At 59.8% G+C, this 57,164-nt stretch carries 53 protein-coding genes and 1 pseudogene (1 of these 54 running past the window's edge); 20 read left to right on the top strand and 34 right to left on the bottom strand.

What is annotated here, in order from left to right; genetic code table 11:
• Positions 1-1,535, top strand: the 3' portion of a protein-coding gene (locus WA225_RS24230) for a beta (1-6) glucans synthase (protein WP_422609949.1). 61 nt of this gene lie to the left of the window's left edge; only the last 1,535 of its 1,596 coding nucleotides appear in the window; its start codon lies off the left edge, out of view; its stop codon occupies positions 1,533-1,535.
• Positions 1,536-1,656: 121 nt separating this feature from the next.
• Here WA225_RS24230 and WA225_RS24225 read toward each other — a convergent pair whose 3' ends face one another.
• Positions 1,657-2,025: a hypothetical protein gene (locus WA225_RS24225; RefSeq protein WP_422609948.1), complete on the bottom strand. Its 369-nt coding sequence runs from the start codon at positions 2,023-2,025 to the stop codon at positions 1,657-1,659.
• A gap of 224 nt (positions 2,026-2,249) precedes the next feature.
• Here WA225_RS24225 and WA225_RS24220 point away from each other — a divergent pair, with 224 nt between their 5' ends.
• Together WA225_RS24220 and WA225_RS24215 are read left to right on the top strand one after the other, a co-directional pair.
• Entirely contained in the window at positions 2,250-3,548 is a 1,299-nt protein-coding gene (locus WA225_RS24220; protein WP_422609947.1) for a serine/threonine protein kinase, read from the top strand.
• Positions 3,541-4,329 carry an MlaA family lipoprotein gene (locus tag WA225_RS24215; RefSeq protein WP_034151542.1) on the top strand — a complete coding sequence of 263 codons (789 nt, stop codon included), beginning with the start codon at positions 3,541-3,543 and terminating at the stop codon, positions 4,327-4,329. Before WA225_RS24220 ends, WA225_RS24215 begins: the two co-directional genes overlap by 8 nt.
• Positions 4,330-4,457: 128 nt before the next feature.
• Here the strand turns inward: WA225_RS24215 and WA225_RS24210 are convergent, their stop codons facing one another.
• Positions 4,458-5,372: a DUF808 domain-containing protein gene (locus WA225_RS24210; protein ID WP_422609946.1), complete on the bottom strand. Its 915-nt coding sequence runs from the start codon at positions 5,370-5,372 to the stop codon at positions 4,458-4,460.
• A 135-nt stretch (positions 5,373-5,507) separates the two neighbouring features.
• Between WA225_RS24210 and WA225_RS24205 the strand changes: the two genes are divergently transcribed.
• Positions 5,508-6,113, top strand: coding sequence for a TetR/AcrR family transcriptional regulator (locus WA225_RS24205; protein ID WP_007919931.1), 606 nt, complete (start codon positions 5,508-5,510; stop codon positions 6,111-6,113).
• Positions 6,114-6,225: 112 nt separating this feature from the next.
• On the opposite strand, the gene WA225_RS24200 is transcribed toward WA225_RS24205, so the two are convergent.
• Positions 6,226-6,684, bottom strand: coding sequence for an REP-associated tyrosine transposase (locus WA225_RS24200; protein ID WP_422609945.1), 459 nt, complete (start codon positions 6,682-6,684; stop codon positions 6,226-6,228).
• Positions 6,685-6,894: 210 nt separating this feature from the next.
• Positions 6,895-7,335: a GlcG/HbpS family heme-binding protein gene (locus tag WA225_RS24195; protein WP_038363926.1), complete on the bottom strand. Its 441-nt coding sequence runs from the start codon at positions 7,333-7,335 to the stop codon at positions 6,895-6,897.
• A 281-nt stretch (positions 7,336-7,616) separates the two neighbouring features.
• On the opposite strand from WA225_RS24195, the gene gcl reads away from it, so the two are divergent.
• The 9 genes from gcl (at position 7,617) to WA225_RS24150 (ending at position 18,219) form a co-directional block, all read left to right on the top strand.
• Positions 7,617-9,392: a glyoxylate carboligase gene (gcl, locus tag WA225_RS24190; RefSeq protein ID WP_007919935.1), complete on the top strand. Its 1,776-nt coding sequence runs from the start codon at positions 7,617-7,619 to the stop codon at positions 9,390-9,392.
• A 138-nt stretch (positions 9,393-9,530) separates the two neighbouring features.
• Positions 9,531-10,313 (top strand): hydroxypyruvate isomerase, encoded by a 783-nt coding sequence (hyi, locus tag WA225_RS24185; RefSeq protein WP_077571696.1) that lies wholly within the window; start codon positions 9,531-9,533, stop codon positions 10,311-10,313.
• A 168-nt stretch (positions 10,314-10,481) separates the two neighbouring features.
• Positions 10,482-11,375 (top strand): 2-hydroxy-3-oxopropionate reductase, encoded by an 894-nt coding sequence (locus WA225_RS24180; RefSeq protein WP_007919937.1) that lies wholly within the window; start codon positions 10,482-10,484, stop codon positions 11,373-11,375.
• A gap of 160 nt (positions 11,376-11,535) precedes the next feature.
• A complete protein-coding gene (locus WA225_RS24175; RefSeq protein WP_422609944.1) occupies positions 11,536-12,810 on the top strand; it encodes a glycerate kinase type-2 family protein in 1,275 nt (424 codons plus the stop codon).
• Positions 12,807-14,222, top strand: a complete 1,416-nt coding sequence (pyk, locus tag WA225_RS24170) for a pyruvate kinase (RefSeq protein WP_116032412.1) — start codon at positions 12,807-12,809, stop codon at positions 14,220-14,222. The genes WA225_RS24175 and pyk overlap by 4 nt, the downstream gene beginning before the upstream one ends.
• A 136-nt stretch (positions 14,223-14,358) precedes the next feature.
• Positions 14,359-15,273, top strand: coding sequence for an urea transporter (locus WA225_RS24165; protein WP_422609943.1), 915 nt, complete (start codon positions 14,359-14,361; stop codon positions 15,271-15,273).
• A gap of 21 nt (positions 15,274-15,294) precedes the next feature.
• The gene (locus WA225_RS24160; RefSeq protein WP_016987501.1) at positions 15,295-16,119 is read left to right on the top strand and encodes an ion transporter; all 825 of its coding nucleotides are present in this window, start codon (positions 15,295-15,297) and stop codon (positions 16,117-16,119) included.
• Positions 16,120-16,223: 104 nt separating this feature from the next.
• Positions 16,224-17,222 carry a sulfate ABC transporter substrate-binding protein gene (locus tag WA225_RS24155; RefSeq protein ID WP_034151535.1) on the top strand — a complete coding sequence of 333 codons (999 nt, stop codon included), beginning with the start codon at positions 16,224-16,226 and terminating at the stop codon, positions 17,220-17,222.
• 337 nt (positions 17,223-17,559) lie between these two features.
• The gene (locus WA225_RS24150) at positions 17,560-18,219 is read left to right on the top strand and encodes a hypothetical protein (protein WP_422609942.1); all 660 of its coding nucleotides are present in this window, start codon (positions 17,560-17,562) and stop codon (positions 18,217-18,219) included.
• A gap of 340 nt (positions 18,220-18,559) precedes the next feature.
• Here the strand turns inward: WA225_RS24150 and qatD are convergent, their stop codons facing one another.
• The 5 genes from qatD to WA225_RS24125 form a co-directional block, all read right to left on the bottom strand.
• The gene (qatD, locus tag WA225_RS24145; protein WP_422609941.1) at positions 18,560-19,300 is read right to left on the bottom strand and encodes a Qat anti-phage system TatD family nuclease QatD; all 741 of its coding nucleotides are present in this window, start codon (positions 19,298-19,300) and stop codon (positions 18,560-18,562) included.
• On the bottom strand, positions 19,300-20,565 hold the full coding sequence (gene qatC, locus WA225_RS24140) for a Qat anti-phage system QueC-like protein QatC (RefSeq protein ID WP_422609940.1): 1,266 nt from the start codon (positions 20,563-20,565) through the stop codon (positions 19,300-19,302). The genes qatD and qatC overlap by 1 nt, the downstream gene beginning before the upstream one ends.
• On the bottom strand, positions 20,562-21,416 hold the full coding sequence (locus WA225_RS24135; RefSeq protein ID WP_422609939.1) for a hypothetical protein: 855 nt from the start codon (positions 21,414-21,416) through the stop codon (positions 20,562-20,564). Before WA225_RS24135 ends, qatC begins: the two co-directional genes overlap by 4 nt.
• Entirely contained in the window at positions 21,416-23,350 is a 1,935-nt protein-coding gene (locus WA225_RS24130) for a KAP family P-loop NTPase fold protein (protein WP_422609938.1), read from the bottom strand. The genes WA225_RS24135 and WA225_RS24130 overlap by 1 nt, the downstream gene beginning before the upstream one ends.
• A gap of 846 nt (positions 23,351-24,196) precedes the next feature.
• Positions 24,197-24,808: a hypothetical protein gene (locus WA225_RS24125; RefSeq protein WP_422609937.1), complete on the bottom strand. Its 612-nt coding sequence runs from the start codon at positions 24,806-24,808 to the stop codon at positions 24,197-24,199.
• Positions 24,809-25,051: 243 nt separating this feature from the next.
• Between WA225_RS24125 and WA225_RS24120 the strand changes: the two genes are divergently transcribed.
• Positions 25,052-26,239, top strand: coding sequence for an MFS transporter (locus WA225_RS24120; protein WP_422609936.1), 1,188 nt, complete (start codon positions 25,052-25,054; stop codon positions 26,237-26,239).
• A 52-nt stretch (positions 26,240-26,291) separates the two neighbouring features.
• Here the strand turns inward: WA225_RS24120 and WA225_RS24115 are convergent.
• Positions 26,292-26,591 (bottom strand): annotated as a pseudogene (locus tag WA225_RS24115) (type II toxin-antitoxin system HicB family antitoxin); the annotation flags it as partial.
• A 274-nt stretch (positions 26,592-26,865) separates the two neighbouring features.
• Between WA225_RS24115 and WA225_RS24110 the strand changes: the two are divergent.
• From WA225_RS24110 to WA225_RS24100, 3 genes are all read left to right on the top strand, one after another.
• Complete coding sequence (locus WA225_RS24110; RefSeq protein WP_422609935.1) at positions 26,866-27,522, top strand: peroxiredoxin-like family protein; 657 nt, start codon at positions 26,866-26,868, stop codon at positions 27,520-27,522.
• A gap of 25 nt (positions 27,523-27,547) precedes the next feature.
• Positions 27,548-28,267, top strand: coding sequence for an SDR family oxidoreductase (locus WA225_RS24105; protein ID WP_422609934.1), 720 nt, complete (start codon positions 27,548-27,550; stop codon positions 28,265-28,267).
• Positions 28,268-28,337: 70 nt separating this feature from the next.
• The gene (locus WA225_RS24100; RefSeq protein ID WP_422609933.1) at positions 28,338-29,216 is read left to right on the top strand and encodes a LysR family transcriptional regulator; all 879 of its coding nucleotides are present in this window, start codon (positions 28,338-28,340) and stop codon (positions 29,214-29,216) included.
• Between the two features lie 66 nt (positions 29,217-29,282).
• On the opposite strand, the gene WA225_RS24095 is transcribed toward WA225_RS24100, so the two are convergent.
• The 10 genes from WA225_RS24095 to ccmA all read right to left on the bottom strand — a co-directional run bounded on the left by WA225_RS24095 (position 29,283) and on the right by ccmA (position 36,663).
• The gene (locus WA225_RS24095) at positions 29,283-29,687 is read right to left on the bottom strand and encodes a hypothetical protein (RefSeq protein ID WP_422609932.1); all 405 of its coding nucleotides are present in this window, start codon (positions 29,685-29,687) and stop codon (positions 29,283-29,285) included.
• Between the two features lie 25 nt (positions 29,688-29,712).
• Entirely contained in the window at positions 29,713-30,915 is a 1,203-nt protein-coding gene (ccmI, locus tag WA225_RS24090; protein WP_422609931.1) for a c-type cytochrome biogenesis protein CcmI, read from the bottom strand.
• Complete coding sequence (locus WA225_RS24085) at positions 30,912-31,382, bottom strand: cytochrome c-type biogenesis protein (protein ID WP_422609930.1); 471 nt, start codon at positions 31,380-31,382, stop codon at positions 30,912-30,914. The genes ccmI and WA225_RS24085 overlap by 4 nt, the downstream gene beginning before the upstream one ends.
• Positions 31,379-31,915, bottom strand: coding sequence for a DsbE family thiol:disulfide interchange protein (locus WA225_RS24080; RefSeq protein ID WP_422609929.1), 537 nt, complete (start codon positions 31,913-31,915; stop codon positions 31,379-31,381). The genes WA225_RS24085 and WA225_RS24080 overlap by 4 nt, the downstream gene beginning before the upstream one ends.
• On the bottom strand, positions 31,912-33,900 hold the full coding sequence (locus WA225_RS24075; protein WP_422609928.1) for a heme lyase CcmF/NrfE family subunit: 1,989 nt from the start codon (positions 33,898-33,900) through the stop codon (positions 31,912-31,914). The genes WA225_RS24080 and WA225_RS24075 overlap by 4 nt, the downstream gene beginning before the upstream one ends.
• A 3-nt stretch (positions 33,901-33,903) precedes the next feature.
• Positions 33,904-34,359, bottom strand: coding sequence for a cytochrome c maturation protein CcmE (gene ccmE, locus WA225_RS24070; RefSeq protein WP_034151526.1), 456 nt, complete (start codon positions 34,357-34,359; stop codon positions 33,904-33,906).
• Positions 34,356-34,532 (bottom strand): heme exporter protein CcmD, encoded by a 177-nt coding sequence (gene ccmD / locus WA225_RS24065; protein WP_064117388.1) that lies wholly within the window; start codon positions 34,530-34,532, stop codon positions 34,356-34,358. Before ccmD ends, ccmE begins: the two co-directional genes overlap by 4 nt.
• Complete coding sequence (locus WA225_RS24060; RefSeq protein ID WP_016987487.1) at positions 34,529-35,284, bottom strand: heme ABC transporter permease; 756 nt, start codon at positions 35,282-35,284, stop codon at positions 34,529-34,531. The genes ccmD and WA225_RS24060 overlap by 4 nt, the downstream gene beginning before the upstream one ends.
• 78 nt (positions 35,285-35,362) lie before the next feature.
• Positions 35,363-36,031 carry a heme exporter protein CcmB gene (gene ccmB, locus WA225_RS24055; RefSeq protein ID WP_034151525.1) on the bottom strand — a complete coding sequence of 223 codons (669 nt, stop codon included), beginning with the start codon at positions 36,029-36,031 and terminating at the stop codon, positions 35,363-35,365.
• Positions 36,028-36,663 carry a cytochrome c biogenesis heme-transporting ATPase CcmA gene (ccmA, locus tag WA225_RS24050; RefSeq protein ID WP_422609927.1) on the bottom strand — a complete coding sequence of 212 codons (636 nt, stop codon included), beginning with the start codon at positions 36,661-36,663 and terminating at the stop codon, positions 36,028-36,030. Before ccmA ends, ccmB begins: the two co-directional genes overlap by 4 nt.
• Positions 36,664-36,860: 197 nt before the next feature.
• On the opposite strand from ccmA, the gene WA225_RS24045 reads away from it, so the two are divergent.
• On the top strand, positions 36,861-38,435 hold the full coding sequence (locus WA225_RS24045) for a flagellar hook-length control protein FliK (RefSeq protein WP_422609926.1): 1,575 nt from the start codon (positions 36,861-36,863) through the stop codon (positions 38,433-38,435).
• Positions 38,432-38,761 (top strand): EscU/YscU/HrcU family type III secretion system export apparatus switch protein, encoded by a 330-nt coding sequence (locus WA225_RS24040; RefSeq protein WP_422609925.1) that lies wholly within the window; start codon positions 38,432-38,434, stop codon positions 38,759-38,761. Before WA225_RS24045 ends, WA225_RS24040 begins: the two co-directional genes overlap by 4 nt.
• Positions 38,762-38,884: 123 nt before the next feature.
• On the opposite strand, the gene WA225_RS24035 is transcribed toward WA225_RS24040, so the two are convergent.
• The 14 genes from WA225_RS24035 to flhA all read right to left on the bottom strand — a co-directional run bounded on the left by WA225_RS24035 (position 38,885) and on the right by flhA (position 53,327).
• A complete protein-coding gene (locus WA225_RS24035) occupies positions 38,885-39,277 on the bottom strand; it encodes a DUF2802 domain-containing protein (protein ID WP_422609924.1) in 393 nt (130 codons plus the stop codon).
• A complete protein-coding gene (locus WA225_RS24030) occupies positions 39,278-39,763 on the bottom strand; it encodes a chemotaxis protein CheW (RefSeq protein ID WP_007919980.1) in 486 nt (161 codons plus the stop codon). It lies immediately after the preceding gene.
• 90 nt (positions 39,764-39,853) lie between these two features.
• Complete coding sequence (locus tag WA225_RS24025; RefSeq protein ID WP_422609923.1) at positions 39,854-40,819, bottom strand: CheW domain-containing protein; 966 nt, start codon at positions 40,817-40,819, stop codon at positions 39,854-39,856.
• 2 nt (positions 40,820-40,821) lie between these two features.
• Positions 40,822-41,610 carry a ParA family protein gene (locus WA225_RS24020; RefSeq protein ID WP_422609922.1) on the bottom strand — a complete coding sequence of 263 codons (789 nt, stop codon included), beginning with the start codon at positions 41,608-41,610 and terminating at the stop codon, positions 40,822-40,824.
• 43 nt (positions 41,611-41,653) lie between these two features.
• Positions 41,654-42,544, bottom strand: coding sequence for a flagellar motor protein MotD (motD, locus tag WA225_RS24015; RefSeq protein WP_008077690.1), 891 nt, complete (start codon positions 42,542-42,544; stop codon positions 41,654-41,656).
• Positions 42,545-42,556: 12 nt separating this feature from the next.
• Positions 42,557-43,297, bottom strand: coding sequence for a flagellar motor protein (locus WA225_RS24010; protein WP_016987476.1), 741 nt, complete (start codon positions 43,295-43,297; stop codon positions 42,557-42,559).
• Positions 43,297-44,445, bottom strand: coding sequence for a protein-glutamate methylesterase/protein-glutamine glutaminase (locus WA225_RS24005; protein ID WP_150752210.1), 1,149 nt, complete (start codon positions 44,443-44,445; stop codon positions 43,297-43,299). The genes WA225_RS24010 and WA225_RS24005 overlap by 1 nt, the downstream gene beginning before the upstream one ends.
• Before the next feature lie 49 nt (positions 44,446-44,494).
• Positions 44,495-46,762, bottom strand: coding sequence for a chemotaxis protein CheA (locus WA225_RS24000; RefSeq protein ID WP_422609921.1), 2,268 nt, complete (start codon positions 46,760-46,762; stop codon positions 44,495-44,497).
• Positions 46,763-46,816: 54 nt separating this feature from the next.
• Positions 46,817-47,605 (bottom strand): protein phosphatase CheZ, encoded by a 789-nt coding sequence (locus tag WA225_RS23995; protein ID WP_422609920.1) that lies wholly within the window; start codon positions 47,603-47,605, stop codon positions 46,817-46,819.
• Positions 47,606-47,623: 18 nt separating this feature from the next.
• Positions 47,624-47,995 (bottom strand): chemotaxis response regulator CheY, encoded by a 372-nt coding sequence (locus WA225_RS23990; protein ID WP_161986607.1) that lies wholly within the window; start codon positions 47,993-47,995, stop codon positions 47,624-47,626.
• Between the two features lie 166 nt (positions 47,996-48,161).
• Positions 48,162-48,902 (bottom strand): RNA polymerase sigma factor FliA, encoded by a 741-nt coding sequence (gene fliA / locus WA225_RS23985; protein WP_007920004.1) that lies wholly within the window; start codon positions 48,900-48,902, stop codon positions 48,162-48,164.
• A complete protein-coding gene (gene fleN / locus WA225_RS23980) occupies positions 48,899-49,729 on the bottom strand; it encodes a flagellar synthesis regulator FleN (RefSeq protein ID WP_003222917.1) in 831 nt (276 codons plus the stop codon). Before fleN ends, fliA begins: the two co-directional genes overlap by 4 nt.
• Before the next feature lie 116 nt (positions 49,730-49,845).
• On the bottom strand, positions 49,846-51,186 hold the full coding sequence (gene flhF, locus WA225_RS23975; RefSeq protein ID WP_008077677.1) for a flagellar biosynthesis protein FlhF: 1,341 nt from the start codon (positions 51,184-51,186) through the stop codon (positions 49,846-49,848).
• Between the two features lie 11 nt (positions 51,187-51,197).
• The gene (gene flhA, locus WA225_RS23970; RefSeq protein WP_422609919.1) at positions 51,198-53,327 is read right to left on the bottom strand and encodes a flagellar biosynthesis protein FlhA; all 2,130 of its coding nucleotides are present in this window, start codon (positions 53,325-53,327) and stop codon (positions 51,198-51,200) included.
• 345 nt (positions 53,328-53,672) lie between these two features.
• On the opposite strand from flhA, the gene WA225_RS23965 reads away from it, so the two are divergent.
• On the top strand, positions 53,673-56,930 hold the full coding sequence (locus tag WA225_RS23965; RefSeq protein WP_422609918.1) for a carbohydrate binding domain-containing protein: 3,258 nt from the start codon (positions 53,673-53,675) through the stop codon (positions 56,928-56,930).
• Positions 56,931-57,164: the final 234 nt, after the last annotated feature.

Raw genomic sequence — 57,164 nt, 5'->3', positions numbered from 1 at the left:
TCCCCGTTCTGCCTTACTTGTTCGCCTGCCTGCTTGGGCTGTTTGCACTCGGCGGCTTCTGGTATGGCCTCGGCCAACCGGTGATCCTGCCGGACGCCGCGACACCGACGCATAAATTGCAATGCGCCTCCTACACCCCGTTCGATAAAGACCAGTCGCCATTCGACGTGCCGTTCAAACTGCGCCCGGAGCGTATGGACGCCGACCTCGCGTTGCTGGCGACACGCTTTGAATGCATTCGCACCTATTCAATGACAGGCCTGGAAGCACTGCCTGATCTGGCGCGCAAACACGGCTTGAAATTGATGATCGGCGCATGGGTCAACAGCAACCCGGTGGACACCGAGAAAGAAGTCGACCTGCTGATCAAATCGGCCAATGCCAACCCGGATGTGGTCAGTGCAGTGATCGTCGGCAACGAAGCGCTGCTGCGCAAGGAAGTCACCGGCGCGCAACTGGCCCGATTGATCAACAAGGTCAAAAGTCAGGTCAAGCAACCGGTGACGTACGCCGATGTCTGGGAGTTCTGGCTCAAGCATCCTGAAGTCGCGCCAGCCGTGGACTTCCTGACCATTCACCTGCTGCCGTACTGGGAAGACGATCCATCGAACATCGACGTTGCCCTGCAGCACGTGGCGGATGTGCGTCAGGTGTTCGGCAATAAATTCGCGCCCAAAGACGTGATGATCGGCGAAACCGGCTGGCCGAGCGAAGGCCGCCAGCGTGAGACCGCCCTGCCGAGCCGGGTCAATGAAGCCAAGTTCATTCGTGGTTTTGTCGCGATGGCCGAAAAGGAAGGCTGGCATTACAACCTGATCGAAGCGTTTGACCAGCCGTGGAAGCGCGGCAGCGAAGGCGCGGTTGGCGGCTACTGGGGGTTGTTTGACGCCGATCGCCAGGACAAGGGCGTGCTAGCCGGGCCGGTGACCAACGTGCCGTTCTGGAAAGAGTGGCTGGCGGTCGGTGGTTTGATTTTTCTTGGCACGCTGCTGCTCGGCGGTCGTGTTCGCACTACGCGCTCGGCATTGGTATTGCCGCTGCTGGGCGCCCTCGCCGCCTGCTCGATCGGCGCTTGGGGTGATCTGGCGCGGGTGACCACGCGGTTTGCCAGCGAATGGTTGTGGGTCGGCTTGCTGACGGCGCTGAATCTGTTGGTGTTGGCGCACGCTGCATTGACGTTGAGCTCGCGTACCGGCTGGCGTGAACGGGCGTTCAATGTGCTTGAGCGTCGCGCGGGCTGGCTGGTCGCGGCGGCAGGTTTTGCCGCTGCGGTGATGATGCTGGAAATGGTCTTCGATCCGCGTTATCGCAGCTTTGCGAGCATGGCGTTCGTGCTGCCGGCGCTGGTTTATCTGTGCCGGCCGGTCAACGTGCCACGTCGCGAAATTGCGTTGCTGACGTTTATTGTCGGTGCGGGGATTGCGCCGCAGTTGTATCAGGAAGGTTTGCAGAATCAGCAGGCGTGGGGCTGGGCGTTGGTGAGTGTGTTGATGGTGGCTGCTTTGTGGCGCTGCCTGCGCGTTCGCAAGGCCTGATCTTTAGCGCCTTCCAAGCCCTCATCGCTGGCAAGCCAGCTCCCACAGGATATTGGTTGAACACAACATGTGTGTACGACCCAAAAACTGTGGGAGCTGGCTTGCCAGCGAAGACTGACTGTCAGGCGCTGCGGGACTCGCGGACCAGACGCAACCCGGCAATCACCAGCGCAAACACCGCCAACGTGGTGTTGTACAACGCCAGTGCCGGCACGCCGAACACCAGCGCCAGCACCGCCAGCCACCACCCTGCTCGCCCGGGCACGACAAAACCGATCAGCGCCGCACCGAGCGCCGCCCAGCCCATTACCTTGAAGTGAATCATCAAGCCAAGATTGGAACGCAGCTGACATTCCCAGCGGCTGGCTTCATCCACGCAGATGCCGACCCACTTGCCGTCCTCCATAAAGCCATAACGCGCGCCATAGCTGGCGGCCAGCCACAACGGCAACAGAACGAGCAGCAGAATCACGGGCAAGCGGCGGGACATGAAACACTCCAGACTAGAGAAATCGGCGGCCAGCTTAATCTGCCGCCAGCGGTGTGCAAGCGCTAACAACTGTTAACTGTTCATTGAGGCGGTGCAAAGTGTATCGTCCAGCTACTATTACTCCGAATTCTGCCAGTTTGGTGCCGCAGCATGGCACTTTGGCGCAAACCCGGTGGTCATAGCCTGCGAACTTCATTCGGCACCTTCCTCTAAGGGATCTAGTCATGCTCCGTTCCTTGCGCTTCGCCGCGCTGTTCAGCGGCCTTATTCTGAGTGCGTCCGCACTGGCGGTCGATATCGACGCCGCCAGTTATGGCTACCCCCTGACCAACCCGTTCGAGGCGACCATCGCCACGACTCCGCCGGACCTGCGCCCGGAATTGCCGCTGGACGACGACATCAATCAGACGGACCGCAGCCTGACGTTGCGCCCGGAGCGGGCGTTTATCCTGCCGGACAATTTCTGGGCAGTGAAAAAACTCACCTACCGAATCGCCACGCAGGACAAGCCGGCGCCGCTGATTTTCCTGATCGCCGGCACTGGCGCGCGCTATGACAGCACGCTCAACGAATACCTGAAAAAGCTCTACTACAAGGCCGGCTACCACGTCGTGCAATTGTCGTCGCCAACCAGCTTCGACTTCATCAGCGCCGCCTCCCGCTTCGCCACCCCGGGCGTAACCAAGGAAGACGCCGAAGACATGTACCGGGTGATGCAGGCCGTGCGCGCGCAGAACCCGAAAGTACCGGTTACCGAGTATTACCTGACCGGCTACAGCCTCGGCGCCCTCGATGCGGCATTCGTGGCGCATCTGGACGAGACCCGTCGCAGCTTCAACTTCAAGAAAGTCCTGCTGCTCAATCCGCCGGTCAACCTCTACACCTCGATCACCAACCTCGACAAATTGGTGCAAACAGAGGTTAAAGGCATCAATAACAGCACCACGTTCTATGAACTGGTACTGAGCAAATTGACCCGCTACTTCCAGCAAAAAGGCTACATCGACCTCAACGATGCGTTGCTCTACGACTTCCAGCAGTCCAAGCAGCACCTGACCAACGAACAGATGGCGATGCTGATCGGCACCTCGTTCCGCTTCTCGGCGGCCGACATTGCCTTCACCTCCGATCTGATCAACCGTCGCGGCCTGATCACCCCGCCAAAATTCCCGATCACCGAAGGCACCAGCCTCACGCCGTTCCTCAAGCGTGCACTGCAGTGCGACTTCGATTGCTACCTGACCGATCAGGTGATCCCGATGTGGCGCGCGCGCACCGACGGCGGCAGCCTGCTGCAACTGATCGATCAGGTCAGCCTGTATGCGCTCAAGGATTACCTGCACGACAGCCCGAAAATCGCTGTCATGCACAACGCCGACGACGTCATCCTCGGCCCGGGCGACCTCGGGTTCCTGCGCAAGACTTTCGGTGATCGTCTGACCGTTTATCCACTGGGCGGCCATTGCGGCAACCTTAACTACCGCGTCAACAGCGACGCCATGCTGGAGTTCTTCCGTGGCTAAATATCTCCTGCTGATGGCAGCGCTCCTCTGCGCAGGCGTGGCCCAGGCCGACAACAGTAAAGCCAATGCGCCGGTGGTCGTCGACAGCGACGGCTTCAAGGAGCCGCTGTCCAAACTCAAATTCAACCCGGGGCTGGATCAGCGTGAATTCGAGCGTTCGACCCTCAACGCGCTGAACGTCTACGACCCGCTGGAATCGTGGAACCGTCGGGTTTATCACTTCAACTATCGCTTCGACCAATGGGTGTTCCTGCCGGTGGTCGATGGCTACCGTTACATCACGCCGAGCTTCGTGCGTACCGGCGTGAGTAACTTCTTCAATAACCTCGGTGACGTGCCGAACCTGGTCAACAGCCTGTTGCAGTTCAAAGGCCAGCGCTCCATGGAAACCACCGCGCGTCTGCTGCTCAACACCACCATCGGCATCGCCGGACTGTGGGACCCGGCCACCGCCATGGGCCTGCCGCGTCAGAGCGAAGACTTCGGTCAGACCCTGGGCTTCTACGGTGTACCGGGCGGCGCCTACTTCGTGCTGCCGATCCTCGGCCCGTCGAACATCCGCGATACCGCTGGCCTCGCTGTGGACTACACCGCCGAATCGGCGATCAACTTCCTCAACGTCTCGGAAGTCAGCTCCAACCACCCGGAAATCTGGGCCCTGCGCGCGGTCGACAAGCGCTACCAGACCAGCTTCCGTTATGGCCAGATGAATTCGCCATTCGAGTACGAGAAAGTGCGTTACGTCTACACCGAAGCGCGCAAGTTGCAGATCGCCGAGTAAAAACGGTTGCCACAAAACACTGTGGGAGCGAGCTTGCTCGCGAAGGCGGTAGTCCAGTCAATACTTAAGTCGACTGATACTCCGCGTTCGCGAGCAAGCTCGCTCCCACATTTGTTTTGTGTCGCTGGTTAGCCCTTCACGGCTTTCCAGATTTTGCTGACAACGGCAACCACCGCCAACACCACCGCGCCAGCAATGATCCCCGCTACACCATTGAGCAACATCGGCACCGCAAACCCGACACTCCCCGCCGCCGCACCAACACCTTCAATCCAGTGATGCAGCACCGGCACGCCATGGGTGAGGATGCCGCCGCCGACCAGGAACATCGCCGCCGTACCGACCACCGACAAGGTTTTCATCATGTACGGTGCGGCGCTGAGAATGGCGCTGCCGATTTTTTTCGCGAACTGCCCAGGCTTCTGGGTCAGCCACAAACCGAGGTCGTCGAGTTTGACGATGCCCGCCACCAGACCGTAAACACCGACCGTCATGACGATGGCGATGCCCGACATCACGATCACTTGCTGAGTCAGCGAAGCGTCCGCCACGGTGCCGAGCGTAATCGCGATGATTTCAGCCGACAGAATGAAGTCCGTGCGGATCGCGCCTTTGATCTTGTCCTTCTCGTAAGCCACCAGATCAGTCGCTGGATCAGCCACGGCTTCTGTCAGTTGCGCATGCCCGGCTTCATCTTCAGCTTCGCTGTGCAGAAACTTGTGCGCGAGCTTCTCGAACCCTTCGAAGCACAGATACGCGCCACCGACCATCAACAACGGCGTTACCAACCACGGTACAAACGCACTGATCGCCAGCGCCGACGGCACGAGGATCAGTTTATTGACGAACGAGCCCTTGGCCACGGCCCATACCACCGGGATTTCCCGCTCGGCACGCACCCCGGAGACCTGCTGGGCATTGAGCGCCAGATCATCACCGAGCACGCCGGCGGTCTTCTTGGCGGCCATTTTGCTCATCAACGCCACGTCGTCCAGCACGGTGGCAATATCGTCGACCAGCACCAGCAAACTGCTTCCTGCCATGAATCCTGTTTCCTTTTATGTATGAATGTTGCGAAGCATAACGCGACCACACACCACACGGGGCATTCTTGAGCGCTGCGCGAGGCCGGTGCTACCATGCGCAACCGCCAGAACAGGCAAGGAACCACCGGGTTTATGAGCACAATCCGCGAGCGCAACAAAGAACTGATCCTGCGTGCCGCCAGTGAGGAGTTTGCCGACAAGGGCTTCGCTGCGACCAAAACCAGCGACATCGCCGCCAAGGCGGGATTGCCCAAGCCCAACGTCTACTACTACTTCAAGTCCAAGGAAAACCTCTACCGCGAGGTATTGGAAAGCATCATCGTGCCGATCTTGCAGGCCTCCACCCCGTTCAATCCGGACGGCGTACCGAGCGAAGTGCTGAGCGGCTACATCCGCTCGAAGATTCGCATCTCCCGCGACCTGCCCTTCGCCTCGAAAGTATTCGCCAGCGAAATCATGCACGGCGCCCCGCACCTGAGCGCCGACCTGGTCGAGCAGCTCAACGGCCAGGCCAAGCACAACATCGACTGCATCCAGAGCTGGATCGACCGCGGGCAAATCGCCCCGATCGACCCTAATCACCTGATGTTCAGCATCTGGGCCGCGACCCAGACCTACGCCGACTTCGACTGGCAGATTTCTGCAGTCACGGGCAAGGACAAGCTGGACGAGGCAGATTATGAAGCGGCGGCGCAGACGATTATCCGGTTGGTGCTGAAGGGGTGTGAGCCGGACTGATAGGCCGCGGTGCCTGCTTCGCGAGCAAGCTCGCTCCCACACGGATTTGTGAACGGCACATATCCAATGTGGGAGCGAGCTTGCTCGCGAATGGAGCGACTCGGTTAGCCTGTCAGACCCAAATCGCATCCCACAACGGATAATCGCCAAACTTCTGCACTAAGCCTGCTCGCAATGGGTTTGCGACGACATATCGCGCTATTTTCACCAGATCCTCTTCCCGCCGCAGTGCCCGGTCGTAAAACCCCTGCTGCCACAAACTGCCTTTTCTATCCGCAGCCATATTCACAGCCCGCGCGCTCAAGGATTTTGTCCGTTGCATCAGGTCACTCAAGGAGCCTCGCTTCAAATCGATCAACCAATGAAAGTGGTCAGGCATAACCACCCACGCCAACGAGTCGGCAAAGCCCTGTTCTTGAGCGCTTCGAAATTGCTCAACGACCAACCTGCCCAACGCAAAATCGTGGAAAACAGGTTCGCGATATAGGGTATTGGCAGTCAGCAGATAAATTCGGTTGGGCTCGTCGTAACGACCAAAGCGCAAGCGATGTGAAGCGGACAGTTTCGGCATTCCTTTGCCCCTTTCAAGAGATGACCTGAAAGGTTAGATGTGCACACGGGGAGGAAGCGTCAAGACTGTTAGCCAGATGTGTCCGTTGAATCGCCTTCGCGAGCAAGCTCGCTCCCACAGGGGATTAGAGGCGTTCACACTTTATGTGTCAGAACGCAAACCTGTGGGAGCGAGCTTGCTCGCGAAGACTTCAGTTCAGGCGCTAAAAAATCAAGCAGCCACCCCCGCATCCGCCCGCAACTCCAGCGCCTCCACCGCTTTAATCGCCACTTGCTCATCAATATCCGACAGATCGCCGCTGATCCCGATCGCTCCGAGCACGTTCCCCGCCTGATCCCGAATCAACACACCGCCCGGTGCCGGCACGACGCTGCCCTGGCCCATGCTGTTGAGTGCGGCAATAAAGGCCGGGCGTTGTTGTGCGTCGAGTGCCAGCAGGCGTGAGCCTTTGCCCAGCGCGATGGCGCCCCAGGCTTTGCCGATGGCGATGTTCGGGCGCAGCAGGCTGGCGCCGTCTTCGCGTTGCAGGGTGATCAGGTGGCCGCCGGTATCGAGTACCGCGATGGTCAGCGGCGCGGCGTTGATGCCGCGCCCTGCATTGATGGCTTCGTTGACCAGGTTGACTGCGACTTTCAAGGTTAAAGCGCTCATGGTGCCGTCCTCATTTTGTTATAGGGAAAGTCGTGGGCCTGCGGATTTGTGCTGCGCGCTTGCGTCGCAGGCCGATGCAACAAATAGAACACAATGAATTATTTTTTTGTATACAATAATTCTCGAAAAGCGCCACATGCGACGAAAAGCCACACTCATAAAGGCTTCCGACGAATGAAACAGGCGCTTGAGAAAATGGATTGACCTGCGCCGTCCGCCGTGAATACACTCTGCGCAAAGCCACTTGTATACAATTACAAAACGTAAAGAGGCACAAAACCATGAGCAAAATGAGAGCAATCGAAGCCGCCGTTCTGGTGATGCGCCGTGAAGGGGTTGATACCGCTTTTGGCATCCCGGGCGCTGCCATCAACCCGCTGTACTCCGCCTTGCAGAAAGTCGGTGGCATCGATCACGTCCTTGCTCGCCACGTTGAAGGCGCCTCGCACATGGCCGAGGGCTACACCCGCACCAAGGCCGGCAACATCGGCGTGTGCATCGGTACTTCCGGCCCTGCCGGTACCGACATGGTCACCGGGCTCTACAGCGCCTCGGCCGACTCGATTCCAATCCTCTGCATTACCGGCCAGGCACCCCGCGCCCGTATGCACAAGGAAGACTTCCAGGCTGTCGACATCACCAGCATCGTCAAGCCAGTCACCAAGTGGGCGACCACTGTTCTGGAACCGGGCCAAGTGCCTTACGCGTTCCAGAAAGCGTTCTTTGAAATGCGCTCCGGCCGCCCAGGCCCGGTGCTGATCGACCTGCCGTTCGACGTGCAGATGGCCGAGATCGAATTCGACATCGACGCTTACCAGCCGCTGCCATTGGCCAAGCCGACCGCTACCCGCGTTCAGGTCGAAAAGGCTCTGGCGCTGCTTGATCAGGCTGAACGTCCACTGCTGGTGGCCGGCGGCGGCATCATCAACGCCGACGCCAGCGATCTGCTGGTTGAATTCGCTGAACTGACCGGCATCCCGGTCATCCCGACCCTGATGGGCTGGGGCACCATTCCGGACGATCACCCGTTGATGGTCGGCATGGTTGGTCTGCAGACTTCGCACCGTTACGGCAACGCGACGATGCTGAAATCCGACGTGGTGTTGGGCATCGGTAACCGCTGGGCCAACCGTCACACCGGTTCGGTTGACGTTTACACCGAAGGCCGCAAGTTCATCCACGTCGACATCGAGGGCACGCAGATCGGTCGTGTGTTCACGCCGGATCTGGGCATCGTTTCCGACGCTGCTGCAGCACTGACTGTATTCATCGAAGTCGCTCGTGAATGGCAAGCCGCCGGCAAGCTGAAAAACCGCAGTGCCTGGCTGCAAGACTGCCAGCAGCGCAAAGCCAGCCTGCATCGCAAGACTCACTTCGACAACGTGCCGGTAAAACCACAGCGCGTTTACGAAGAAATGAACCAGGTGTTCGGCAAGGACACCTGCTACGTCAGCACCATTGGTCTGTCGCAGATTGCCGGCGCGCAGTTCCTGCACGTCTACAAGCCGCGTCACTGGATCAACTGTGGCCAGGCCGGCCCGTTGGGCTGGACCATTCCGGCAGCGCTGGGCGTGGTGAAGGCCGATCCGAGCCGTAAAGTCGTGGCCCTGTCGGGGGACTATGACTTCCAGTTCATGATCGAAGAACTGGCGGTCGGCGCTCAGTTCAAACTGCCGTACATCCACGTCGTGGTGAACAACTCGTACCTGGGTCTGATCCGTCAGGCCCAGCGCGGGTTCGAAATGGACTACTGCGTGCAGCTGTCCTTCGATAACCTCAACGCGCCGGAACTCAACGGTTACGGTGTTGACCACGTCGCAGTGGCTGAAGGCCTCGGCTGTAAGGCGCTGCGTGTATTCGAACCATCGGAAATCGCCCCTGCCCTGCGCAAGGCCGAACAGATGATCGAAGAGTTCAAGGTGCCGGTGATCGTCGAGATCATTCTGGAGCGTGTGACCAACATCTCCATGGGTACCGAGATCAACGCCGTCAACGAATTCGAAGACCTGGCGCTGGTCGGCAACGATGCGCCAACGGCGATTTCGCTGCTTGATTAACTGCTGACCGCTGATCGTTCCCACGCTCTGCGTGGGAACGCAGCCCGGGACGCTCTGCGTCCCAAAGCGGACGCAGAGCGTCCATTGAGGCATTCCCATGCAGAGCGTGGGAACGAGAATCTAGAACGGGAGACCACCATGCCGCGTTTCGCAGCCAACCTGTCCATGCTGTTCACCGAACAGGATTTCCTTGCCCGTTTCGACGCCGCCGCCAAGGCTGGTTTCAGCGGTGTCGAGTACCTGTTCCCGTACGACTTCAGCTCTGCCGAAATCAAGGCCAAGCTCGACGCCAACGGTCTGACCCAAGTGCTGTTCAACCTGCCGGCCGGTGACTGGGCCAAAGGCGAGCGCGGTATCGCGTGTCTGCCGGATCGGGTCGAAGAATTCCGCGCCGGTGTCGATCTGGCCATCGCTTATGCGCAAGTGCTGGGCAACACCCAGATCAACTGCCTGGCCGGTATTCGTCCGCAAGGCGTTGACGATGCCACGGTGGAAAAGACCTTCGTCGCCAACCTGAAATACGCCGCCGACAAGCTGCAGGCAGCGGGCATCAAACTGGTGATGGAAGCGATCAACACCCGCGACATCCCGGGCTTCTACTTGAACAACACGGCGCAAGCCCTGTCGATTCGCGAGCAGGTCGGCAGCGCCAACCTGTTCCTGCAATACGACATCTATCACATGCAAATCATGGAAGGCGATCTGGCCCGCACCCTGCAATCGCACCTGGGCGAGATCAACCATGTGCAGCTCGCGGACAACCCGGGACGCAACGAACCAGGCACCGGTGAAATCAACTATCGCTTCCTGTTCGAACACCTCGATCGCATCGGTTATCAGGGTTGGGTTGGCTGTGAATACAAGCCGCTGACCACCACCGAAGCAGGCCTCGGCTGGCTGAAAACCCACAACGCAATCTGAACGAACGATACAAAACCCTGTGGGAGCGGGCTTGCCCGCGATGGCGGCAGCACACACAACAAACATGTTGCCTGAACCACCGCCATCGCTGGCAAGCCAGCTCCCACAATGAATCTGCTGAGTCTCCAAGACTGCATTGCAGCATCAGAATAAAAAGAGGATTTTCTCATGGCTAAAATCGGATTTATCGGCACCGGCATCATGGGCCACCCAATGGCTTCGAACCTGCAGAAAGCCGGTCACAGCCTGTTCCTGTCGGCGCATCACGACGCCGCGCCGGCTGACCTGGTGGCCGCTGGCGCCGTTGCTTTGGCCAACCCGCGCGAAGTCGCGCAGGAAGCTGAATTCATCATCGTCATGGTCCCGGATACCCCACAAGTCGACGACGTGCTGTTCCGCGCCGACGGCGTTGCCGCCGGCCTGAGCAAAGGCAAAATCGTTATCGACATGAGCTCGATTTCGCCGACCGCCACCAAGGCCTTCGCTGCGAAGATCAACGAGAAAGGCGCGCAGTACCTCGACGCCCCGGTTTCCGGCGGTGAAGTCGGCGCCAAAGCCGCAACCCTGAGCATCATGATCGGTGGCGACGCCGATGCCTTCGAACGCGCGCTGCCGCTGTTCCAGGCCATGGGCAAGAACATCACCCTGGTCGGTGGCAATGGCGACGGTCAAACCGCCAAAGTCGCCAACCAGATCATCGTTGCGCTGAACATTCAGGCCGTCGCTGAAGCCCTGCTGTTCGCTTCGAAAAACGGTGCTGATCCGGCCAAAGTGCGTGAAGCACTGATGGGCGGTTTCGCTTCCTCGAAGATCCTAGAAGTGCACGGCGAGCGCATGATCAAAGGCACCTTCGATCCAGGCTTCCGCATCAGCCTGCACCAGAAGGACCTGAACCTGGCCCTGCAAGGCGCCAAGGAGCTGAACATCAACCTGCCGAACACCGCCAACGCCCAGCAAGTGTTCAGCACCTGCGCGGCCATCGGTGGCAGCAACTGGGACCACTCGGCGCTGATCAAGGGTCTGGAACACATGGCCAATTTCTCGATTCGCGACAACAAATAAGCCACTGCCTCACCGCTTAAACCTGTGGGAGCGAGCTTGCTCGCGAAGAGGGCGTGTCAGTCGACATGGGGATTGACTGATCCACCGCTTTCGCGAGCAAGCTCGCTCCCACAGGGATCTCTACCGCCCTTTCGAATAACAAGAATTCCGGGAGCCCGCCATGTCGGTCGATCCGCAACAACTGCTGCGCGAGCTGTTTGCCACAGCCATCGACGCGGCCCATCCGAACCAGGTCCTCGAAGCTCATCTGCCTGCCGATCGTAGCGGCCGAGTCATCGTCATCGGCGCCGGCAAAGCCGCCGCCGCAATGGCGCAAGTGGTCGAGCGCAGCTGGCAGGGTGAAGTGTCTGGCCTGGTTGTGACCCGTTACGGTCACGGTGCCCCGTGCGAAAAAATCGAAGTGGTCGAAGCCGCGCATCCGGTGCCGGACGCTGCCGGTCTGGCCGTGGCCAAACGCGTGCTCGAGCTGGTCAGCAACCTGACCGAAGACGACCGCGTGATTTTCCTGCTCTCCGGCGGCGGCTCCGCCCTGCTGGCGTTGCCGGCCGCAGGCATCACCCTCGCCGACAAGCAGTCGATCAACAAAGCCCTGCTGAAATCCGGCGCGACCATCGGCGAGATGAACTGCGTGCGCAAGCACCTCTCGGCGATCAAGGGCGGGCGTCTGGGCAAGGCCTGCTGGCCTGCCACTGTGTACACCTACGCGATTTCCGATGTACCGGGCGACCTCGCCACGGTCATCGCTTCCGGCCCGACCGTTGCCGACCCCAGCACCTCCGCCGAAGCACTGGCGATCATCAAGCGCTACGGCATCGAGATCCCCGCTTCCGTGCGCAACTGGCTGCAAAGCCCGGAATCGGAAACCGTCAAACCCGGCGATCCTTCCCTGGCGCGCAGCCACTTCCAGTTGATCGCCCGCCCTCAGCAATCGCTGGATGCGGCGGCGGTGAAATGCCGTCAGGCCGGTTTCAGCACACTGATCCTTGGCGACCTCGAAGGTGAATCGCGCGAAGTGGCGAAAGTCCATGCCGGCATCGCCCGCCAGATCATCAATCACGGTCAGCCACTGGCGGCGCCGTGCGTGATTCTCTCCGGCGGCGAAACCACCGTGACCGTGCGCGGCAATGGCCGTGGCGGACGCAACGCCGAATTCCTCCTTAGCCTCACCGACAGCCTCAAAGGCCAGCCCGGCGTCTACGCCCTGGCCGGTGACACCGACGGCATCGACGGCTCGGAAGACAACGCCGGCGCGATCATGACCCCGGACAGCTACGCCCGCGCCGCCGCCCTCGGTTTGAGCGCCAGCGACGAGCTGGATAACAACAATGGCTACGGCTATTTCGCGGCGCTCGATGCGCTGATCGTCACCGAGCCGACCCGCACCAACGTCAACGACTTCCGCGCCATTCTGATCCTTGAGAGCTCCAAATCATGACGCCTGATAAAAAGGTCAAAATCCTCGCCACCCTCGGGCCTGCTGTCGATGGCATCGAAGACATCCGTGAACTGGTCGAGGCCGGGGTGAATATCTTCCGCCTGAACTTCAGCCACGGCGATCACGCCGACCACGCCAAGCGCTATCAGTGGATCCGCGAAGTCGAGCGCCAGCTCAACTACCCGCTGGGCATTCTGATGGACTTGCAGGGGCCGAAACTGCGCGTCGGCAAGTTCGCTGACGGCAAGGTGCAACTGCATCGCGGTCAGGCGTTCCGTCTGGATCTGGACGCGACACCGGGCGATGAGCGCCGAGTGAACCTGCCGCATCCGGAGATCATTGCGGCGCTGGAAGCGGGCATGGATCTGCTGCTCGACGACGGCAAATTGCGTCTGCGCGTGGTCACCAAGTACGACGATGCGATCGATACCACCGTGCTCAACGGCGGCGAACTGTCGGACCGCAAAGGCGTCAACGTGCCGCAAGCGGTGCTCGACCTCAGCCCGCTCACCGCCAAGGATCGCCGTGACCTGAGCTTCGGGCTGGAGCTGGGTGTGGACTGGGTCGCGCTGTCGTTTGTGCAGCGCCCGCAGGACATCATCGAAGCCCGCGCACTGATCGGCGACAAAGCCTTTCTGATGGCGAAAATCGAGAAGCCTTCGGCGGTTGAACAACTGCGTGAAATCGCCGAATTGAGCGACGCGATCATGGTTGCCCGTGGCGACCTCGGCGTCGAAGTGCCAGCCGAAAGCGTGCCGCAGATTCAGAAAAACATCATCACCACTTGCCGTGAACTCGGTAAACCCGTGGTGGTAGCGACACAGATGCTTGAGTCGATGCGCTTCTCCCCTGCCCCGACTCGCGCTGAGGTGACTGACGTTGCCAACGCCGTGGCCGAAGGCGCCGATGCGGTGATGCTGTCGGCAGAAACCGCCTCCGGTGAGTACCCGCTGGAAGCGGTGCAGATGATGAGCAAGATCATTCGCCAGGTGGAAAACGGCCCGGATTATCAGACTCAGCTCGACGTCAGCCGGCCGAAAGCTGAAGCGACCGTTTCCGATGCGATCAGCTGCGCGATCCGGCGCATCAGCAACGTGCTGCCGGTGGCCGTACTGGTCAACTACAGCGAGTCGGGCGCATCGAGTCTGCGTGCAGCGCGGGAACGGCCGAAAGCGCCGATCCTCAACCTGACGCCGAACCTGCAGACCGCACGGCGTTTGAGCGTGGCGTGGGGGATTCATTCGGTGGTCAACGATCGCCTGCGTCAGGTCGACGAAGTCTGCTCGACCGCACTGGAAATCGCCCAGGCCCAAGGCATGGCCGAGCGTGGTGACACGCTGCTGATCACTGCGGGTGTGCCGTTCGGGCAGCCTGGGTCGACCAACTCGCTGCGGATTGAAACATTGATTTAACCGCCCACCATGATCGTTCCCACGCTCCGCGTGGGAATGCGGCCCGGGACGCTCTGCGTCCCAAGAGCAGACGCAGAGCGTCCTTTGAGGCATTCCCACGCACAGCGTGGGAACGATCAGTACCGAATGAACTGCCATGCCTGCCAATCATTTCAACACCCACTGCCCCGACTGGGCCGAGGCTTTGCTCAACGGTTTCAGTCAAATATTCCTCCAGCGCCATCCGCTGTGCGGCCTGCTGTGTCTGTTGGCGATCCTGCTGACGGCGCCGGTGCTGTTCGCCGGTGCGTTGCTCGGTGCCGTCGCCGGTTTGCTCACCGCGCAACGGCGCAACTACGCCAAGGCTGATCGCCAGGCCGGGCTGTTCAGCTACAACGGCATTTTGCTCGGCCTGTTGCTGAGCCTGTATTTTCCGTGGTCGCCAATGCTGCCGCCGCTGATTCTCGCAGCCGGCGGACTGAGCGCGATGGCCACGCAGCAATGGCTCAAACATGTGTACCGCAGCCGCTCGATTCCGGCCTACACCTCGCCGTTCGTGGCGCTGAGCTGGATCCTGCTGTTGTTCGCCGAACCGTCGGCGCCGATGGCGCACATCGAGATGAACACGCTGAACCTGCTCGCCGCCGAACTGCGCGGTCTGGGCCAGGTGATGTTTCTGGATCATCCACTGGCTGGCGCGTTGATCGCCATCGGTTTGCTGATCGCTGATCGTCGGGCGTTTTGCTGGGCAATGCTCGCCTCGGCGATCGGTCTCGGCTCCAGCCTGCTGCATCACGAAAGCGGCTCCGCTTTGCTCGGTCTCGGCAGCTATAACGCCGTGCTCGCCGCCCTTGCCTTCTCCGCGCAACGCCAACAACCATGGCTGCCGCTGCTCGGCATCGTCCTGGCGCTGCTGGTCACGCCGCTATTTGCTGCCGTCGGCCTCGCCACCCTGACCGCGCCGTTCATCCTCGCCGGCTGGCTGATCCGCGCCGGTATTCAGATGCTCGGTAAAACGCCGGTCGAGCGTGCGCCTTGCGCTCATGGGGAGAATCAACCTAGGCTGCGCTGATCTTCGATTCAGGCGTTATCCATGGACAGCAGCAACAGTTGGCGCGAACGGCTTTACGTCATGATTTTCCAGAGCGACACCCTCGCCGGGCGTCGCTTCGACGGCATCTTGCTGTTGATCATCCTCGCCAGTCTGGTGATCGTGATGCTCGACAGTATCGACAGCATTCACCAGAACTACGCCGACGTGCTGGCCTACATCGAATGGGGCTTCACGATCATCTTTCTCGGCGAGTACATCCTGCGCCTGTACTGCTCACCGAAACCGTTGCGTTACGCCTTCAGCTTTTACGGGCTGGTGGATTTGCTGGCGATCGTGCCCGGCATCCTGGCGCTGTATTACAGCGATGCGCAGTACCTGCTGATTATCCGGATCATCCGCATGCTGCGGATTTTCCGCGTGCTCAAGCTCAGCCCGTACCTCAAGCAAGCCAACTATCTGATGTCGGCGCTGCGCGGCAGCAAACAGAAAATCGTCGTGTTTCTGGTCAGCGTCTGCACCCTGGTGACGGTGTTCGGCACGCTGATGTATGTGATCGAAGGCCCCGAGCATGGCTTCACCAGCATTCCCAAAGGCATCTATTGGGCGATTGTCACGCTGACCACCGTGGGCTTCGGCGACATCGTGCCGAAGACGCCGCTGGGCCAGGTGATTTCGTCGCTGGTGATGATCACCGGTTACTCGATCATCGCCGTGCCCACGGGGATTTTCACCGCCGAACTGGCCAATGCCATGCGCGGCGAACAGCTGCAACACGACTGCCCGGTGTGCAAGAAAAACAGCCATGAACATGGCGCGGCGTTCTGCTCTCGATGCGGCAATGCGCTGTTCAAGAAACTGGAATAAGCAAAGAGCTTTTTAATCTTTAAACGACTATGCGCGCGCCGTTATAGTCAGTGGCAATTGAATATCACCCCCAGCTCCTACACAGATAAAACAAGGAATGCGCAGTGAAAAAACTCTTTGGCGCCTCACTTCTCGCCGCCGGCCTGGCCTTGGCCAACATCGCTCAGGCGGCCCCGACGCTGCTCAACGTTTCCTACGACGTGATGCGCGATTTCTACAAGGACTACAACACTGCATTCCAGAAACACTGGCAAGCCGAGCACAACGAAAACATCACCGTGCAAATGTCCTTCGGCGGTTCGAGCAAGCAAGCGCGCTCGGTGATCGACGGCCTGCCGGCTGACGTCATCACCATGAACATGGCCACCGACATCAACGCCCTCGCCGACAACGGCAAACTGGTGCCGGAGAACTGGGTCACGCGTCTGCCGAACAACAGCGCGCCGTTCACCTCGGCCACGGTGTTCATCGTCCGCAAAGGCAACCCGAAAGCCCTGAAAGACTGGCCGGATCTGCTCAAGGATGGCGTGCAAGTGATCGTGCCAAACCCGAAAACCTCGGGTAACGGTCGCTACACCTACCTGTCGGCCTGGGGTTATGTGCTGAAGAACGGCGGCGACGAGAACAAGGCCAAGGACTTCGTTGGCAAACTGTTCAAGCAAGCGCCGGTACTCGATACCGGTGGCCGCGCGGCGACCACCACGTTCATGACCAACCAGATCGGCGACGTGCTCGTGACCTTCGAAAACGAAGCGGAAATGATTGCCCGCGAGTTTGGCCGCGATCAGTTTGAAGTGATCTACCCGAGTGTGTCCGCTGAAGCCGAGCCGCCGGTTTCGGTGGTCGACAAAGTGGTCGACAAAAAAGGCTCGCGTGCGGCAGCGGATGAGTACCTGAAGTACCTGTGGTCGCCGGAAGGCCAGGAGATTGCGGCAGCGAACTACCTGCGTCCGCGGGATCCGGCGGTGCTGGCGAAGTACACCGATCGTTTCCCGAAAGTTGATTTCCTTTCGGTTGAGAAGACCTTTGGTGACTGGCGCACGGTGCAGAAGACTCACTTCAATGATGGTGGGGTTTTCGATCAGATTTACAGTGGGCAGTAAGGTTTAAGCAGGCATGAAAAAGGCGATCCACAGTGGTCGCCTTTTTTGTGCGCATACTTGCATCCAACACTGCCCCCCTGTGGGAGCGAGCTCGCGAAAGCGGTCTCGCATTCAAAACGTGGATGGGCAGATCCAAAGCCCTCGCGAGCCAATCCATTCGCCTAGGGTGATGGTACCGCCGCTGCAATGACGTTAGTTGATACTGGTCTTGCTGTGCTTCATGGCTCTAGCGGTTGTTTCTGATGATTTGCTAGCGCTTTCGAGCCTCATCTGTCGGCTACAGGTGTTGCCAAATGCCCGTACGCTCAGCATTCTTGTCTGCTGATTTGGAGGCGCCATGAAGGCATTCAAGAAGCACGCTTTGCGTTTGATGAAAGACGATCAAGCATCCGTCGCCAGAAGAAAACTATGGCCTGCGATGGTGGATCGAGTGCGCACTGTCTTTACTGACGTCGAGCATTCACCTTTGGCCGGCCACTACGGCTCGCTATATCTTCACTCAGTGGTTCCCGAAGCCCTTCGCGGCTTTCGAGGGGATCAGATTCTGGGCCAATTACAACTCTCCTGCGGTACGAGGCAGTTAGGGCTTTGGGGCGTCGGGGCAAAGGTGGAGGAAAGGGAGGGAAAAGCTAAGCCTCTGTTCGAAGGTGACGCCGCGCTGTGGTTCAACCAAGCCCCGTCGGGAATGGTGACCGTATTCATGGCTCCCTACGGCTCTGACAATCTGAGGATGAACGAAGAAAATATCGTTTTGGGAATGTACAAGAGTCCAGCCAAGATCACCGATCGGGAAATCAGGAAACTCCTCTCGAAATTCTTCAAGTATCTGTCCATCACAAGCGCCCATCACCAACAGGCATTTAACGAATATACCTGGCGACTGTGGCTTATCTACAGGGATGCTCGCACTCGCAAATACAACGGTGGGATCAAGCTATTGGAACGCTTACTGATTACGGCCGGAGCGGCTGCCTGCATCATTCCGTTGCTTCCTTAGTCGCCGTGTCGAGGCCGACTGAGCTGGGTGGTACCTAAAGACCGTTGAGACACATTGGCCACTTTTGACCGATTTCTACCTGTCACCACCGGTGGTATCGCCCAGCCCTAAACCGATGATGGTCACCAATCAGGCTGGTCAAATCCCACGCAGATAAAATGCAATCATCTAGTCAAATGCGATAAACGAGTGATCAATACGAATGCGATAAGGTGGTCAAGCTCAGTCCCTTTTCGCAATCTCCGCATAGGACATAGAGGTTTGCGTGTGTGCAGGGCATAGCCTGGATTATTGGTGGGAAGCCTCACGTATTACGAGAAGCGTGAGAACGCAACCAGAGTCAACCGGCCCCGTGTATCAGACCGATCAGCCGCCGAGCATTTAATTCAAGACCCATTATTACTTCACCCACTGGTACGTCCCATGCCTGGGCCAGCAGCTCAGCCGTTTGGCCTGCGCTCCACGGCATGACCGTGGCACCATTAACCTGGGCGAACGGCCCGTCACTTTCCGGAACGACTCGATCACGAGGCAGTTTCTTGGCTAGCGCCTTACCGGATGCCGAGTTGAACGCTGCCGGTCCGATGCTGAACCAGCACCCCATTTCCGAGGCGGACCTAAGCTCGGCAGCCGTACCCGTAAACCAATGAAGAACAGCTGTGCCAAAACCAGGGTGTTCATTGAGAACAGCCAGCACGTCTCTAACGGCCTGGCGCGAGTGAATGCTCAGCACGCGCCCACCCACGTTGGCGCATTGCGCTACCACCGAAGTGAAAACTTTGTGCTGAGCTTCGTAGCTGTGCTGGAAGCGCTTGGAACCATCCAACCCGACCTCTCCAACGGCAGCTACGTGTTTGATCTGCTCAATCAAAGTATCGAGCTCAATGTAACGCTCATGGACGATTTCCGGATGCAGACCCGGAGTGATGAGCACATTCTCATGACCGCCAAGCACTTTGCTGGTAGCGGAGAATGCACGAGGGCTGGTAGTGACCAGCCAAGTAAACATGTTTTTCTCCACCGCTTGCGCGAAGACCTCGCGTGCATTGGGATAGAGATCGAGATGGCAGTGGAAATCCATCAAAGCAATCCGTCTCCGGTCAAAAGGGCCTCCAGCTCATCGATCCCGTTGGTAAGCACAGATCGGTACTGAGGTCGTTCGGTAATAGGAGCAAAGGCTAGTGATGCTCCCAGAAACCTGTCGATACCCCTATCTCGCGCCGTGAGGACCGCCAATGCTACAGCCATTGGATCATCTGGCCCGCTGGATTTGTCGCTTCCTACCAAGTTTGGGAATACATAGCGGGTTGCATCAGCCCCTGATGTCCAAGCACCGAAAGCAGCCCTGCGGATCATACAAGGCACGCAGCGACCGCAGTGAGTTCGATTGTAAGTACGGAATCGTCCGCAACTGGTCGTATCGGAGGCCAGCGCCTGTAGACGCGGCTGATCCAAGCACTCATTCATCATCTGCCCTTTAGTCCTGAACCGATAGGGCAAGTCCAACTGCACCGCGATCCCTAAACCATCGAGCACCTGCTGCAGTTTACTGATGAACAGAGGATGAGTCGTACGAGTACTCAGGCTCGACACTCGCCCAGGAACAAGTGGAGGGTTCACGCAAATGAAGCCGTTCTCTGGAATGTAAATAGTGGGGCGCGCGGCACGAAGCCGAGACGCGGCCAGCACGGCGAAAGCATAGAACGCCAATGAACGGCCACGCGTCGAAGGTTCGCGGGGCCCCTTGAAGCTGATCCCATGACTCCACTGATAGTGAGCATCGGCACCACCAAGCAGGGTTGCATAATGGCGTTGGCGCTCAGAATCCTCATGAGCCAGTTGAGAAACAAACAGAGGATGCCGCCCCTGGGCCACGAGATCCAAACCGCCGATAAGACTGTCGAGGCCACCAGACAACAAGGAGACACAATCTTGATCCTTGGCGGTGAAACGACCCAGAGGGGGTGGCACGCCTGCATCCGTGAAGACGAGAGTCCAATAGTCGCCTGTCAGAACCTTCAGCAGTTGCTCAAGCTGCTCCTTCCACGGATTCCATCGCAATGGCTCATGAAGCCCAACACTCAGCTCAATCGTCCGAGTCCAACCATCAGCACTTGTGCTGCGCATCGCACAAAGGTCGGTCGCACAGACGGCCAAGCAGAACTGAACGAAGTCCCAAGCCGCAGGGCTTGGGCGGAACCCTTTGCGCTTCAAGGAACCGTGCCAACTCTTGGCGATCGTACCGACACCATCACGCTTGGCGCTTTTGAAATAGGTGAAGGCCCGCTCCCCTTCGGCGAGTTGTGCGGGAAGACGGGCAACGCTGGTACAAATGACCTTGATCATTCTGCAAATACCTCCAGAGCAGTCTGCAGCACACTATGCGCAAGAGTCTGGGGATCGACTTTCTGCGCCGCTAGACCTTCCATGATTCGCTGCACCTCACCGTGAACCCATTGCTTGATGTCATTACGAAACGCCTGGATCTCGACCGGTGAATACTTGAGCTTTTCATAAGTCTGGCCCAACTGCAGATCCATCCGGTTGCAGACTTCGTTGGCGATCGTGAACCCAATGACCGCCGTGATCTGTTGGTCATCAAGCTGAAAAATGTCGACGTTGGGATTTTGTTCGTACAGCTGCGCTAACGCATCGGCGGCGGCGTTTCTCAACGACTCATCGTCGACACTGCCGGTGTCCGGCATGACTTCCTTGATGAGCTCCAAGGCAAGATCGCTGGCTGAAAGGTTCTGGCCGCGAACCCTCTGAATCCAGTCGATTACTTGAGGGTCAGTACCGGCCCTGACCGCTTCGAGAAACGATCCCAGTTGCCCGGCGCCTTGAGCAACCCCACGCATGGTGTTGTTCGCGCGCCCTGCTCCGCCCATCCCCTTTTTGATCATGGCGCTGGCGGCGCCGCGAAGCGCGTCACGACCACCTCCAGACAGGTATTTGCCCATCTTTGATCGGGCCGGCATAAACCTGCGATCTGGCGCAATGTCCTGATCTTGGGCGGGCTCTAAGCCCGTCTCACCATTTTCAGGTGCATCTTGGGGAACACCCTCGTCACCATCTGGAGCACCATCCGGTGCTCCGCCATCTGGCGCGGGGCCACCGGCAGCATCGCCCTGATCTAACCATTCCGGATCAAACGGAGAACCCGCCTTGCCGCCACCACTCGATGTAGAGGTACCCATCAGATTCCATCCCTTTGCGCCGGTCGAGGGGCGTTTTTCAATGCGGCCGCAATAGCATTTTTGGTCGGTTTACTCACTGCAGGGTCTTCCAACCACGCCGTTAGCGTTTCATGTGCCCACTGCTCAGCTCCCAAAAGAGGGATGAATCCCGGCCCGAGCATTTTGGCAGGCGCGAGCCTGATCAATGCTGCAGCGCGCTTTCCAAGAGCTGGATAAACCCTGCACGGCTCGATCAACTTGATGAGCTCGTCCTTTGATTTCCAAGTGCGGCTGGACGCCGTACCTTGCCACGCCTTCTCCATCGCAAGCTGAGCCTGGTTGGCATCCACCAGCTTGATGGCTTGCGTGAGCTGATCGTTCGAACTGGTGGCCACTTTGAGTACATCGCGCAGCTCCCGGGAAGCTGGTGTCATGCTGTCGTCCCCAAAGTCTCGCGTAGCCGTGTCACGACTCAGGTGCAGCAGAGGGCGCAAGTCCTGAGCACCGAGCGGGGGAGCTAGCTGCAGCCACTCAATCACGAAGGAATCATTGCTGAACGGGCTAGGTAGATCTCCTCCCTGCGCCGCGATGGTCTCGGCGTCCAGCAACTCTCGGATTTCCCCATCATTGTCGGAACTGACCATCCCAGAGAGCGCTTTGGCAAGATCCTCATTGTAACGCTCCAGCAAATGCCACTTGGCCAAAGACGGGATATCCAGCGTGATGCCTTGAGGCGCGGCTAGTGACTCACGCAGAAAAACCGTGTTTAGAAAACGCTTCATGAGCCGTGGATTCGCGCTGATGCTGGATGATTTGAACATCAGGGTCGCCAAGCCTTCAGCCAGATCCATCAACTGCTGAAGTCGTGTATCAGTCCCCACGAGATCATGCAGAAATACTGAGGTGATCGTCTCGCCAAGCCAACTCCTGGCTAACCTATGCGGTATGTCCACTTTGGCTTGGTCGAATTTTTCAGGTGGGAACGTTCCAGCCCGGGCCTCTCGTTCCAGCAGAAGAAGCACCAGATACGCCTTGGCTTCATTCACGCCGATGCGCGGTACATGCAGAGGCACTTGAATCAGCTTGTCAAAGTAGTTGGTAGCGATGTCGCTCGTAATGCCAGTGCCTTCGAAATGCTTCTTCACGGCACCGTGGATAAATTCGTTGTCGGCAGCGATCACGAAAGCCGTGCGCTTGAGAAACAAAAGCAGCCTGATGGATTCGAGGGTGGAAATTGCCGTCTCCGGCAAGCACCGATCCAAGTCATCGACAAACACCACCAAGGTGATGCCAAGCTCTTCTAGTAGCTTTTCAAGTGCGGATCTGAAGGCATGGATTTCGTTGGGCAGCGACAGAGGCTTCGCCGGGTTCAACAGACCATCGGCCTTGAAGTCCAGCGACTCACCTTCTTTCTTGTCTCCCCCCTCAGCCGCGTCGCCATCTGAGCTGAAGGCGCTCCAGAGACCCGAAACCTTCCCGATCGCTTTGCCGATCGCACCGACGGGCACTCCGGTGGTAATCGTGATTGCGGCCTCCCCCCCAAACTGCGCCAACCGCAGCAGGTTGATGCGTTTCAGAAGGTCGAGGGCTTTCTTCAGCAGCGTCTCATCACCCTTCGCCAGCTTCAGCACTTCATCGCCGACGATTTGCAGCAATGCACTGCGAGCGCTTTCGAAGTCCTGATACAGCCACGGGTTGAAGGTGATGACAACGTATCGGTGTTCGGGTTGAGATTGGGCACCTGTGGTAGCAGGTAGTGACGGGGTTGCTGAAGCCACCGGGGCTTCGAGGCGGGCGGCGATCATTTTGACAAGAGAGGACTTACCGGCTCCCCAACCACCTGACACACCTATCGAAATCGGCTCACCACGACTCTGCCGCAGAAGACTGGCGCAGGCATCAGCCACGACGCCAAAGTTCAGATAGTCGACCGTTGTCTCGTTGTCATGCCACATGGATTGAAGTCCGTTTCAGTTTTCGTGCGAGGAACGCTTGGTCACTGGATGCTCGTGGCAGCAGCGCCTGGGCAGGGCCAGGGAAACGTCCGTGTGTTTATCTTAATGCGCCCACTTAAGGCCGATGACAAGGCAGGCCATAGACCAAACAATCCCCCGAAGCTCTGAAGCAGGCAAGGCAGGATTTCAACGATTCTAAGTCACTTGACAGCAACATGACATATCAAAAAACATGCTTTACTCCAAGCCTCTTCCTGCGTCTTCCAGTGCTCGGACCTGCCGGATCCCAGACCGTTGAAAAAGGAAGTGCGCCACTACGCTTTCAAAAGACTGGTGCTGATATCAAAGGGTGACAGAACTTACTCCCCCTTGGTGAGCCCGCGGGCTGGGTGACTGAGCCGCAAAGGGGCACTTGCTTGCCTTTTCGGGCTAGGACGGGTTACAGAACCGAACAACGCAATTCGCATTTGTTCCTCTGTCAGCATGTCCTTCAATTTAAAACCTCAGAAGATTTGGGGTGGCCCATCCGGGCCAGTTGAAGCCAAAGCGTGCCTATCGATCGGGGTAATTATGACGCAGAGATTCGGTTGATTCCGGAATGTACAGGCTCCATGTCTTATATTCTGAGCTTCAATCCTCGCGTTTCACGGCCAATAGCATACCTTTCCAATAGAGGCCGTTATGGTAGATGTGAGCAAGCAATTCGAAATGGCTTAGCTGCAGCCCCGCCGTAGTCACATTGGGATCACGCTCGGGCATCGACATACCGAAATAGAAGGATGGCGATGTGTTGAACATATGACCATGGGGAGGATTTTCTCTTCCACAGAGGTCATACAGCGGCAATTACATCGGCGGAGTAACCCCATCCTTCCCCGCAGAAATCGACTGCGCCGTCAGCGTGCCATCCGCACTCTGCGTGACGAACGTAACGATCTTCACCCCAACCTTCAGCAAACTCCGATCCCCCGGCATCAAATTGACGATCGGCACATCCTCCGGCACCAGAATCTTCTGCTGCCCGCCCTTGTAGTTCACCGTCAGCACCCGGCCGTTGCTCACCACCAGATCACCGACGCTGCCATTGGTCATGCTGCTGCCCTTGGCCAGATCGAAAGGTCGATGACCATCGCCACTGCCCGCCAGCTCCGGCGGAAACACATGCACTTCCAGCGCCTTGAGCGTGCCGTCCTCCTGCGGCATCGCCGCCGAACCGATGTAGCTGCCGGGTTTGATATCTTCGATATTGGCGAGGGTAACGGCGCGGACCTTGGTGTCACCGGTCAACTGAATCACCACGTTCTCGCCGCTGTTGACGTGGACTTTCAAGGTGTCGGCGCTGACCCCGGTGATCTCGCCGCGCACGCCGAGGCGCATCCCCGGTGCGTCGGCGGCCTGCACGCTCGTCGCACCGAGCAGGCTAGTCAGGACAATCGTTGCGATAAGACGAAGCTTCATTGCAATCCTCCGGTCATGAATGTTGAACAAGCCGATGCAAACATAAGCACGCTATCGAACAGGATGTAAGTGAATGTATCATCGACCCGCAACGGTCGGACGCAAGGTCCGCCGATGGATGACACGCCGCTAGCACCCGGTCATTCCGCAACGGAATAACTGATATCAATCGCCGGCGCCTTCTGCCCTTGCGGATTAATCCTTAGCCTCACCGCACTCCCTTTCGCTGGATCGAGAAACCTTATGACCACCACCACTCACGCAATGACCCGAGGCATGGTGCTGCTGTTCGCCTTCTGCTGCGGCGCCATCATTGCCAACATCTACTACGCACAGCCGATCATCGGCCTGATCGCACCGGACATTGGCCTCTCCGACACCATGGCCAGCTTCATCGTCTCGCTGACGCAGATCGGTTATGCGCTGGGCCTGTTCTTTCTGGTGCCACTGGGCGATCTGCTGGAAAACCGCCGGTTGATGATCATCACCACCGTGGTGGCGATTGCCAGCCTGTTGGCGGCGGCGTTTACCGATCAGCCGAACGTGTTCCTGCTGATCTCGTTATTGGTGGGCTTCAGTTCGGTGTCGGTGCAGATTCTGATTCCTTTGGCCGCACACCTCGCGCCGGAAGAATCCCGTGGCCGGGTGGTCGGCGGGATCATGGGCGGTCTGCTGCTGGGCATTCTGCTGGCACGGCCGGTGTCGAGCGTGGTCGCCGACCACTTGGGCTGGCGCGCGATGTTCATGATTGCCGCTGCACTGATGGCGGCGATCAGCGTGGTACTGGCGTTGACCGTGCCCAAGCGCCAGCCGGATCACAGCGCCACGTATGGCCAGCTGATCGGTTCGTTGTGGACACTCTTGCGTCAGCAACCGGTACTGCGTCAGCGCGCGTTTTATCAGGGCTGTATGTTCGCTACCTTCAGCCTGTTCTGGACCGCGGTGCCGCTGGAACTGGCGCGCAACCATGGCCTGTCGCAAAGCGAAATTGCGATTTTTGCGCTGGTCGGTGCCATCGGTGCCATCGCCGCGCCGATCAGCGGACGTCTGGCTGACGCTGGCCATACCCGCATCGCCTCGCTGCTGGCGATGATATTTGCCAGCCTGAGCTTCCTGCCGGCGTTCATTCACCCCGCCTATAGCGTCATCGGCCTCGCCGTGACCGGCGTGGTGCTCGACTTCTGCGTGCAGATGAACATGGTCCTCGGGCAACGCGCGGTCTACTCGCTGGACGCCAAAAGCCGTGGTCGTCTGAACGCGCTGTACATGACCAGCATCTTTATCGGCGGCGCCTTCGGCTCGTCGGTGGCCAGTGCGGTGTATGAGCATGGCGGCTGGTTGTGGATCGTGATTGTCGGCAGTGCGTTCCCGCTGTTGGCGTTGTTGCGGTTTTTGAGTGCTTCGCAGCGTGGTTCATTGGCAACGGCGTAAGGTGGCAAAAGCTTCGCGAGCAGGCTCTCCCACAGGTTATTCATTTAGCCAGGGGGAGCGTCACGTTGACCTTTTCGGTCTCGTCGAGATACGGCGAGATATCCAGCTTCAGCATACCCCAGCCCATCTCGGCGAACTGCGGATTACTGCGATGGGCGGATGCCGGTGTCGGCATAGGAATCGACTCTCCGTTCGCCGCAATCTCTTGCAGCCTGATGTGGGCGATTTCAACCGCCGCATTGTAGGCATCTTCAAAGCTGTCCCCTGCCGTAACGGCGCCAGGAATATCAGGGATCTGAATACCGACGGCAGTGTTCTCGTCTCCCCATTCGATACAAATTGGATATTGCATTACCGATCTCCTTTAACGGGCTGGCTGGATGAGCAACTGGCTACTGGCTACTGGCGCGCCGAAGAGCCTGAACAACGAGATCTCCGTACTCAACTTCGTGCATAACAGCACAGAAAATATAAAGAACGATGGACGGTTGTTTTACCGAATGTGATGAGCCCTACCCATTCCCCCCGAGCATAAATGCTATGCCCCGCACCTGCGTTCCCCTACGCGCGCCTGACGGTCACTCTTGAAACCAGCCACTAACGGCGCTTCTTCAGGACTTTCGATCATGACCCTGCAAGCACAACTCGATGCCTTCAAAGCCGACTTCAAGGCTGGCAAACCGCCTTATAACGCCCCGGCCGACATTCACCCGGTGATGGAACGCGCCACCGCCGAACTGATCGCCTCTGGCGCCGCCAGTCGAGCCTTGAAAGTCGGCGATACGGCACCGCTGTTCACCCTCAAAGATCCCGAGGGGCATCCGGTCTCGTCTGCCGATCGGCTGGCACAAGGGCCTTTGGTGCTGACGTTTTATCGTGGCGTCTGGTGCCCGTACTGCAACATGGAGTTGCAGGCGTTGCAGGCGTTTCTGCCTGAGATTGAAAACAACGGGGCGAGCCTTTTGGCGATTTCACCGCAGATCGCCGCCAACAGCCGCAAGTCGCAGCGCATCAATGAACTGCAATTCCCGATCCTCAGCGACCCGCGCAATGACGTCCCGGCAGCCTTCGGGTTGCGCTTCGAACTGCCGCCCTACCTGATCGAGCTGTACAAGAATCTGCGCAATGACCTGCCGACCTTCAACGATGATCCGGCCTGGACCTTGCCGATGCCGGCGCGTTATGTGATCGGTCAGGATGGCGTGATTCGTTACGCCGAGGTCAACCCGGATTACACTCAGCGTCCCGAGCCTGACGCGATGCTGGATGCATTGCGTGGCTGATCCGATTGAAAGCCCTGGAGTTGCCATGACCCGACGTACTTTCCTCATCACCGGCGCCAGCAAAGGCATTGGCCGGGCGCTGGCCGAACATCTGGACCGCGCCGGGCATCGCGTGGTGGGGATTGCTCGCCAGCCGGACTTGAGCTTTCCGGGCATTCTGTTTCCGCTGGATCTGAGCGATCGCAAGTTGACGGGCGAAGTGCTGGCGGAGTTGGCGCGCACGTATGAGTTCGACGGGCTGGTAAACAACGTCGGGCTGGTGCGCCCGCAGGCGCTGGGCGATATCGATCTGGACGCCTTCGACGAGGTGATGCGGCTGAATCTGCATTCCGCGTTGCAGGCGACCCAGGCATTGTTGCCGGGAATGCGCACGCGCGGTTGGGGTCGGGTGGTGAACATTTCCAGCCTGACGGTGTTGGGCATCACCCAGCGCACGGCGTATGCGGCAGCGAAAGCGGCGCTGGTCAGTTTCACCCGCTCGTGGGCGCTGGAGCTGGCGCAGACCGGAATCACCGTGAACGCCGTGGCACCGGGGCCGACCGAGACAGAGCTGTTCCGTGCCAATAATCCGCCGGGCAGCGAAGGTGAGGCGCGCTATCTGGCCGGGGTGCCAATGGGGCGACTCGGACAACCGGAGGAGATTGCCTCGGCGATTGCGTTTCTGCTTTCGGAGCAAAGCGGCTTCATCACCGGGCAAACCCTGTTTGTCGATGGCGGCGCCTCAGTCGGCAAAGCCGCATTCTAATCAACAACAAAAATCCCCTGTAGGCCTTCGCCTACAGGGGTTCAACCTCAAGATTGCGCAAGGACATGAGATGGACCGCCTCGCCGCCATGGAAACCTTCGTCTGCGTCGTCGAAACCGGCTCGTTTTCCGCCGCTGCCCGGCGCCTGAACATCGGTCAGCCCGCCGTATCGAAAACCATCGCGCATCTGGAAAAACGCCTGACCGTCAGCCTGCTCCTGCGCTCGACCCGAGGCCTGACCCCGACCGAAGCCGGACTGGCCTTTTTCGAACGCGCCAAACGCTCACTCGAAGAAGCCGACGAGGCCGACAACGCTGCCCGAGGCACCGCCGGCGGTCTGAGCGGCCACATGCGCATCAGCGCCGCCGTGACCTTCGGCCGCCTGCACATCGTGCCGCAACTGGGGGCCTTCCTCGATCAGCATCCACAACTGAACATCGACTTGATGCTCGACGACCGCAACATCAATCTGGTCGAAGAAGGCATCGACGTGGCCCTGCGCATGGGCGCGCTCACCGATTCGGGCCTGACCGCGCGCAAGATCGCCGACTGCCACCGTGTGGTCCTCGGCACGCCGGCCTACTTTGCCAGGCACGGCGAGCCGAACTGCCCCGCCGAATTGAGCAAACATCAGGCGGTCGTCTACAACCTCGGCGGCGGCACCACTTGGGAGTTCGCCAAAGGTTCTGAAAAACAATCCGTCATCATCAGCGGACGCCTGCGCGTCAGCGCGGCCGAAGGTGTACGCGAAGCCGTACTGGCCGATCAGGGCCTGACCCTCGCCTCCGAATGGATGTTCGCCCCGGAACTGGCCAGCGGCGCAGTGAAAACCGTCATGCACGACTGGACCCTGCCCGATCTGGATTTGTGGGCGGTGTTTCCAACCGGGAGAATGGCCAGTGCCAAGGCACGGGCGTTTGTTGAGTATGTGCAGGGGCTTCTGACCTAGCGATTGCCCGTGAATATTTTCAAACGACAGACAACAAAACGGCGATCCAAGGATCGCCGTTTGCATTCACTGCCCGAATTGCTTGCCCAACCCCGGCGGCACGCCGTGGATGTTGGTGTCTTCCCACGGGCCGTTGGGGCTGACCGAGCGGCTCCAGCCGTTGTTCCAGCGGTAGTAGGTGCGCTGGCGGTAGAAGGTGTTGGGCTGGTCGTCGAGGACGTAGACGCCGAGTTTCTGATCCCAGTGGCTGTTGCCGCCCGGTGGCGGGGCGAAGCTGGCCGAGGTGCGCGGGACCGGTTTGGCCGGTTTTGCCGGGATGCTTTTGCCTGGGGTTGGCGAGGTCGACGGCGTCGGGCTCGGTTGCGACGGCGGAATCGGCGGCAGGTTGGTGGTCGGTTCCGGGCGTTGCACCGCACATGCACTCAAGCCCAGGGCCAGTGTGAGGACTGTGATTCGGGCGATGGTGTGCATGGCGGTGCTTTCCTGTTGTGTCCGGCTATTTGTCCGGGCTGTCGATGGTCAGTTTTTGTAACGCGGTGGTGCCGCTGGCCAGAGGCCCGCTGCGACCGACCCACTCGCCGGCCGTCGGTTGGCCGGCGCGGGAGATGCGCGCAACCAGTTGGACTTCAGGGAAGTTCGACAGTTTCAACTGCGGCATCATTGCATCAGCGTCGCCCAGTTCGACGGTCACCGGCAGGTCAGCCACGGTCAGGCGCTTGGCGGCCAGCGGTGCCGGCGGGCCGGAGGTGGCGCGGGCGAAGATGAACACGCTGTCGCCCGGCTGCACTTTGCTTCGCAGTTCGCTGGCCAGATTGACGCTGACTTTCAACAGCGCGGCTTTCGCGGCGACCGGTGCCTCAGCGACCTTGCCGCCGCTGGCCTCCAGACGTTCGGCGGCGCGCTTGATCCCGCCTTGCAGCGCAGCGCGGGAACTGTCGTCCGGTGGCAATTGTGCGAGCAGACGATTCCAGTAATCGATGGCTTGCTGATAGCGCTCGCCTTCAAACGCGGCGATACCGAGCAGGCCGAGACTAGTGACTTCTTTCGGATCGGCTTTCAGCGCTTCATCAGTCAGCGCCTGTATTTTCGCCGACCACTTCTTGCCGTCAGCAAAGTACTGCGCCTGCGCCCACTGGCCGAGCAGTTCCGGTTGACGACCGGCCAGATTGGCCGCGCGTTCGAACATCTTCGCCGCGTCCGCCGGGCGCTCTTGCGCCATGTAGGTACGACCGAGGAAATACAGGCCTTCGGCAGAATCCGGTTGCGCCGCGACGGCACGTTCCAGACGCTGGGTCATTTCTTCCATCGACTGCGGTGCCTGGGCGAATTCGCGGGTCAGTTCAACCTTGTCGGCAGCACCGAAGTGCATGTACAGACCCAGGCCCAGCACCGGCACCAACACAGCCGCCAGCAACGGCAACGGTTTGCCCAATCGCGAAACGCGCGCTGCGGCAACACCTTCGGTATCGGCCAGCAACTCGCGTGCAGCCTCGGCACGGCCGCTGTCCATTTGCGCCGCGTCGAGCACGCCTTCAGCCTGTTGCGATTGCAACTCGGCGACACGCTCCTGATACAGCGCGACGTTCAGGGCAGTGCGATCCTCTTCACGCTGGGCGCGACGCTCACGCAAAACCGGGATCAGCAAAAAACTCAGGGCGACCAGAAGCAACAGCCCTGCGGCAAGCCAGAAATCAATCATTCTTGGTTTTTATCCAACAGTTGGTCGAGGCGCTGACGCTCATCGGCGCTAAGCGATTGCGGGGTTTCGGCGCGCTGGCCGCGACGACGGCGGACGATCACCGCGATCACCACCAGACCTCCGAGCAGCAGACCGGCCGGGCCGAACCACAGCAGTGCGGTCTTGGCATTGAGCGCCGGTTTGTAGCGGACGAAATCACCGTAGCGATCGACCATGAAATCGATGATCTGCTGGTTGTCCTTGCCCTCGCCGAGCATGCGGAAAATCTCTTTGCGCAGGTCAGCGGCAATCGGTGCGTTGGAGTCGGCGATGTCCTGGTTCTGGCACTTGGGGCAGCGCAGTTCCTTGGTCAGTTCGCGAAAACGCTCGCGGTCGCCTTCTTTGGCGAACTCATACGTATCGATGGCGGCATGAGCGACACCGGCCAGACTCAAGCCCAATACCACAGCGGCTAAAAAACGCTTCATGGCTTGGCCTCATCGACCAGTGCCTGGTACTTGGCGGCGAGTTTTTCGCGCCAGACTTGTTCGTCAATCACGCCGACGTACTTGTCGCGGATGATGCCCTTGGCGTCGATGAAGAAGGTTTCCGGCGCGCCGTAGACACCGAGGTTCAGGCCCAGCGAGCCTTCGTCGTCGCGGATATCCAGCACGTACGGGTTGTGGAATTCGGCCAGCCACTTCAAGGCATCGGCGTTGGTGTCCTTGTAGTTGATGCCGTAGATCAGCACGCCACGCTCGGCCAGTTTGTTCAGCACCGGATGCTCGACCCGGCAGGAAATGCACCAGGTGCCCCAGACGTTGACCAACGCCGGTTTGCCAAGAATGTCAGCCTTGGTCAGGCGCTTGTCACCCTGCACGTTCGGCAGGGAAAACTCCGGGAACGGCTTATTGATCATCGCCGACGGCAACTCCGCCGGATCGAGGTACAGACCGCGATAAAGAAACACCGCCACCAGCAGGAAAATCGCCAGTGGTACCAGCATCAACCAACGTCTCATGCAGCCGCTCCCGTCATGCCCAGCGCTTCACGCACCTTGGCTTTCACCTTGACCCGATACCGTCGATCCAACGCCGCGAGCAAACCACCGAAACCTGTGAGCAGACCGCCGAACCAGATCCAGCGCACGAACGGCTTGACGTGCACGCGCACGGCCCACGCGCCATTTTCCAGCGGTTCGCCGAGGGCGACGTAAAGGTCACGGGTGAAACCGGCATCGATGCCGGCCTCGGTCATCATCGAACTCTGCACGGTGTACAGGCGTTTTTCCGGGTGCAACACGCTGATTTCCTTGCCGTCGCGGATCACGCGAATGGTGCCCTTGTCGGAGGTGAAGTTCGGCCCTTCGAAGTGCTTGGCGCCTTCGAAAATGAAGTGATAACCGGCCAGGTCCATCGATTCGCCCGGCGCCAGACGCAGGTCGCGTTCGGCACTGTTCTGGCTCGACAACACCACGCCCAGCGCGCAAACAGCGATGCCGAGGTGGGCGATCTGCATGCCCCAATAGCTGCGGGTCAATGTCGGCAGACCTTTGATAAGGCCTTTGTGGCGGGTCTTGTCGACGATGTCGCGCGCACCGGCGAGCAACACCCACGCGGCCAGCAGGAAGGTCGCGATCACCGCCCAGTTGAAATCGCCGTAAGCGACACCGGCCACCACCGCCAGCGCAACGCTGCCGAGCAGCACTGGCGTGAGCATGCCGGCCAGCCACTTCACCGGCGTGTCCTTCCAACGGACGATCACACCGACCGCCATCACCATCATCAGCAGCGCCATCAACGGAATGAACAGCGCATTGAAGTACGGCGGGCCAACCGACATTTTGGCGCCGCTGAGGGCATCGAGAATCAGCGGGTACAGCGTGCCGAGCAGGATCATCGACGCCGCCACCACCAGCACCAGGTTGTTGCCCAGCAGCAGGGTTTCGCGCGACCACAGGTTGAAACCGACCTGACTCTTGACCACTGGCGCGCGCAGGGCGAACAGCGTCAGCGAGCCACCCACCACGAACAGCAGGAAAATCAGGATGAACACGCCGCGCTCAGGGTCCGAGGCAAACGCATGCACCGACGTCAGCACGCCGGAACGTACGAGGAAGGTACCAAGCAGGCTCAGCGAGAACGCAGCAATCGCCAACAACACCGTCCAGCTCTTGAACACGCCACGTTTTTCCGTGACCGCCAGCGAGTGAATCAGCGCGGTGCCGACCAGCCAAGGCATGAAGGAAGCGTTTTCCACCGGGTCCCAGAACCACCAGCCGCCCCAGCCGAGTTCGTAATACGCCCACCACGAACCGAGGGTGATGCCGATGCCGAGGAAAGCCCAGGCGACAATCGTCCACGGACGCGACCAGCGCGCCCACGCCGCATCGAGTCGACCGCCCATCAACGCGGCAATGGCGAAGGCGAACGCCACCGAAAAGCCGACGTAGCCCATGTACAGCATCGGCGGGTGAACGATCAGGCCGATGTCTTGCAGCAAGGGGTTGAGGTCAGCGCCGTTGCTCGGCATTTGCGGCAGGATGCGTTTGAACGGGTTGGACGTAAGGATCAGAAACAGCAGGAAACCGGTGCTGATCATGCCCATCACCGCCAGCACGCGCGCCAGCATGACTTGCGGCAACTGCCGGGAGAATACCGAGACGGCAAACGTCCAGCCGCCGAGAATCAGCGCCCACAGCAGCAATGAACCTTCGTGGGCACCCCACACCGCGCTGAATTTGTAGTACCACGGCAAAGCCGTGTTGGAGTTGTTGGCCACGTAGGCGACGGAGAAATCGTCAACCATGAAGGCGTAGGTCAAGGCCCCGAAAGCGAATAGCAAAAAGGCAAACTGCCCCCACGCGGCTGGCTGGGCCAGACTCATCCAGAAACGATCACCGCGCCAGGCGCCAATCAATGGCACCACGGCCTGCACCAGCGCAAAACACAGCGCCAGAATCATCGCCAGATGGCCCAACTCAGGAATAAAAATCGCCGACGTCATGGATCAACCCTCCTTCGCAGGTGTTGGGGCGGATTGACCGCTGTCTTTCAAGGCTTTGGTCACTTCCGGCGGCATGTACTTCTCGTCGTGCTTGGCCAGCACTTCATCGGCCACCACCACGCCGTCGGCGTTGAGCTTGCCGAGGGCGACGATGCCCTGCCCTTCGCGGAACAGATCCGGAAGAATGCCGCGATAGGCGATGGTCACGGATTTATTGAAGTCGGTGACAACGAATTTGACGTCGAGGGAATCCGGCGAACGTTGCAGCGAACCCTTCTCGACCATGCCACCGGCGCGGATGCGCGTGTCTTGCGGTGCTTCGCCGTTGGCGATCTGGGTCGGCGTATAGAACAGATTGATGTTCTGCTGCAGGGCGCTGAGGGCCAGGCCGACGGCAGCGCCGACCCCGACCAGAATGGCCAGAATGATGATCAGACGTTTCTTGCGCAGCGGATTCACTTGCCGTTCTCCCGGCGCAGACGACGCGCCTCTTGTTGCAGATACCGCTTGCGGGCCAGAACCGGCGCCGCCACGTTGAAGGCCAATACCGCCAGACAGATGCCGTAGGCCGACCAGACATACAGGCCATGATGGCCCATGGCGAGGAAGTCGCCGAATGAAGCAAAACTCATCGAGCGGCCTCCAGGCTGTGCTGCACTTCTTCTTTCACCCAACTGGCGCGGGCTTCGCGCTTGAGCACTTCAAGACGCATGCGCAGCAACAGCACGGCGCCGAAGAAACAGTAGAAACCCAGCACCGTCAGCAACAGCGGCAGCCACATCTCGGCGGGCATTGCCGGTTTTTCGGTGAGGGTGAAAGTCGCGCCCTGGTGCAGGGTGTTCCACCACTCCACCGAGTATTTGATGATCGGGATGTTGATCACGCCGACGATGGCCAGCACCGCGCAGGCCTTGGCGGCGCTGTCGCGGTTGCTGATGGCATTGCCCAGCGCGATCACGCCGAAATACAGGAACAGCAGAATCAGCATCGAGGTCAGGCGCGCATCCCAGACCCACCACGAACCCCAGGTCGGTTTGCCCCAGATCGCCCCGGTGACCAGCGCCACGGCAGTCATCCACGCACCGATAGGCGCGGCGCATTGCAGGGCGACGTCAGCCAGTTTCATTTTCCACACCAGCCCGACCACACCGCACACCGCGAGCATCACGTAGATCGACTGAGCGAGCATCGCGGCAGGTACGTGGATATAGATGATGCGAAAGCTGTTGCCTTGCTGATAATCCGGCGGTGCGAAGGCCAGGCCCCAAACGACGCCGACGCCAATCAACAGCAACGCTGCGATGCTCAACCATGGCAGGAACTTGCTGCTGATGCCGTAGAACCACTTGGGCGAGCCGAGCTTGTGAAACCAGGTCCAGTTCATACTGTTTCCATCACGGGTGCCGCTCATCGGTGTGAGCAGTCTCAGGGTCTTTGCTGGTTAAATTTTAACCAGACCTCATTATTCGCCGACGCTGATCTTCAGGCCAGCAGCTATTGCAAAAGGTGTCAGGGTGATCGCCAGGGCGGTCAGGCTACCAAGCCACAGCAAATACCCGGTCGCCGGCATGCCTTGGAGGGCTGCCTGCAAGGCGCCACTGCCAAGGATCAACACCGGGATGTACAACGGCAGAATCAGCAGCGCCAGCAACAGGCCGCCGCGTTTCAAACCGACCGTCAGTGCCGCGCCCACCGCGCCGAGCAAGCTCAGCACCGGTGTACCCAGCAACAACGAAAGCAGCAAAACCGGCAGGCAGGCGACAGGCAAACCGAGCATCAATGCCAGCAACGGTGAGAGCAAAACCAGTGCCAGACCGGAGAAAAGCCAGTGTGCCAGTACCTTGGCCAATACCAGAAGTGGTAGCGGGTGCGACGAAAGGACCCACTGTTCCAGGGACCCGTCTTCGAAATCACTGCGGAAAAGCCCGTCCAGCGAGAGCAGGACCGACAAAAGCGCCGCCACCCAGACTAACCCGGGGGACAGGTTTTGCAACACTTGAGTTTCCGGGCCGACGGCCAGCGGGAACAAAGCGATGACGATGGCGAAGAAAATCAGCGGATTGGCCAGCTCCGCCGGGCGGCGAAACAGCAGTCGGGATTCACGGGCAACCAGCAGGCCAAAGACACTCATACTGCCCAGTTCCCCAGATCGATGTCGCGATAACCGGCCGGCATCCGGCTCAGCGTGTGGTGCGTGGTCAACACCACCAGACCGCCGCGCTCGCAGTGCCCGGCCAGGTGTTCTTCGAGTTGCGCCACGCCCTGCTTGTCCAGGGCGGTAAACGGCTCATCGAGAATCCACAGCGGCGGGCTGTCCAGATACAACCGCGCCAGCGCCACGCGGCGTTGCTGACCGGCGGAAAGACTGTGGCAGGGAACATCTTCGAAACCGCGCAATCCTACCGCTGCCAGGGCTTGCCAGATCGCATCGCGTTCGGCGGGATGATGCAGGGCGCAGAGCCACGACAGGTTTTCTTCCGGGGTCAGCAGATCCTTGATCCCGGCCGCGTGGCCGATCCACAGCAGGTTGCGTGCGAGTTCGCTGCGCTGTTCGGTCAGCGGCTGACCATTGAGCAGCACCTGACCGTCGGTCGGCTGCATCAGCCCGGCCAACAAACGCAATAAACTGGTTTTGCCGCTGCCGTTGGGCCCGCTGATCTGCACCATATCGCCACTGGCCAGTCTCAATTCGAGATTTTCGAAGAGCAGCCGCAGATCACGTTCACACGCGAGGGCAACGGTTTGCAGGACAGGACTGGTCAAGGGATCACGGGCCTTATACGGTTCAAGTCGGCTCTGACGCGGCCGTTAAAGAGATGCAGCATAGATGCATTGCCGGCTCGATCTAGAGAGCTGGGTCAAACAATTGCTATGTTTTTTATTCGAAGCGCAAGACAGGCGGCATTATACATGTCGTGCCTTACTCTCAAGAGTGCATTTTCCTCAGGTTGTGTCCGCGTATGACAGGCGAAATGAACATCCTCCCGCTCCCGCCCACCACCCCGGCGACCGTTCGCCCGCAGGTCGGTGAGCTGCTCAAGTTGCTGACCCCGGTCGAAGGCTTGATCGGCGCCGGGCAGAGCGCCAAAGCCGAGGTGTTGTCGCTCAAGCAGGCGGATCAGACCTTTCAACTGTTGCTCAAAGTGACGCTGGACGGCGGCCGTCAAACCACGGTGCAGGCGACCAGCAATCTGCCGTTGCCGCAAGGCACCAGCCTGGCGATCACTCAGCCATCGGCGGGCAACCTGGCGATCACCGTGCAACAAGCCATCGCCAGCAGCGTTGCCACGCTGACGCGTATCGATACCGCGCAATTGCCGGTCGGCACCCTGCTGCAAGGCAAAGTGCTGACCTCGCAGGCGCTGCCGCAGACGCCGGGGCAAGCGGCGGTGTTTCGCTCGCTGGTCAGTTTGCTCAACACCGCGCAGAGCGGCAGCACCCTGACCATCGACAGCCCGCAACCGCTGCGCATCGGCACCCTGCTCTCGGCGCTGGTCGAAGATGCACAGACCCTGAAATTCCTGCCGATGAGCAGCCGCCAGGAACAACTGGCCGTGAGTCAGCAACTGCTCGGCCAACAAAGTCGTCAGGCGTCCCTGACAGGCTTGTTGAACGCATTGCAAAACCTGCCGAGCGATACCGATCAGACCTCGCAGGATCTGCGCGCAGTGGTCGACAAGTTGCTCGCCAGCCTGCCCGACGTGCAGCAACTGAGCACCGCCAAAGGCGTCGCGCTGGCGCTGGCCAACAGCGGGGTGTTTCTCGAAGCCAAACTGCTGACCGGGCAGAACCCGACACTGGCGCCGGACATGAAAGCCGACCTGCTCAAACTGATCGCGCAACTGACCCCGGGCCTGCCGAGCAGCACCAGTTTCAACGCGATCATCGCCGCCAACACCCTGGCGCAAGCGCTGCCGAGTTTCGTCCGTAACGCCCTCGGCATGCTCGGTCAGGTCAGCGCCAAACCGCTGCCGAGCAGCTTCCCGCTGCCCGACCGCTTGCTGCAAAGCCTGGAAGGCGAAGGCGATCTGGAACAGTTGCTGCGCCTCGCCGCCGCCGCTGTTTCGCGCCTGCAAAGCCATCAACTATCGAGCCTGGAACAGACCGGCGTCACTGACGACGGGCGCCTGCTCAGCACCTGGCAGTTGGAAATCCCCATGCGCAACCTGCAGGACATCGTGCCGTTGCAGGTCAAGTTCCAGCGTGAAGAAGCGCCAGAGCGTGAACCGCAGCCAAACGAACGTCGCGATGAGCGCGAGCCCAAGCAACAACTGTGGCGCGTCGATCTGGCGTTCGACATGGAACCGCTCGGGCCGATGCAGATTCAGGCGCAACTGATCGCCGGCAGCCTGTCCAGCCAACTGTGGGCCGAACGGCCGTACACCGCCGACCTGATCGAAAACAACCTGTTCGCCCTGCGCCAGCGCCTGCTTGATCGCGGGCTCAACGTCGGCGACATCGACTGCCACCTCGGCACCCCGCCGCAAGGCAACCAAACCCGTCTCGAACACCGCTGGGTCGACGAAACCGCATGAACGATTCCACTGCCCCACGCCAGGCCATCGCCCTCAAATACGACGGCAACCACGCGCCAAGCCTCACCGCCAAAGGTGATGACGAACTGGCCGAAGAAATCCTGCGCATTGCTCGCGATTGCGAAGTGCCGATCTATGAAAACGCCGAGCTGGTGCGGCTGTTGGCGCGGATGGAATTGGGCGACAGCATTCCCGAGGAGTTGTACCGGACGATCGCCGAGATCATTGCGTTTGCGTGGAATCTGAAGGGCAAATTCCCCGAGGGGCAGGATCCGAATGCGCCGATGGTCGAGAAGGATGTAACCGATCGCGGGGATGATTACTGATCGTTCCCACGCTCTGCGTGGGAATGCCGCCCGTGACGCTCTGCGTCACATTTCACAGGCGGAACGCGGAGCGTCCCAAGATGCATTCCCACGCAGAGCGTAGGAACGATCCCGGTACGACAATCAGCTCTTGTGCAACTTGCGCATCAACTCCGCCTCAGCCTGGGTCAACCCGCAGGACTGAGTCAGTTCATCGACGCTCGCGCCCATGCCCACCAGTTTCGCCGCTTGGGCGAACGACAGGCTCGACGGGTCGCGCTGTTCCAGCGCGACAATCTTGTCCGGCAACGGACTCACCACCGCGCGCAACTCGTGCAGGGCGTCGCCCATGCGCACGTTGCCGTTCTGGTAGTCGTCGACACGCTTGGCCAGGTCCTTGATGCGCTGATCACGCAGCGCATCGCCCTGGGCCTGTTGCGCAGCGATCACCCGCTGCGCCTTGATGTACGACACAAACATTGCCAGCGTGCCTGCCCAGAAGAGGAACAGGACAATGACCGCGACTTCGAGAATCAATCAGATGTTCTCCAGATCCGACCATTCTTCTTCGCTCATCATCTTGTCCAGCTCGACCAGGATCAGCAACTCGTTGTTCTTGTTGCACACGCCCTGGATGAACTTGGCCGACTCTTCGTTGCCGACGTTCGGCGCCGTCTCGATTTCCGACTGACGCAGGTAAACCACTTCGGCCACGCTGTCGACCATGATGCCGACGACTTGCTTGTCGGCTTCGATGATGACGATACGGGTGTTGTCGCTGATCTCGCCGCTGTTCAGGCCGAAGCGCTGACGGGTGTCGATCACGGTGACCACGTTACCGCGCAGGTTGATGATGCCCAGCACGTAGCTTGGCGCGCCCGGCACCGGAGCGATCTCGGTGTAGCGCAGCACTTCCTGAACGCGCATCACGTTGATGCCGTAGGTTTCGTTGTCCAGTTTGAAGGTCACCCATTGCAGGATCGGATCTTCAGAACCTTTTGCATTCGTCGCCTGACTACTCATACCCTGACCCCTCGAAAAAACCGCTCTGGGCGGTGTGTGTTCTGTGTGGCGGCATTCAACAATGCCGTCGCCTGATTGTTATGTCGGCTGCTATGTCGGTTTATGTAGCGGCTTGTGGCCGCCGAGGTGCTTTGCCCCACCGCTGGCGATCAACTCGGCCAGTGCGGAAACGTCAAGCAATGCACACATGTGCTCAATCACCGTGCCGGCGAGCCATGGCCGCTGACCCCGGTGACTTCTCCATTTGATTTCATTCGGGTCCAGACGCAACGAGCGGCTGACCTGATGCACCGCCAGCCCCCACTCGTAACCTTGTACCGAAATCACGTACTGCAGGCCCTGACGGAAGTCATCGCGATAGCGATCCGGCATGACCCAGCGCGCGGTGTCCAACACTTTCAAATTACCGGCCTGGCTCGGCAGGATCCCGAGAAACCATTCCGGCTGACCGAACAGCGGCGTCAGCTCGTGGCCGGCCAGCGAATAGATCGAGCCGAGGCACACCAGCGGCACCGCCAGGGTCAGCCCGGCGACGTCGAACAGCAGGCATTCGAACGCTTCCGAGGCCCAGGCCGGGCGGCCGTCGGTTTCCACCGGTGGCGGCGTGTTGTTCGGCGGCAGATGGACTTCCACCAGCGGCGGCACCAGTGTCTGCTCGACAGGTGCGGGCGCGGGTGCAACTGGAGCCGGAGCCGGTTCGACCACCGCCGGCTCCGGCGCAGTTTTCAGCAATTGGGTTTGCAGCAACGGCGCCAAAGTCGAAACCGACGCGCGAACCGGCTCGGCTTCTTCAATCAATGCCACCGGTGCCTTGGCGACCGCTGCGGCGGCAGGCGCAACAACCGGGGCGACAGGCTTGGCAGCCTTCTGTGCATCACGCGCCTGCTCTTCCAGTACCGCAGCCTGAAATTCGTCCAGCGCCTGGGTGCTTTCCACAACGTCAGGCTGCGCCTCGATGACCGGCGGCAGCTCCTCGGGAATCTCCTGCAGCAAGTTATCCAGATAAGACTGCAACGCCAATTGCGGGCGCGAGGTGAGCTTGACGGGACGGTTCATGCTTACGCCACCGCCGGAACAAGTTGTTGCGCCAGCAGATGCTTGAGCAGCGCGCGGTAGGCCAGCACGCCACGGCTCTTGCCGTCGAATTGCGACGGCGTGACACCGGCACGGCTGGCATCGCGCAGACGAGTATCGACCGGAATGTAACCCTGCCAGATCTCTTCCGGGAATTTGTCGCGCAGCACACGCAAGGTATGCATCGAGGCCTGCGTACGGCGATCGAACAGGGTCGGCACGATGCTGAACGGCAGCGCCTGTTTGCGCGAGCGGTTGATCATCGCCAAGGTGTTGACCATGCGTTCCAGGCCTTTGACGGCGAGGTGTTCGGTCTGCACCGGAATCACCAGTTGCTGGCTCGCCGCGAGGGCGTTGACCATCAGCACACCGAGCAATGGCGGGCTGTCGATCACCGCGTAATCGAAGTCCTGCCACAACTGCGCCAGACTCTTGGCGATTACCAGACCCAAGCCACTCTGCCCCGGCGACTGCCGCTCAAGGGTGGCCAGTGCGGTGCTCGACGGCAACAGGGAAATGCGTTCGTCACTGGTCGACAACAGCAACTGCCCCGGCAGGCCTTGCGGCACCGTGCCCTTGTGCAGAAACAGGTCGTAATTGCTGTGTTCCAGGCTGTCGGGATCGTAGCCGAAATAGCTGGTCATCGAGCCGTGCGGGTCGAGATCGACCACAACCACGCGCTTGCCCGCCTCGGCCAGCAATCCGGCTAAAGCGATGGAAGATGTGGTTTTACCGACACCACCCTTTTGATTGGCGACTGCCCAGACTCTCATTCAGTTCGTTCCTCCCGGCCGATATGCTCGACCGAGACATAGCTCAGCGTGTTAATGCGGGTGACGGAGAATTGACGGCACTCTCGCGTCCCGGCGTCTTGACCGGGGTCGGTGCAGTTTGTGTGCCAGCCCGCTTCAATGCAGCGTCCGGTTGCGCGTTGGCGGTTCCGGTGCCCGTCAGGCTGCGGCGTACATCGAGATTGCGCGAGACCACCAACACCACGCGACGGTTCTTCGCGCGGCCTTCAACGGTGGCGTTATTGGCCACCGGTTGAAACTCACCGTAACCCACCGACGCCAGACGACCGGGGTTCACGCCCTGCATCGCCAGCATGCGCACGATGCTCGCCGAACGCGCCGAGGACAGTTCCCAGTTGGTCGGGTACTGCGCGGTGCGGATCGGCTGATCGTCGGTAAAGCCTTCGACGTGGATCGGGTTATCGAACGGTTTGAGGATCGCCGCCACTTTGTCGATGATGTTGAAGGCGATGTCGCTTGGCATGGCGTCGCCGCTGCCGAACAACAGGCTGGAGTTGAGTTCGATCTCGACCCACAGCTCGTTGCCGCGCACAGTCATCTGGTTGGAGCTGATCAAGTCACCGAAGGCAGCGCTGATGTCATCGGCGATGCTTTTCAGCGGATCGCTGGCACCGGCGATACCGGCGTCGATCTGCTCGGCGTCCTTGACCAGCGGCTTGGCCGGGGTCACGGTTTTCGGTCGCTCGTCACCGATCGGGATCGGTTTGAGCGCGCGGTCGGAGTCTTTGAAAACGCCAACCAGCGCTTCGGAAATTTCCTTGTACTTGCCTTCGTTGATCGACGAAATCGAGTACATCACCACGAAGAACGCGAACAGCAGCGTGATGAAATCCGCGTAGGACACGAGCCAGCGTTCGTGATTGACGTGTTCTTCCTGGTGGCGACGACGAGCCATGAGGTTATTCCCTTAATCCATGAAGCCTTGCAGCTTCAACTCAATGGAGCGAGGGTTTTCACCTTCGGCGATCGACAGGATCCCTTCCAACAACATTTCGCGATAACGCGACTGCCGCAACGCAATTGACTTCAGCTTGGCGGCGATCGGCAGCAACACCAGGTTGGCACTGGCCACGCCGTAAATGGTCGCGACGAACGCCACGGCGATGCCGCTGCCCAGTTGCGTCGGATCAGCCAGGTTACCCATCACATGGATCAGGCCCATGACCGCACCGATGATGCCGATGGTTGGCGCGTAGCCGCCCATGCTTTCAAAGACTTTCGCCGCCTCGATGTCGCGGGCTTCCTGGGTGTAGAAATCCACTTCGAGGATGCTGCGGATCGCTTCCGGCTCGGCGCCGTCGACCAGCAGTTGCAGGCCTTTGCGCGAGTAATTGTCGGGTTCGGCATCCGCCACGCCTTCCAGGCCCAGCAGGCCCTCCTTGCGTGCGGTGAGGCTCCAGTTGACGACGCGGTCGATGCCACCGGCCAGATCGACCCGTGGCGGAAACAGAATCCAGGCAAGGATCTGCATGGCGCGCTTGAACGCGCTCATCGGCGATTGCAGCAGCGCGGCACCGATGGTGCCGCCCAGTACGATCAATGCCGCCGGGCCGTTGGCCAGCGCACCGAGGTGACCACCTTCAAGGTAGTTACCACCAATGATGGCGACGAACGCCATGATGATCCCGATAAGGCTTAAAACATCCATCAGATACACGCCTCGACAATGTGCTTGCCGATATCGTCGAGGCTGTACACCGCGTCGGCGAGGTCGGCTTTGACGATGGCCATCGGCATGCCGTAGATCACGCAGCTTGCCTCATCTTGTGCCCACACGGCGCTACCGCCCTGCTTGAGCAGACGCGCGCCTTCACGGCCATCGGCGCCCATGCCGGTCAATACCACCGCCAGAACTTTGTCACCGTAGGATTTCGCCGCAGAGCCGAAGGTGATGTCCACGCACGGCTTGTAGTTCAGACGCTCATCGCCCGGCAGGATTTTCACCGCGCCACGGCCGTCGATCATCATTTGCTTGCCACCCGGCGCCAGCAACGCCAGGCCCGGACGCAGGATGTCACCATCCTCGGCTTCCTTGACGCTGATGCGGCAGAGCTTGTCGAGACGTTCGGCAAAAGCCTTGGTGAACGCCGCCGGCATGTGCTGGATCAGCACGATCGGCGCCGGGAAATTCGCCGGCAACTGCGTCAGCACACGTTGCAGCGCCACCGGGCCGCCCGTCGAAGTACCGATGGCAACCAGTTTGTAGGCTTTGCGTTTCGGTGCTGGCGACGAAGCACTGGCGGCCGGGGCGCGAGTCGGTGCCGGCGCTGGAGCCGGACGTGCCGGCGCGCTGGTGCTGTGACTGCTGCTGTGGCTGCCGAAACTCGACGGCGCCGGAGCAGGCGTCGGCGCTGGCGCAGCCACTGGAGCCGGCGCGCTGTAAGCACTGAAACGACGATTACTGCGCGAGATGCTATGGACCTTCTCGCACAGCAGTTGCTTGACCTTCTCCGGGTTACGCGAGATGTCTTCGAAATTCTTCGGCAGGAAATCCACCGCGCCGGCGTCCAGCGCGTCCAGAGTGACCCGGGCGCCTTCGTGGGTCAGCGAGGAGAACATCAACACCGGGGTCGGGCAGCGCTGCATGATGTGCCGCACCGCCGTGATGCCGTCCATCATCGGCATCTCGTAGTCCATGGTGATCACGTCCGGCTTGAGTGCCAGCGCCTGATCAATCGCCTCTTTACCGTTGGTTGCAGTGCCGACCACCTGAATGCTCGGATCCGCAGAAAGAATTTCCGAGACGCGGCGGCGGAAAAAACCCGAATCGTCCACCACCAGGACTTTGACTGCCATAAACACTCCATTAGGTGCAGCGGGACGTTGTCGCCCCGCCGCCCCGGATTCAAATACGCCGTGCGGCGTAACGCTTGAGCATGCTTGGAACATCGAGAATCAGCGCGATGCGGCCGTCACCGGTGATGGTGGCGCCGGACATGCCCGGAGTGCCCTGCAGCATTTTGCCCAATGGCTTGATGACCACTTCTTCCTGACCGACCAGTTGATCGACGACGAAGCCGATCCGCTGAGTGCCCACCGAAAGGATCACCACGTGGCCTTCACGCTGCTCTTCGTGAGCGGCGGAGCTGACCAGCCAGCGCTTGAGGTAGAACAACGGCAGCGCCTTGTCCCGCACGATCACCACTTCCTGACCGTCGACGACGTTGGTGGTCGACAGGTCGAGGTGGAAGATTTCGTTGACGTTGACCAGCGGGAACGCAAACGCCTGATTGCCGAGCATCACCATCAGGGTTGGCATGATCGCGAGGGTCAGCGGCACCTTGATGACGATTTTCGAGCCCTGGCCCTTGGTCGAGTAGATGTTGATCGAGCCGTTGAGCTGGGAAATCTTGGTCTTCACCACGTCCATGCCGACACCACGGCCGGAGACGTCGGAGATCTCGGTCTTGGTCGAGAAACCCGGGGCGAAAATCAGGTTGTAGCACTCGGTATCGCTGAGGCGATCGGCCGCGTCCTTGTCCATCACACCGCGTTTTACCGCGATGGCGCGCAGGACGTTCGGGTCCATGCCTTTGCCGTCATCGGAAATCGACAGCAGGATATGGTCACCCTCTTGCTCGGCAGCCAAAACAACCCGACCGCCACGGGCCTTGCCCGACGCTTCGCGTTCTTCCGGCGACTCGATGCCGTGGTCGACGGCGTTGCGCACCAAGTGGACCAGCGGGTCGGCCAGGGCCTCGACAAGGTTTTTGTCGAGGTCGGTTTCTTCACCCACCAGTTCCAGGTTGATCTCTTTCTTGAGCTGACGCGCCAGATCTCGAACCAGACGCGGGAAGCGCCCGAAGACCTTCTTGATCGGCTGCATCCGCGTCTTCATCACGGCGGTCTGCAAGTCAGCGGTGACCACGTCGAGGTTCGACACGGCCTTTTGCATGGCTTCATCGCCGCTGTTCAGGCCCAGACGCACCAGACGGTTACGCACCAGCACCAACTCGCCGACCATGTTCATGATTTCGTCGAGACGCGCGGTGTCGACGCGCACGGTGGTTTCGGCTTCGCTCGCCGGTTTTTCCGGTGGCGGTGTTGCCGGCGCACGGGCCGGAGCCGGTGCAGCAGCGGCGGCCGGTTTTGGCGCTTCGGCTTTCGGCTCAGGCTTGGCGGCAGGCTTGGGCGCTGCGGCAGCGGCCGGTGCCTTGGCAGCAGGCGTGGCGACGGTCGAAGCACTGCCAGCAGCGGCGGTGCCGACTTCGGAGAACTTGCCTTTGCCGTGCAATTCGTCGAGCAGCGATTCGAACTCGTGATCGCTGATCAGATCGCTGCCGGCCGCCGCAGCAACCGGTGCGGCTGGCGCAGGTGCCGAGGCAATCGCCGACTCCAGCGCATCGACGGCAAAGTTGCCCTTGCCATGCAGCTGATCGAGCAGGGCTTCGAATTCGTCGTCGGTGATGTCGGAGCTGTCGCCCTTGGCCGGTGCCGCAGGAGCTGCCGCAACTGGCGCAACGGCATCCGCCGCGAACTGGCCCTTGCCGTGCAATTGATCGAGCAACGACTCGAACTCGGCATCGGTGATTTCATCGCTCGCGGCTTCAGCGGCCGTTTGCGCAGGTGCAACAGCGGCCGGGGCTTCGGCTTCGGCCTTGACGGCGTTCAGCGAGTCCAGCAGTTGTTCAAATTCGTTATCGGTGATGTCGCCCGAGTCGCCTTCGACGACCAGCTCTTCGATCATCGAAGCCACTGGCGAAGCCGGAGCTTCGTCCGCCGCTTGCGGTTCGGCCAGGCGCGCCAGGGCGGCCAGCAGTTGCGGGGTGGCAGCGGTGATCGGTGCACGCTCACGAACCTCAGTGAACATGCTGTTCACCGCGTCCAGTGCTTCGAGGACAACGTCCATCAGTTCTGCATCAACGCGACGCTCACCCTTGCGCAGGATGTCGAACACGTTTTCGGCGATGTGACAGCACTCCACCAGCTCATTGAGCTGAAGGAAGCCGGCGCCCCCTTTTACAGTGTGGAAACCGCGAAAAATTGCGTTGAGCAGATCTGCGTCATCCGGGCGGCTTTCCAGCTCGACCAGTTGTTCGGACAGTTGCTCAAGAATCTCGCCGGCCTCAACCAGGAAATCCTGAAGGATCTCTTCATCGGCGCCGAAGCTCATTAATGGGGTGCTCCTACAGGTCTAAAAACCCAAAAAACCTAAAATTCCAAAACTCTAGAACCCGAGGCTGGATAACAAATCGTCCACATCGTCCTGACCGGACACAACGTCTTCTCGTTTATCGGCATGAATCTGCGGACCTTCACCCTGCGAGAGATGTTTTTGTGGATCTTTTTCTGCAAGCATCGCGGCGCGGTCATGTTCGATGCCCGCAAAGCGGTCGACCTGACTGGCCATGAGCACGAGTTTGAGCAAATTGCTTTCGACTTCGGTGACCAGTTGGGTCACACGCTTGATCACCTGACCGGTGAGGTCCTGGTAATCCTGAGCCAGCAGGATGTCGTTGAGATTGCTCGACACCGCACGGTTGTCCGTGCTGCAGCGTGACAGAAAACCGTCGACCCGGCGCGCCAGCTCGCGGAACTCTTCAGCCCCGACCTCGCGACGCATGAAGCGACCCCAATCGGCGCTCAAGGTCTGGGCTTCATCAGCCAGACTGTTGACCACCGGCGTGGCGCTTTCCACCAGATCCATGGTGCGGTTGGCCGCGGCCTCTGTCAGCTTGACCACATAGCCCAGGCGTTCGGTGGCGTCGGTGATTTGCGACACTTCCTCGGCCTGCGGCATGTTCGGATCGATCTGGAAGTTGACGATCGCACTGTGCAGTTCACGTGTGAGCTTGCCGACTTCCTGATACAGGCCACGGTCACGGGTCTGATTGAGCTCATGGATCAGTTGCACAGCGTCGCCGAACCTGCCTTTTTCAAGGCTTTCGACCAGTTCGACCGCGTGTTTTTTCAGGGTCGACTCGAAATCGCCCTGTGAAGATTCGTTATGCTCCATAGCTCCCCCGCGCGTTCATCAGCCGATGCGTTCGAAAATCTTCTCGATTTTGTCTTTCAACGCCTGAGCCGTGAAAGGTTTGACGACGTAGCCGTTTACACCGGCCTGAGCGGCTTCAATGATCTGCTCGCGCTTGGCTTCTGCAGTCACCATCAGCACGGGCAAGTGCTTGAGCTTTTCATCGGCACGCACGTGACGCAGCAGGTCGATACCGGTCATGCCCGGCATGTTCCAGTCCGTTACCAGAAAGTCGATGCTGCCGCTGTTGAGCACCGGAATGGCGGTAACGCCATCGTCAGCCTCGACGGTGTTGGTGAACCCAAGATCACGCAGCAGGTTCTTGATGATCCGCCGCATCGTTGAGAAGTCATCAACGATGAGGATTTTCATGTCTTTGTTCAATTCGACCTCCAAGCAGTCTTAAACGCGCCCAGCACCTGGACGCGCCACTTCAATCAATCGGCGCAGCACTCGAAGACTGTCTGGAGCACAACAGAGCAAGACCGGTGCCGTTCATCACCGCACCAGCCTCGTTCGCAGTGTCCCCACACTGCCTTCAGCGCGCTCGCCACTCCCCCAAACGCCCCCGCAAACGGGCCGCGCACTGGCTGTGTAACTGGCTGACCCGCGATTCACTGACGCCAAGGACTTCACCGATCTCCTTGAGGTTCAGCTCTTCGTCGTAGTACAGCGCCAACACCAGTCGCTCACGCTCCGGCAAATTGGCAATCGCGTCCGCCAACGCCGCCTGGAAACGTTCATCTTCCAGATCGCGTGACGGCTCAAGATGAGCACTCGCGCCATCCTCGTGCAGCCCTTCGTGTTCGCCGTCCTGCAACAGATCGTCGAAACTGAACAGGCGGCTGCCCAAGGTGTCATTCAAAATCCCGTAGTAATCGTCGAGACTCAATTGGAGTTCGGCTGCAACCTCGTGATCTTTAGCGTCACGGCCGGTTTTAGCTTCAATTGAGCGAATTGCGTCACTGACCATACGGGTATTGCGGTGAACCGAGCGTGGCGCCCAGTCCCCTTTGCGCACTTCGTCGAGCATCGCGCCGCGGATTCGAATGCCCGCGTACGTTTCGAAACTGGCGCCTTTGCTGGCGTCATATTTGGTCGAGACTTCAAGCAGGCCGATCATCCCGGCCTGGATCAGGTCTTCGACCTGCACACTCGCCGGCAAGCGTGCCAGCAAGTGATAGGCAATGCGTTTGACCAGCGGCGCGTAACGCTCGATCAACTCATATTGAGCATCACGTGCCGACTTCTTGTAGTAGTTCATACCGCTTGCGGTCATAGCACGGGCCCTGCCGTTTGCTGCACGAGGCGCTCGACGAAAAACTCAAGGTGGCCACGCGGGTTGGCGGGCAGCGGCCAGGTATCGACCTTCTGCGCGATCGCCTTGAACGCCAGCGCGCACTTGGAGCGCGGGAAGGCTTCGTACACCGCACGCTGCTTCTGCACCGCTTTACGCACGCTTTCGTCGTATGGCACGGCGCCGACGTATTGTAGGGCCACGTCCAGAAAGCGATCCGTGACCTTGGTCAACTTGGCGAACAGGTTGCGCCCTTCCTGCGGGCTCTGCGCCATGTTGGCGAGAACGCGGAAGCGGTTCATGCCGTAATCGCGGTTGAGCAGTTTGATCAGCGCGTAGGCGTCAGTGATCGAGGTCGGTTCATCGCAGACCACCAGCAACACTTCCTGGGCTGCGCGTACAAAACTGACTACCGAGTCACCAATACCCGCAGCGGTGTCGATCACCAATACGTCGAGATTGTCGCCGATGTCGCTGAACGCCTGAATCAGACCGGCGTGTTGCGCCGGGCTCAGGTGCACCATGCTCTGCGTGCCGGACGCGGCCGGGACGATGCGAATACCGCCGGGGCCTTGCAACAGCACGTCGCGCAATTCGCAACGGCCTTCGATGACGTCGGCCAGCGTGCGTTTAGGGGTCAGACCCAACAATACGTCGACGTTCGCCAGCCCCAGATCGGCGTCCAGCAGCATGACCCTACGGCCAAGCTCTGCCAGCGCCAGAGACAAGTTCACTGACACATTAGTCTTGCCGACGCCACCTTTGCCGCCGGTCACCGCGATCACCTGTACGGGATGCATGCTGCCCATGTTATTTCTTTACCTTGTCTTGCATAGACGGAGGCCACATTACTGGCTGCGCGTTCACAACCGGAACAATGCATGGCAGACCATCGATGTAGGTACAAAAACTGTTCATGAATACCTCAGCCTACCTGCTTGGTCGGGCTGTGATAGATATCAGCGAACATGTCAGCCATGGCTTCTTCGCTGGGTTCTTCCTGCATTTGCACGCTGACGGCGCGGCTGACCAGTTGATGACGGCGCGGCAGATGCAAATCATCCGGAATCCGTGGGCCATCGGTCAGGTACGCGACCGGCAATTCATGACTGATCGCCAGGCTCAACACTTCGCCAAGGCTGGCCGTTTCATCCAGTTTAGTCAGGATGCAGCCGGCAAGCCCGCAACGCTTGTAACTATGATAAGCGGCGGTTAGAACCTGTTTCTGGCTGGTGGTTGCCAAGACCAGATAATTTTTTGAACGAATGCCACGACCGGCCAGACTTTCGAGCTGCATGCGCAGGGCTGGATCGCTGGCCTGCAGGCCGGCGGTATCGATCAGCACCACGCGTTTGCGCAGCAGTGGATCCAGCGCTTGCACCAGCGATTGGCCCGGGTCGACGTGGGTCACCGGCACATTGAGAATGCGGCCCAGCGTCTTCAGTTGTTCCTGCGCACCGATGCGGAAGCTGTCCATGCTCACCAGCGCGACGTTCTGCGCGCCGTACTTGAGCACGTAACGCGCGGCCAGCTTGGCCAGCGTGGTGGTCTTGCCCATGCCGGCCGGGCCGACCATGGCGATCACACCGCCCTCTTCCAGTGGCTCGACTTCCGGTACGGCAATCATCCGTGCCAGGTGCGCGAGCAGCATGCGCCAGGCCTGACGCGGCTCTTCGATATCAGTGATCATCGCCAGCAGATCGCGCGACAACGGCCCGGACAGACCGATACGTTGCAGACGGCGATACAGATTGGCTTGCGCCGGACGGCTGCCTTGCAGCTGATTCCAGGCCAGGGTGCCGAGCTGAACTTCCATCAGCTCGCGCAGGCTGTTCAATTCAAAACGCATCGAATCCAGTGCACGCGGATCGACGCCGCCGGAGGACTGCGCAGGCGCCGGGGCCGGACGCGCCGGAGCGGCGTAGGTCGGCTCGCTCAGCGGTTCGGCAGCGGTCAGCGGCAGACCCGCCGTCAATGGCAGACCGGCGAAAATCTGGCGATTGCTGTTGCCATCGGCTTCGCCACGCAGGCTCAGTTCGGCCTGGGCGGTGACGATGCGCGACTGGGTCTTGCGCAGTTCGTCTTCGAGTTCCATGTTCGGAACCCGTGGCGCCAGCGCCGACAATTTGTAATCCAGTGCCGCCGTCAGCTCGACACCGCCGGCAATGCGGCGATTGCCAATGATGGCGGCATCAGCGCCCAGCTCATCACGAACCAGCTTCATGGCCTGACGCATATCGGCGGCAAAGAAACGCTTAACTTGCATAAACCACTACCTCAGCCGTTGGGCCCTACTGTCGCAACGATGGTCACTTGCTTGTTGTCCGGTATTTCCTGGTAGGCCAGCACATGCAGCCCAGGGACTGCGAGGCGGCCAAAGCGCGAGAGCATCGCGCGGATTGGGCCTGCGACCAAAAGGATCACCGGCTGACCTTGCATTTCCTGACGCTGCGCCGCTTCGATGAGCGAACGCTGCAGCTTCTCGGCCATGCTTGGTTCCAGCAGAACGCCCTCTTCCGAGCCTTGTCCTGCCTTCTGCAGACTATTGAGCAATATTTGTTCCAACCTTGGTTCCAAGGTGATCACAGGCAGCTCGGACTCAGTGCCTACAATGCTTTGGACGATGGCGCGCGATACGCCGACGCGCACAGCAGCCACCAACGCGGCGGTATCTTGACTCTTCGCGGCGTTGTTGGCGATGGCTTCGGCGATGCTGCGGATATCGCGCACCGGCACGTGTTCGGCCAACAGCGCTTGCAGCACTTTGAGCAGTTGCGACAGCGAAACCACGCCCGGCACCAGCTCTTCCGCCAGTTTCGGCGAGCTTTTGGCCAGCAATTGCATGAGTTGCTGCACTTCCTCGTGGCCGATCAGCTCACTGGAATGCTTGTACAGAATCTGGTTCAAGTGCGTCGCGACCACGGTGCTGGCGTCGACCACGGTGTAACCGAGCGATTGTGCCTGCGCACGCTGGCTGATTTCGATCCACACCGCCTCCAGGCCGAAAGCCGGATCTTTGGCGTTGATACCGTTGAGCGTGCCGTAGACCTGGCCCGGGTTGATCGCCAGTTCGCGATCCGGGTAGATCTCGGCTTCGGCGAGAATCACGCCCATCAGGGTCAGGCGATAGGCGCTTGGCGCCAGATCGAGGTTGTCGCGGATGTGCACGGTCGGCATCAGGAAGCCCAGATCCTGCGAGAGCTTCTTGCGCACGCCCTTGATCCGCGCCAGCAGTTGCCCGCCCTGATTGCGGTCCACCAGCGGGATCAGGCGATAGCCGACTTCCAGGCCGATCATGTCGATCGGCGTCACGTCGTCCCAGCCCAGCTCTTTGGTTTCCATGGCGCGGGCCGGCGACGGCAGCAGATCCTGCTGGCGCTTGACCTCTTCCAGTGCCACGACCTTGGCGACGTTCTGCTTTTTCCAGAACAGGTACGCGCCGCCCGCAGCCAGCGCGGCCATGCTCAGGAACGAGAAGTGCGGCATGCCCGGGACCAGGCCCATGACGGCCATCAGACCGGCCGCCACCGCCAGCGCTTTCGGCGAGGCGAACATCTGGCGATTGATCTGTTTACCCATGTCTTCCGAACCGGAAGCACGGGTCACCATGATCGCTGCCGCTGTCGATAACAACAGTGATGGCAATTGCGCCACTAAACCGTCACCGATGGTCAGCAAGGCATAAACCCGACCGGCATCGCCGAAGCTCATGTTGTGCTGGAAGATACCGACAGCCATACCGCCGATGAGGTTGATGAACAGAATCAGCAGGCCGGCGATGGCGTCACCGCGGACGAACTTGCTGGCACCGTCCATCGAACCGTAGAACTCAGCCTCTTGGGCGACTTCCTGACGGCGCATCTTGGCCTGGTTCTGGTCGATCAAACCGGCGTTGAGGTCGGCGTCGATCGCCATTTGTTTGCCGGGCATCGCATCGAGGGTGAAACGCGCGCTCACCTCGGAAATCCGCCCGGCACCCTTGGTCACCACAACGAAGTTGATGATCATCAGGATCGCGAAGACCACGATACCGACCACATAGTTACCGCCGATCACCACTTCACCGAAGGCCTGAATCACCTTACCGGCAGCGGCGTGGCCGTCCTGACCGTGGAGCATTACAACGCGCGTCGAGGCGACGTTCAACGCCAGCCGCAGCAACGTCGCCACCAGCAGAATCGTCGGGAACACGGCGAAATCCAGCGGCCGCAGCGCATACACGCAGACCAGCAGGACAACGATCGACAGCGCGATGTTGAAGGTGAAGAACACGTCGAGCAGGAACGGCGGCACCGGCAACATCATCATCGCCAGCATCACCAGCAACAGCAACGGCACGCCCAGATTGCCTCGACTGAGGTCGGCAATATTCGAGCGAGCGTTGTTGATTAACTGAGAGCGATCCACCGGTTTTCCCCGTTCCTTTAAAGCAAACTTTTGACGCCCAGAGCGGGCTCACGGCGGTTACTGCAAGAAGCTTTCCAACTTTTGCCAAGGATTGAAACAGAGCGGTTTTGACCGTGAGTTTTCTGCTGACCGCGAAGGCCGCCTCACTGCCGACACATGTCTTCAGGCATAAAAAACTGCTACGTCATTTAACCGGGCCTGCGGTTTGTCGTTTCTTTCCTACAGCCCACATGACCGCTTGTCGGAAACCCGCCTGCACCTGTCAGATGTGACAGGTGCCTAATTCCTCCAACGCGCGCTCAATAACTCCGTCACCCAGCCCCCCCCTCGACCGGAGCCGAACCAATGTCCAGCCAAGCAAACCCTGCCCCCCAAGCCCTCAAGCAGCTGTACTTTCCGGCGTCGTCCAGCCTCGACCCTGCCGAGCACTATTTTGCAGGCATCCCCATTCGAGCCGTGGAAGGTGATCTGCAAGGCATCATCGCTGCCTATCTGACCATGTCCATTGGCGATCTGGTCGAGGTGTTTTGGGGCAATGCCGATACGGCCGTCTGGAGCAAAACCATCGAGCTTGATTCAGAACTCAACCAAAACGTGTCTTTTTCCATCGCCAGAGGCCACGTGCTCGAAGGTGACGCCACGCCTGTGTTCTACCGGATCTCGCGCAAAAATCAGTGTCCGGAAGATTCCACACCGGTACAGACCTTGCTGGTCAAACTCACCCGCCCCGGCGGCTACGATGACAACACCGAAGATGGCCACTCCGATCTCAACTTCTCCCTCGATTATTACAAGGTCGATGACACCCTGCCGGCCAAGGGTGTGACGTTGAGTGTCGTGACTTACCGCAACCTCACCCGATACGACCGCGTCCTTGCCCGCTGTGGCAGCCAGCAGGTGGTGCATGTCGTCACCCCGGAACAGGCTGAGGACCCGATCGGCCATCCGATCGAGATCGTGTTCAGCCGCGCCGTTATCGAAGCGGCCGGTGATGGCCGTGTCGCGGTGGCTTATCAGGTCATCGACCGCTGCGGCAACTATCCGGATGAGCGCGCACCGTGGTCGGCGCAACAGTATCTGTTGGTGGACATGAACGGGAATCGGCTGGACGAGCCACTAGTGCTGGTCAAGGGCGTGCCGACCACCCGGATCGATCTCGATACGCTCGGTGATGACGATGTAACTGCCCGCGTGTTAACCACGAGAAAGGATTTTGCCGTGGGTGACACGGTGGTGCTGACCTGGACCGGCACCTCGGCGCAAGGCTTGCAAATCATCGTCGGGCCGCTGGAGCAAACCGTCGACTCCGTACCTTCTCAACTCGACTTTCCCATCCCCAACGCCTCCGTCAAGGCCATTGCCAAGGGGAGCGCCTCGGTCGGTTATGTGCGCCGTCGCCCCAATCAGTTCGACCACTCTTCGAGAGAAAACAGCGTCAGCGTGATCGGCGACATCAGCCCGTTGGCCGCCCCCACCGTCGACGAGGCGCCCGGCGGGACACTGCCCCCCGAAACACCGTGGGCGACCGTGAACATTCCTTGGTATGCCGGTCGCCGTAGCAGCGACCTGATCAATCTGATCTGGTTCGCTCAGGCCCCCGATGGTGACGTTTATTACGATGACCCGCGCCCGGTCGGCGACGTGCCGGACCACGAGCCAGTGCGGCGCAGCGTCAGCAATAGCGAAATCAAGCGTTTCAACAGCCTCAGCGTCAAGGTCTATTACGTCGTTACCAACAGCGAAACGGCGCTGATGAGCGTGCGCGATTCACTGCCGTTCATCATGCAGGTGGGCGTCGCCTTGCCCACATTCGACCGCCCGGAAGTAGAAGAAGTAGAAGAGGCCGACAACGGCGTGCTCGATCCGGACAAAGTGCCTTCGACCGGTGCCACGCTGGTGATGACCCATCTCGCCACCCAGGACAAGGATCGTGTGACCTTCAGGTGGCGCGGCTCTGCCAGCGACGGCAGCGTCAGCAAGCATATTGACCTGATCCGCGAAACCGCCGGCAAGCGGGTGCGGATCACTGTGGAAAAACGGTATGTAACCGCCAACCTGAATGGCACCGTGGTCGCTGATTACAGTATTCAGCGCGACGGGAAGACGCTGGGGCATTCTCATGAGTTGTTGTTGAGCATCGGAACGGCACTCGAGGAGCCTGATGCACCGAAGATCGAGCAAGCGCCGAACGGCACCAGCCTCGACCCGATGAGCGCGCTGACCGACCTGATCGCGGTGGTCGACTACGACAAACGTCTCGGCGACCAGATCATCGTCACCTGGACCGGTGCGGCAGGCACACTGCCCGCCGGCTCGCACACCACCACCTCGCACACGGTAACGACAGTCGAACCGCAGAAGATTCCGTTGCAGGTGTCGGTCATTGCCTTCAGCCTCGGCAAGTCAGTCACGGTGAGCTACACCGTAACCCGTGGCAGCCGTGCATCCGTACCATCGAAAACCCTGACTCTGGCGGTGCTGCAACTTCCGACGAGGGAACTGAATACGCCGAAGATTACCGATGCTGACGCAAACAACGTACTGGACCTGGTCTCACTGGGTACAAAAAACGCCACCATCAGGGCCGGGGTCTTTCCGCTGATCGCTGTGGGGCAACAAGTGTGGATGGACCTGAAAGGCTTTAAAGAGAATGGCGACGAGCACAACGCGACGATATGGGACGGTGGGGGGTACTACGTCAACAACACCTGGGTGGGCCAGGGGTACTGGCCCAAGGCAGTTGGCAGTAGCTACTTCAAGCAACTCGGGCATGGAACCCCACTGACACTCGAGTTCAGGGTCGCAATGGACAAGAGCGACATCGAAGACAATGCGCTGGAATTTCCGGTTGGCATTTATACGATCACTAACATCAAGGATGTAAAGCCGACCATTACCAACGTGACCGACTCCAGGGGCATAGTCGTGCAGGATGGCACTACATTTGATCGCTCAGTCACCGTCTTCGGAACAGCCTTCTCCGGCCAGAAAATCCGCTTGTACAATGGCTCCGACGTACTCATCAATGAAGTTACAGCTAACGTGGGCGGCGACTGGAGCCAAGCCATCAGTTCGTTGGGCATAACGTCCTACAGCCTCACCGCGCTGGCTTTGTATGGCAGCAACCAGATGTCGACTCCTCCACGCAAGTTTAGAGTCATCACCACTCTGGAAAGAGACTTCACCGATTTCGACAATGAAAACTGGAATGGCTGGATCGGCGGGCCGGGAGTAGACCCGAGGGACCTGGCGTTACGTGAGGTAGATGGCAATTGGACGTTCTTTAACTACACCCACACAAACAGCTCCGACGGAGTGATCATTCAAAAGGGACTGACCCATCTGGAGCGAGGCCGTAGCTACCAGTTTTCGATCAAAGCCATTCGGTACGGTACCCATAGTTATGCGCCATCCCTGTCGATCAGAGCAGGCGGCCTCCCGGTCGCCGGCCCTACCCAAATCACCTCCACGAGCGACTGGATAACTTTGTCAGGCACTTTTACTGCCTCTGCCACTTCCATCACCGTTGACATTTACAGCCATGTCGCCACTTCCCAGGGCAACGACTATCAAATTGACGATATAGAAATCCTGGCCCTCTAAGTGGCTGAGCCGAACCATTCCCAGTGAAGTAGCGGGAATGGTTCGCATCACCTTCCTGAAGAGCAACCGGGGACAGACCACGTTTCATCCAACCGGTCGCCCGATCTTATGTTGCCTACAGCTATGCCAGAATCGGCCGGCTTGTGCGCCTTGAGGCCGAGTTCTGTTGCGGATCGAATGTTTGGGGAGCTGGCGCTGGATAATCTGGAATTGCCGGGCTGAGGCAGGCATTGG

This window comes from Pseudomonas sp. (genome assembly GCF_049300855.1).
GTDB lineage: Bacteria > Pseudomonadota > Gammaproteobacteria > Pseudomonadales > Pseudomonadaceae > Aquipseudomonas.
This window is presented reverse-complemented; position numbering and strand designations above follow the sequence as displayed.

Excerpts from the sequence above, each read along its gene's own strand:
- WA225_RS24225 (WP_422609948.1), bottom strand. The coding sequence starts at position 2,025 with ATGTCCCGCCGCTTGCCCGTGATTCTGCTGCTCGTTCTGTTGCCGTTG.
- WA225_RS24220 (WP_422609947.1), top strand. The coding sequence starts at position 2,250 with ATGCTCCGTTCCTTGCGCTTCGCCGCGCTGTTCAGCGGCCTTATTCTG.
- WA225_RS24210 (WP_422609946.1), bottom strand. The coding sequence starts at position 5,372 with ATGGCAGGAAGCAGTTTGCTGGTGCTGGTCGACGATATTGCCACCGTG.
- WA225_RS24205 (WP_007919931.1), top strand. The coding sequence starts at position 5,508 with ATGAGCACAATCCGCGAGCGCAACAAAGAACTGATCCTGCGTGCCGCC.
- WA225_RS24200 (WP_422609945.1), bottom strand. The coding sequence starts at position 6,684 with ATGCCGAAACTGTCCGCTTCACATCGCTTGCGCTTTGGTCGTTACGAC.
- WA225_RS24195 (WP_038363926.1), bottom strand. The coding sequence starts at position 7,335 with ATGAGCGCTTTAACCTTGAAAGTCGCAGTCAACCTGGTCAACGAAGCC.
- gcl (WP_007919935.1), top strand. The coding sequence starts at position 7,617 with ATGAGCAAAATGAGAGCAATCGAAGCCGCCGTTCTGGTGATGCGCCGT.
- hyi (WP_077571696.1), top strand. The coding sequence starts at position 9,531 with ATGCCGCGTTTCGCAGCCAACCTGTCCATGCTGTTCACCGAACAGGAT.
- WA225_RS24180 (WP_007919937.1), top strand. The coding sequence starts at position 10,482 with ATGGCTAAAATCGGATTTATCGGCACCGGCATCATGGGCCACCCAATG.
- WA225_RS24175 (WP_422609944.1), top strand. The coding sequence starts at position 11,536 with ATGTCGGTCGATCCGCAACAACTGCTGCGCGAGCTGTTTGCCACAGCC.
- pyk (WP_116032412.1), top strand. The coding sequence starts at position 12,807 with ATGACGCCTGATAAAAAGGTCAAAATCCTCGCCACCCTCGGGCCTGCT.
- WA225_RS24165 (WP_422609943.1), top strand. The coding sequence starts at position 14,359 with ATGCCTGCCAATCATTTCAACACCCACTGCCCCGACTGGGCCGAGGCT.
- WA225_RS24160 (WP_016987501.1), top strand. The coding sequence starts at position 15,295 with ATGGACAGCAGCAACAGTTGGCGCGAACGGCTTTACGTCATGATTTTC.
- WA225_RS24150 (WP_422609942.1), top strand. The coding sequence starts at position 17,560 with ATGAAGGCATTCAAGAAGCACGCTTTGCGTTTGATGAAAGACGATCAA.
- qatD (WP_422609941.1), bottom strand. The coding sequence starts at position 19,300 with ATGGATTTCCACTGCCATCTCGATCTCTATCCCAATGCACGCGAGGTC.
- qatC (WP_422609940.1), bottom strand. The coding sequence starts at position 20,565 with ATGATCAAGGTCATTTGTACCAGCGTTGCCCGTCTTCCCGCACAACTC.
- WA225_RS24135 (WP_422609939.1), bottom strand. The coding sequence starts at position 21,416 with ATGGGTACCTCTACATCGAGTGGTGGCGGCAAGGCGGGTTCTCCGTTT.
- WA225_RS24130 (WP_422609938.1), bottom strand. The coding sequence starts at position 23,350 with ATGTGGCATGACAACGAGACAACGGTCGACTATCTGAACTTTGGCGTC.
- WA225_RS24125 (WP_422609937.1), bottom strand. The coding sequence starts at position 24,808 with ATGAAGCTTCGTCTTATCGCAACGATTGTCCTGACTAGCCTGCTCGGT.
- WA225_RS24120 (WP_422609936.1), top strand. The coding sequence starts at position 25,052 with ATGACCACCACCACTCACGCAATGACCCGAGGCATGGTGCTGCTGTTC.
- WA225_RS24110 (WP_422609935.1), top strand. The coding sequence starts at position 26,866 with ATGACCCTGCAAGCACAACTCGATGCCTTCAAAGCCGACTTCAAGGCT.
- WA225_RS24105 (WP_422609934.1), top strand. The coding sequence starts at position 27,548 with ATGACCCGACGTACTTTCCTCATCACCGGCGCCAGCAAAGGCATTGGC.
- WA225_RS24100 (WP_422609933.1), top strand. The coding sequence starts at position 28,338 with ATGGACCGCCTCGCCGCCATGGAAACCTTCGTCTGCGTCGTCGAAACC.
- WA225_RS24095 (WP_422609932.1), bottom strand. The coding sequence starts at position 29,687 with ATGCACACCATCGCCCGAATCACAGTCCTCACACTGGCCCTGGGCTTG.
- ccmI (WP_422609931.1), bottom strand. The coding sequence starts at position 30,915 with ATGATTGATTTCTGGCTTGCCGCAGGGCTGTTGCTTCTGGTCGCCCTG.
- WA225_RS24085 (WP_422609930.1), bottom strand. The coding sequence starts at position 31,382 with ATGAAGCGTTTTTTAGCCGCTGTGGTATTGGGCTTGAGTCTGGCCGGT.
- WA225_RS24080 (WP_422609929.1), bottom strand. The coding sequence starts at position 31,915 with ATGAGACGTTGGTTGATGCTGGTACCACTGGCGATTTTCCTGCTGGTG.
- WA225_RS24075 (WP_422609928.1), bottom strand. The coding sequence starts at position 33,900 with ATGACGTCGGCGATTTTTATTCCTGAGTTGGGCCATCTGGCGATGATT.
- ccmD (WP_064117388.1), bottom strand. The coding sequence starts at position 34,532 with ATGAGTTTTGCTTCATTCGGCGACTTCCTCGCCATGGGCCATCATGGC.
- WA225_RS24060 (WP_016987487.1), bottom strand. The coding sequence starts at position 35,284 with ATGAACTGGACCTGGTTTCACAAGCTCGGCTCGCCCAAGTGGTTCTAC.
- ccmB (WP_034151525.1), bottom strand. The coding sequence starts at position 36,031 with ATGAGTGTCTTTGGCCTGCTGGTTGCCCGTGAATCCCGACTGCTGTTT.
- WA225_RS24045 (WP_422609926.1), top strand. The coding sequence starts at position 36,861 with ATGACAGGCGAAATGAACATCCTCCCGCTCCCGCCCACCACCCCGGCG.
- WA225_RS24040 (WP_422609925.1), top strand. The coding sequence starts at position 38,432 with ATGAACGATTCCACTGCCCCACGCCAGGCCATCGCCCTCAAATACGAC.
- WA225_RS24030 (WP_007919980.1), bottom strand. The coding sequence starts at position 39,763 with ATGAGTAGTCAGGCGACGAATGCAAAAGGTTCTGAAGATCCGATCCTG.
- WA225_RS24025 (WP_422609923.1), bottom strand. The coding sequence starts at position 40,819 with ATGAACCGTCCCGTCAAGCTCACCTCGCGCCCGCAATTGGCGTTGCAG.
- WA225_RS24020 (WP_422609922.1), bottom strand. The coding sequence starts at position 41,610 with ATGAGAGTCTGGGCAGTCGCCAATCAAAAGGGTGGTGTCGGTAAAACC.
- motD (WP_008077690.1), bottom strand. The coding sequence starts at position 42,544 with ATGGCTCGTCGTCGCCACCAGGAAGAACACGTCAATCACGAACGCTGG.
- WA225_RS24010 (WP_016987476.1), bottom strand. The coding sequence starts at position 43,297 with ATGGATGTTTTAAGCCTTATCGGGATCATCATGGCGTTCGTCGCCATC.
- WA225_RS24005 (WP_150752210.1), bottom strand. The coding sequence starts at position 44,445 with ATGGCAGTCAAAGTCCTGGTGGTGGACGATTCGGGTTTTTTCCGCCGC.
- WA225_RS24000 (WP_422609921.1), bottom strand. The coding sequence starts at position 46,762 with ATGAGCTTCGGCGCCGATGAAGAGATCCTTCAGGATTTCCTGGTTGAG.
- WA225_RS23995 (WP_422609920.1), bottom strand. The coding sequence starts at position 47,605 with ATGGAGCATAACGAATCTTCACAGGGCGATTTCGAGTCGACCCTGAAA.
- WA225_RS23990 (WP_161986607.1), bottom strand. The coding sequence starts at position 47,995 with ATGAAAATCCTCATCGTTGATGACTTCTCAACGATGCGGCGGATCATC.
- fliA (WP_007920004.1), bottom strand. The coding sequence starts at position 48,902 with ATGACCGCAAGCGGTATGAACTACTACAAGAAGTCGGCACGTGATGCT.
- fleN (WP_003222917.1), bottom strand. The coding sequence starts at position 49,729 with ATGGGCAGCATGCATCCCGTACAGGTGATCGCGGTGACCGGCGGCAAA.
- flhF (WP_008077677.1), bottom strand. The coding sequence starts at position 51,186 with ATGCAAGTTAAGCGTTTCTTTGCCGCCGATATGCGTCAGGCCATGAAG.
- WA225_RS23965 (WP_422609918.1), top strand. The coding sequence starts at position 53,673 with ATGTCCAGCCAAGCAAACCCTGCCCCCCAAGCCCTCAAGCAGCTGTAC.